A 57,671-nucleotide genomic window follows, 5' to 3' on the forward strand; every position below is an offset into this window, starting at 1 on the left:
TGGTATGGATAGTTGTCCGCATCAAAATCGCGGAGGTGGAAAATATCGGCATTCCATTGCCTGGAGAGTAAGGCCTCCTGCGCTCGCTGTCCCAATCGTCTGGTGTTTCCAGAACAGGAATAGTAAAGGATTAAGGCCTTCAATCAATTTTCCTTATTCTTACTTCGCTATTTTCGGGACTTGCCCTTCTTCTCTCAACTGCCGCAGTACAACTCCGAATTTCTCGGCATAGTTTCGGCCCTTCTCGCCGAGGGCCTTTGAGAAGGCCACATGCAGGGGATTTTTATTCACAACGAAGACGGTCCTGAATCTGTCCTTCAGCCCCAGTTTTGCACTTACAGCCCTGAAACTCATTTCATTGGCGATGGCGTAGTGAAACGGTCTTTTATCCAGCAATTGGATCTGTTTTTCAATGTTGTCGCAGATCCATATGTCTTTGAAAATATCCTTGCGCTTGTCATAACAGGGGCCGTAGAAAGTGCCTCTGACCTGGTAAAGATAAGTGCCTTTGAGGTCTGTCAGCTTTCGAACTCGCCGATCATTTTCCTTTCCCGATAGAATGGCGGTCCGGGTGTAGCAGAACGGCTCCGGGCAATAGTATAGAAATCCGGCGCGTTCCTCGGTATGAAAAACAGAGATGATACCGTCTACCTCACCGCTTTTCACAAGCGCAATCGCTCGTTTCCAGGGATACACGATAAATCTCGGGGTCAAATCGAGACGCTCGCATACGCTGCCGACGGTTTCGACAAACACCCCCTTGACTTCCCCGTTTTCTTCGTAATGGTACGGCTCGAAATTCCCGACGCTGAAAACGACAGTCTCGGCAGCGGCATCGAACGTCAGAATCATTGCTGAAAAAAAGCATAGTATTGTCAATATCTTATTCATAAAAATCGATCCCGGGCAGACAAACTGCGGTCCATCTCTTCTCTTTGACGGTCTATACCGATCTACTCTTTTCTCGCCACGATTGCAAATTCCTGCGATTTTGGATCAAAAGGGGTTCCGGCAACATCCGAGTAAAATGCCTCGATGGAAAAGCCCGCATCCGTCAACTCCCTTTCGAGCGCTTCGGAGGCGAAATATTGCAGCCAGTTGTAGATCGTTCGGGTTCGTTGTACTTCAACGATTGTGTATTTGTCGAGCACAACGTTTTCCCGTTCGTACTTTAAGGTGTTTACAAAGCCATAGTACCTGTCAGGCGACCAGAATCCGTCGAGCTGGTTCAACGCATATGTCGCGGCCTCTTCCCTTTTGTCAAATGCTGCCAGGGAATATACGTCGAGCAGGACCCGGCCGCCGGGCTTTACGATTTGATGAAATTTATCCAGAAGCCCTTTTCGTTGGGTTGGGCTGAGGGCGCAAAAATCGCACATGATCATCAGGACAAGATCGAACCGGCGTTCCGTTTCAAAATCCAGGTAATTCCGGTTCACATAACAGATCTCCAACTGCTCGCCTGCCGCTGCTTTTTTCGCATACTCGATGGACCGGCTCGAAAAATCGATGCCGGTCACATTCGCTTCGCGTTTTGCCAATCGGTGGGCATACAATCCAGGCCCGCAGCCAAAGTCGGCGATATTCATGCCGGCAGTGACGTTGAACCGGGATGCGATCCACTTTACGGATCGATCGATGAAGGCCGCGTTTCTCGAAGAGACGTCGATTTCCTCGTTGAGATGGAAAGAAATCATCTGCTGCGAGGTATGCTCGTCGGTCCACAAATCGCTGGCCGTGTAAAACGCAAACGGTTCCGGCCGCCGGTTGATCTTTTCCAATTCTTCAAACATGCGCGCTCCTATTCGATCTTTTTCACAAGAAACGACAAACCAAAACGCCTCGAAACAGACACTTAATTTCCCAGACCTTCCATAACACTTGAAAGAACTTAAAAAAACAGGTACTTTATCTAAATATAGCCAATCCCGACGTTCGCATACTTTTTTTTAAGGGTCGCATCGATCATGCCACCGGACGCGTCGCCCCCTTTTCCGCCTGCCGAAAACACCTCCATCTCACTGGAGGATGCCAATTCCATCGTTTTGATTCTGGACGGCCAGGGGCGGGTGCATTTTCTCAATCAATTCGGCCTGGAATTCTTCGGGTATCGCAGCTCGGAACTTTTCGGTCGACCCGCCGTGGGCACCATCATTCCGGAAAAAGACCGTACGGGCGGCGACCTGAAGGTCATGATCGATGACCTGCTCCGCAGCCCCGACGACTACGTCCGCCAGATCAACGAAAACCTCCGTAAAGACGGCCAGCGCGTCTGGGTGGTCTGGTCCAACCGCGCCTTTCGTGACGAAAAGGGCAAGGTTTGTGGAATTTTATGCGTGGGCAACGATATTACCGACCGCAAGGCCTTCGAATCTTTTCTGGAACAGGACCGGGTGAAGCTGACCGCCAGGGTCCAGGAACAGAACCTGCGGTTAAAGGAAGCCAATGAAAAACTGAAGACCGAAATTGCACAACGGGAAGAGATCCAGCGGGAACTGCAGGAAAGCCGCAACCGCTACCGTCTGCTCTCCGAAGCCTCCACCGAAGGAATCCTGTTTCACGATAACGGAATCATCATCGAGGTCAACGACGCCTTTGCAGAACTGGTCGAATGCCCGCACCGGCGCCTGATCGGTATGAACGTGATCGAAAATTTCGTCGCATTCGAAGACTGGGAGCGAGTCAGGGATCGCATCGACTCCGATGACCTCCGCGCCTACGAGATCATGGCCCGTTCCATCTCCGGGCGAACTTTTCCCGTTGAACTGCGCGGCCGGGCCGGTGAGTTTGCCGGGCGCCGCTGCCGCGTGGTCAGCGTCCGGGACATCACCCACCGCAAAAAGACCGAACGGAAGCTGATCCAATCCCAGAAGATGGAGGCCGTCGGCACCCTGGCCAGCGGCATCGCCCACGACTTCAACAATATGCTGGCCGGAATCCAGGGCAACGTGGAGATCGTCCGGCGTCAGCTTTCCGATGGCGATCCCCAGCACAAACGTATGGACGTCATCTGCCAGATTGTGGAACGGGGCGCCAAACTCACCGGCCAGTTGCTCGGCTACGCACGGGGCGGACAGGTGGAAGTGCGCGAGATCGATCTCAACCGGCTGATCGAAGGCACCCTGGAAATGTTCGGACGCACCCAGCGGCAGATTGTCATCGAGACCCACAAAGATCCAGATACCCCCAACGTCAAGGGCGATCCCACCCAGATCGAACAGGTATTGTTGAATCTGATGATCAATGCCGTGCACGCCATGCCGGAGGGCGGTCAACTGTTCATCGAAACCGCACCGACCCGGCTGAGCAGGAACGAAAGCCGTATCTACGAGATTGTTCCCGGCCGGTATGCCATGCTCTCGGTGCGGGATACCGGCAAAGGCATGGACCGCAAGACCCAAAAACAGATTTTCGAACCCTTTTTTACAACCAAGGAGCGCGGCGAGGGTACAGGATTGGGGCTGGCTTCCACGTACGGCATCGTCAAGGCCCACAAAGGCTACATCGAGGTATACAGCGAACCGGGCGAGGGCTCGCAGTTCAACGTGCTGCTGCCGGCATCCGACAATACAAAAGCGGTGGAGGTCGCCGCCGAACCCGTCGTGGAGACAGGCACGGAGACCTTGATGATCGTGGACGACGAACCGGATTTTCTCGATGTAGGCCGGGAAATGCTTGAACTTCTCGGCTACACGGTCATCGCAGCAGCGGGCAGCGAAGAAGCGATCGAACAGTTCTCATCGGAACCCGGAGCCGTCCGTCTGGTCATCCTCGACATGATCATGCCCGGCCCTCCCATAGACGAAACCATCCGGCGGCTACGGGAAATCGACGGGTCGATTCCCGTGCTGCTGGCCAGTGGCTACAGCCAGGACGCAGAGGCTGTCCGCCGTTCGCTGAAGACGTGCAACGGTTTCATCCAGAAGCCGTTCCGTATGGTTTCCCTGTCCCGCAAAATCAGGGAAATCTTCGAGGATGCGCAAGATGAGAATCGCTGACATCGGCGGAGAATTCGCCCTGATCGAACGGCTTTGCGCTCATGCACCCGCCAAGCATAAAGACCTGCTGGCCGGGATCGGAGACGATGCCGCCGTCATCGGCGGGATCCAGGCCGATGGCAGCTACCTGCTGGTCACCACGGACATGCTGGTGGAAAACAGCCATTTTAAGCGCGACTGGGCCACAGCGGAGCAGATCGGGATCAAGTCGGTGGTCTGCAATGTCAGCGACATCGCCGCCATGGGCGGCACGCCCACCTTCATGTTCGTCTCTTTGGCCCTGCCGCCGGAAACACAGGTGGAATGGGCGGAATCGCTCTACCGGGGTATGGGCAGGGCCTGTCGACGCTACGGGGTGACCCTGGCCGGCGGGGACACCACCCATGGGGCGGCGGTTACCATCAGCATCACCCTTTTGGGTCGCGTGGTCCCTGAAAACCTTTGCCTGCGCAGCCATGCCCGCCCCGGCGATCTTCTCTGCGTCACCGGGCCTGTGGGCACAGCCGCCGCAGGCCTGGCCATGATGTCCGCGGGGCTGGAAACGCCCGACCAGCTGAAGGAGAAGCATCTGACGCCCGGCTGCCGCCTGGACGTCGGCCCGGCCATTGCGCCGCTGGCCCATGCCATGATCGATATCAGCGACGGCCTGGCCGCCGAAGTCAACCATATCTGCAAGCAGAGCAAGACCGGCGCCGAAATCGTGGCTGCCGACATTCCCCTGCACCCGCTGGCGGTCGAAGCCGCCCGCCAGACCGGCAAAGATCCGTTGGCCTTCGCCCTGTCCGGCGGTGAGGATTTCGAACTGCTCTTCTCCATAACCCCGCAGGACCGGCAGCAACTGGAACGCCGCGGCATCGATGTTGTCACGGTGGGTAAGGTTGCCGATGCGGCCGCGGGAATCTTGCTTCGATTGCCCGACGGAAAATGCCAGGTCCTGGCCGGCGGCTACAATCACTTTTCCTGAACGGACAGATTGATTTACTCGTAAAAGGTCACCATTTATGTCATTCCCGCGCAGGCGGGAATCCAGCATTTTTAAATTGTTGTTTGAACGTCGAACAGTGAACATCGAACGTCCAACGTCGAATGTTCAGATCGCTTCGCTCCGTCAATCGGTTTAAAGTATATCCGGCCGTTGGTGGGGTCTGTGAGATAGGGTTTAATCTTATTAAAAACGATGGAAGGCCTTGTTCGAAGTTCGAAGTTGGGCGTTCGATGTTCGACGTTCATGGGTCCTGGTTTTAGCTCGCTTCGAAGAGGGCTTCATCGAACCACCGGCTAAGCGGCTGGTCGGTAATTTTCTGGATACCGGATCAAGTCCGGCATGACGTGACTGAGACCTTTTTCAAGTCCATTGCAGATTAACCGTTCATGGATTCCAGCTCTTCCCAGCGGGCGAACGCCCGTTCCAGTTCCTGCTCCACCTCGGCCAGTTCCTGCTTCACCTCGGCGATCCGCCGGCCATCCTGGCGGTAGAAATCCTCCCGGGACATGATCTGGAAAAGCTCTTCCTGCCTGGATTCCAGGGACTCGATTCTTCCGGGCAGGCCGTCGAGTTCACGCTGCTGCATGTACCCGAGTTTTTTCGGCGCTGTGACCGGCGCTGTGGATTTCCGGCCGTTTTTGGCGCCGGCCTTCTTTGTCCGCTGCTGCTCGACCTCGGGCCGCTGGTCGAGCCAGTCGTCGTACCCGCCGGCATAGGCTTCAACCCGTCCGGGCGACTCGAAAACCAGCGTGCTGGTCACCACATTATTGATAAAGGCCCGGTCGTGGCTGACCAGCAGAACGGTTCCCGCGTAGTCCAGCAAAAGTTCTTCGAGAAGTTCCAGGGTTTCCACATCCAGGTCGTTGGTGGGCTCGTCTAAAACAAGAACATTGGCAGGCCGGGCAAAGAGCTTGGCCAGCAGCAGCCGGTTTTTCTCCCCGCCGGAAAGCACCCGAACAGGAGTTCTGGCCCGTTCGGGAGAAAAGAGAAAATCTTTCAAATAGCCGATTACATGTCGCTGACGGCCGCCGATGTCCAGCATGTCGCTGTCCGGAGACAGATTCTGCTGGACGGTTTTTTCCTCGTCCAATTGTCCGCGAAGCTGGTCGAAGTAGCAGACTTCAAGGTTGGTCCCGTGCTTGATCCGCCCGCGATCAGCCTCCAATTCACCCAGCAGCAGGCGGATCAGCGTTGTTTTTCCGGCGCCGTTGGGTCCCAGAATTCCGATGCGGTCGCCGCGCATGATGGTGCATGAGAAATCTTCTACAATGGTTTTCTCGCCGAAGCGAAAGGCCAGGTCGGTGGCCTCAACGACCCGTTTCCCGCTCTGGCCGGCCAGGTCCAGGGACATGCGAACCCTGCCGGTGCGGTCCCTGCGTGCTCGACGGGCCTCGCGAAGCTGCTCCAAGGCCCGGACCCGGCCCTCGTTGCGGGTACGGCGGGCCTTGATTCCCTGGCGGATCCAGGCCTCCTCGGCGGACAGCTTTTTGTCGAAGCGGCGGTTGTCCTTTTCTTCGGATTCGAGGCGCTCCTGGTTGCGCTGCAGATAGGTATCGTAGCCGCAGTCCCAGGAATAAAGGCAGCCCCGGTCGATTTCCAGAATGCGGGTGGCCAGGCGGCGGATCATCATGCGGTCATGGGTGACCATCATCAGCGTCCCGCCCCACTTGATCAGGAACGTCTCCAGCCATTCGATGGCGGCCATGTCCAGATGGTTGGTGGGTTCGTCCAATAGCAGGATATCCGGCGCGACCGCCAGGGCCGCTGCCAGCAGGACCTGACGCTTCATTCCGGCGGAAAAGGCATGCACCGGGGTGTCCATGGGCAGATGCAGTCGGGAGGCGATCTGCTCGGCCCGCTGCTGGATCTCCCAGCCGCCTTCTTCGTCGATGGCCTGTTGCAAAGCGACCCGCCGCTGTTCGACGGCGGATTGCAGCCCATCTCCGGATTCGCTCTTCTGGCCCAGTTGCCGGTAGGCGGCCAGGTGCTCCCCGCGGGGACCGATGGCGCTGAAGATGGCATCCAGGACCGTTCCGTGCATGGTTTCCGGCACCTGTTGGGCCAGGCTGCCGACGATGCCCCCCTGGGTGCGCATCACCTCTCCTCTGTCCGGGACCAGCCGGCCGGCGATCACGTCCATAAGCGTGCTCTTGCCCACGCCGTTGCGACCCAGCAGGCAAATCCGCTCTCCGGGCTGGACGGTGAGATTCACACGGTCCAGCAGCGGCTGCACGCCAAAGCTGACACAAACATCGCGAAGGGTAATCAATGCCATATTTTAGTTACCAACCACCCGCTTCTCACGACCCTCTTCCATCGTCCATCTTCCCTCGTCCCTCAGTTCTCGCCCCTCAATACAAATCATACCTCACCAACCGCCCGTCCAATCCCCCGTTGCGCAGCGGCTTTTTCCAGGAGGACTTCAATCCGATACGTTTGATCATCTCGCGGTTGCCGAAATAGATATAGGCCTGAGAGCCCTTGCAGCGCTGTTTGAGAAAATCTCCCAGGTTTCGATAAAAGTCTTCCAGACTGCCCTGCCCCTTCATGCGGATGCCGTAAGGCGGGTTGCATAAGATAATTCGGTTTTCCAGATTTTCGATCGCCGCAAAGTCCATTCGCAAAACGTCAATTCTGCGCAGTCCGGGAACCGCTTTGCAATTGGCACGGGTGGCGGCAACGGCTTTTGCGTCGATATCGCTGGCCGTGATGAGACGGCCCGGCAGCTTGCGAAACCGACCGTCTGCCTGTTTTTTGACTTTCGCCCACACGACCTTGTCGAAGTCGGCAAGCCGCTGAAATCCGAAGGCGGATCGGAGTACTCCGGCAGGGATGCGACAGTAGGCCATGGCCGCCTCGATGACCAGCGTTCCCGAACCGCACATGGGATCGGTCAGCGGCACCTGGCCGTCCCAGCCGCAATGGTGAACCACGGCCGCCGCCACGGTCTCCTGCATGGGCGCATCGCACCCCTTGATCCGGTATCCCCGACGGTGCAGGCTGCCGCCGGAGGTATCGATGCTGATGGTGCCTTTCTCTTTTTCCAGATGCAGGTTGATCCACAGGTCCGGTTGACGGATATCGACATTGGGACGCCGGCCGCTGTCGTTTCGGAACCTGTCGGCGACGGCATCCTTGAGTTTCAGTGCGGCAAACTGGGAATGGGGAACGCTGCTGCCGGCAGTACTGGCAAAAATGGCGAAGGTTTCATCGCAGTTGAAAAACCGGTCCCAGGGGATGCTGCGGCCCGCCCGGTAAATGGCGTCGGCATCCGGGCAGTCAAAGGTCATCAGGGGCGCCAGGATGCGGGTGCACAGCCGGCTGCAATAGTTGATGCGATAAAGGCCGGCCGGGTCGGCAACAAAATGGATGCCGCGACGGACCGGTCGGGCGTCGGTCGCGCCGAGTGCGGTCAGTTCCGCGACACCGGTTTCTTCGAGGCCATCGGCGATCTGGGCGAAATAGGCGCCCTTTTTCTGGTAGTCAAACATGGGTGGGTTGCCTGATTGGACCGAATCGCTGACGATTCTGTCTGAAGTGTGACTTTCTATGGCGTCATCAATCGTTGAATCGATGTCGTCTGTATAAAGGGCGGATCAGCAGTGGCCCTCGTTTCGGGAAGGAAGGAGGGTTTTCACCACGTTGATGCGTCGTTGGATTTCCCGCTCGATCTCCAGCCAGTATTCCGGATCGTCGATCCAGGCCTGGAAGTCTTCGGTGTCGATGCTGTTGAGGGCGCCGCGAATCTCATCGTCCTCGATCGTATCCATGCGCTTGAACACCTCGTCCATGAAGCGGGACCACACCTCGGGATCATTGAGCCGGTCCCCGGCGTAGGTCTCGTCCAGGCCGATGAGATCGGCCATCAGATTGACCATGCACGCTTTCGGGTTCATGCCGAAGCCTTCTTTTTAGGCTTTCGGGAGCCGCTGCGCTGCGGGCGCGGGCTCCGTTTGCCGGAGTATCGCTTGCCCCCGCCGCCCTGGCGCGGCCTTCTCCTGCGGTTCCCCTGGTTGGGCCTGCTTTTGGGCGCCGGCTTTTTTTTCCGGCGGGGAGGCGCCGGCGGCAGTTCCAGCCACTGGTCTTCCGGCGGGATGCAATGCAGCGGCCGGCCGATAAACTCCTCGATGGGCGGCAGGTAAAACGAGTCCTCCTCGCAGGCGAAGCTGATGGATGTGCCGGCGGCTCCTGCGCGTCCGGTTCGACCGATGCGATGGACATAGTCCTCGGGGTCGCGGGGCAGGGTGAAATTGATCACATAATCCATATCTTCGATGTGAATTCCCCGCCCGGCTACATCCGTGGCCACCAGAACGCGGATCTTGCCGGCCTTGAAGTCCTCCAGGGTGCGGATCCGTTTCTTCTGGGGGATCTCGCCGGAGAGAACGGCACAGTTGATCCGGTAGCGGTCGAGCATCTCGGCCAGCCGCCGGGTTTCGTCGCGCCGGTTGCAGAAGATCAGCACCCGCTTCAGATCTTTCCGGTCGATGATATTATAGGTCAGGGCGAATTTCTCGTCGGTGGTGACGATGTAGACCACCTGCTCCACCGTGTCCACGGCCACCTGTTCGGGTTCGATCTCCACGGAGACCGGATCACGGGTCCAGCTCTCACACAGCCGGGTGACGTCCGGCGTGAGGGTGGCGCTGAAGAACAGGGTCTGCCGCTTGTCCTTGTGAGGGGTGCTGTATACGATCTGGCGGACGTCGGGAATGAACCCCATATCGAGCATGCGATCCGCCTCGTCGATGACCAGCATCTCCACCTGCCGCAGATCCAGATCCTTGCGGCGCTTGAAATCCAGCAGACGGCCGGGTGTCGCCACAACGATGTCCACGGGTTTGCCGTGCAACTGCCGCCGCTGTTTTTCGTAATCCATGCCGCCAAAGACGCTGACGATGGAAAACGGGCAGTGGGCGGACAGCAGGTTGGCTTCTTCTGCAATCTGCAGGACCAGCTCCCGGGTGGGGGCGATAATCAGCACCCGCGGTGTACCGGAGGGTCGTTTTCCCTTTATCGGATGCGCCAGCATGCGCGTCAGTATCGCAATCAGAAAAGCGGCGGTCTTTCCAGTGCCGGTCTGGGCCCGACCGAAAGCATCCCTGCCCTTGAGGCAATCCGGCAGGATTTCCGCCTGAATGGGGGTGCAGTATTGAAAACCGGCGTCGGCAATGGCATGCAATACCGAATCCGGCAGGCCCAGGTCGTGAAACCGGGTCTTGCCCTCTTCCACGGCGACCGGAAACATTTCCGCAGACCAGGCAACGGACGGTACTTTCTCAGGTTCTGCCGCTTTGGGCGTAGGTCCGCCGCTGTCCTTTTCGGCTGGTTTGCGACGGGAGGAGCGTTTTTTTTTCGGTATTGATCCGGGAGTCGATGGCGCTGCGGGTGTCTGTTGACCGGGTCTTTCCGATGGTTTGGCGGTGTCGGGACGGTGGGTATCGAATAGCCTGCCCCGTAAGGCTTTAATCAGTTTTCCTATCAAAACTCAGTTAACCTGCATTTCCTTTCATTGCATTTCCCGTTCGCTGGGAGTGTCCCCGGCTTCCACCGGAGGTCTGTCTAAAAAAAAGTGGGCCTGGATAATTGGCCCGCGACACTATACGAAGATCGCCCGCGAATTGCAAGGGCTATCGCGGACTGGCCAGGGAAACTGCTTTTGGAATCCGGTTTGCTGCTCGTACGTAACATAGGGGCGCAGTTCATCCGCGCCCGGTTCGCAAAGGCGGGGATAAACCCCGCCACTACAGTTGTGCAACGAACAAGAAAGCGGCCGCCCTGCCGCCAGGCGGTCAGGGCAGCAGCCGCCGGCCGGTCAGGTAGCACCGGCGCCAATAATCGTCGTCCATGCGGGAAATCATCACACCGTTGCTGGTGGAGGTGTGCACGAATTCGCCGTCTTCCAGGTATATGCCGACATGGTAGTATTTTTTGTTGACGGGCTTGAAAAAAACCAGGTCGCCGGCAGCAAGATCGGACCGGGTCACCGGACGACCGCGGCGCATCTGGGCGGCCGTGGTGCGAGGCAGCTGCATGTGGAAAAGATCCCGGTAGAGCCTGACCGTCAGGCCCGAACAGTCGATTCCATTTTTCCCCATGCCCCCCATCCGATGGGGTGTGCCCAGCCAGGGGCGGATACCGCTGCGCAGCACGGCCTCCGGTGGTTGGCCATCGGCGGCATAAGGCCCGGGTGAAGGCTCCGGCTCAACGCTTGCGGCGCATCCCGCCAGCCATAAAACCAGCAGCAGGCACCCCGCCCATCCAGGCCGCAGCCGGAAAAAATGCCTTTTCACGGCCCTTGGTTCATGCATCCGATCCTCTTTCGAACAAATGGGCCACGGTGCTCAGGCTGAAATCCATCTCCAGGGACAAAAACTGGGAAAGGGAATGCAGGGTAATGATCGCATTCTTGTCGGCATCCTCTTTTCCCAGGCTTTGAATGCGGGCCAGCAGACCCTCGTTAACCAGTTGCACCCGGGCGTAGCTTTTTTCGAGTTCGTCGAAATCGAAACCGTTCACCTCGCCCTTCTTGTACTTGAAATACTGTCCCAGCAAAAACAGCGAGGTACTGCGGGCCGTGGTCTCTTCTACGGACGAAAACGGCAGGTGAAAACGGGCCATGGGCTTGAGAAAGTCCATCACCGGACAGTTGCTGGTGGCCATGACGATTCCGAAAACCGACGTCAGGGCATCCATGGCCGACGTTTTTTTGGAATAGGTCCGGTCAACGGTTTCACAGACAACCATGCAGTTCTTATGGGAAAGGATATCCTTGAACCGGTCCACCAGATCGGAAATATTGACGGCAACGGGGCAGTACAGTTCTGTCTGGGGGGACAGGGGGCAGCACTGACACTGCTTGTAGGAGAGCTGGGTCCACGGCGGGTAAGGCCCCTTGGATGTCGGGGCCATGGTCAACGTGACCGGATCCAGTTCAATGTGAAGACAGGCGACTTGCCCGTCTTCCAGTTCAATCCGATAGTCGAACCAATATGCCTCTTCGTTCATGGCTGTCTCTCTTTGCCGGGCGGTTGATCAAAACGGTTTCGCCACTTGTGCAGCTACAATAAAGCAAGACTCGCGCCAGAACAGCTTTGACAAAAGGGATCAACCGTACCGGATACCGTCCACCGGATCCAGGGCCGATGCACTGGCCGCCGGGTACAAAGTGGCGAGAAAACAGATGATTACCGTGCACAACCCGATGGCAAGAACATCCAGCGGCTGCAGGCTGACCGGCAAGGTGGTCAGAAAGTATACGTCTCCGGGCAGTTTTATGAACGGATAGCGTTTGAGCACGGCACACAGGACGAATCCAAGCAGACCGCCGATCATCGTCCCCACGCAGCCGATGGCCAGCCCCTTGAACACAAAAATTCGGCGGATATGCCGGTTGGTTGCTCCCATGGTTTTTAAAATGGCGATATCGCGCGTCTTTTCCATCACCATCATGATCAGGGCGCTGGCGATATTGAAGGCTGCGACGAGCACGATAAGCGTCAAAATGATGAACATCACCGTTTTCTGGAGGCGGAGCATGGAAAACAGGTTGCGATTCATCTGCATCCAGTCCCTGGCCCAGAAGGGAAAGCCGAGCCGGGCCACGATCTCATCGGCGATTTTCCTGGCCTGGTAGATGTTCGTCACGCGCACCTCGATGCCCGAGGCCTGGGCCGGCATCTGCAACAGGCGCTGGGCCACATCCAGGCGCACGAAGGACATGGCGTCGTCGTATTCGTTCATCCCGGTTTCGAAAACGCCGGCAACACTGAAGCGTTTCACCGTCGGCATCCGGTTGGCCGCCGATCCTTTTCCCAGGGGGGAGATGAGATAGATGGGATCGCCCACGGCGACCTTGAGTTTTTCGGCCGTCACCTTGCCGACGATCAATCCGGGCGCCTTTCCGGCCTGTTCGTCCGGCGCGGCACGCTTCAATGCATCGCCGATGGATTTTGATTTTCCGACGAAAACGGGCGGGCCCGGTCGGGACGGATCGAGGGCCTTTAACACCGCTCCGCCGATGCCGTGGGGACTTCTGAGCATCACCTGGGTGTAGATGAACGGTGCGGCGGACTGCACCCCTTCAACGGACTCGATGGCGTGCACCGTTTTGTCGATGTCGGCCACGGTTTCCCCGTAACGCATCACCAGCACATGGGACTCGATGCCCAGGATGCGGTTTTGCAGTTCCGATTCGAATCCGGTCATCACGGCGATGACGACAATCAGGGCCATCACACCGACGGCGATGCCGGCCGTAGCCAGCAGGGTAATCAGGGAGATGAAGGCCTGCTTCTGACGGGCCTGCAGATACCTTGCGCCCACAAACCAGGTGAAAGACATTGGGTTACACTCTTTTGATTGCCGGCTGGTATATTCCCGGCGTCGATCCCGGAATGGGAAAAGCACCCACGCTCTTTTCGAAAAAAGCCATCGGCCCGGCCCCCCCGATAATGGCATAAGCGTATCCGGCATGGGCCATCGCCTCCAGCGCAGCCAGCAGCAGGACCTGTCCGATGCCTCGATGGCGAAAGTTCGGATCGACGCCGATGGGGCCAAAAAAGTTGCGGCAGGTGCTGTCGTAACAGGCGAAACCGGCCAAACGCCCGCCAGAGACGGCGACCATGCAGGCAATGGGCTGCCGGGCAAAGGAGACCTGGCTCTCGGCGGCCCACCCGTCGCCGAACAGTTGCTGGACCCACACCGCGACCTGTTTTCTCTCACTGGCCATGGCCCTTCGAACGATGGTTTCCTGCCGGGCCAATGACGTCGTCAGATCTTCACGGTCGGGCAGATCGTAGAGTTTTACAAGTAGATCGGTCATGGGGTCCTCGCGTTATTCGTGATGTTTTGCGGCGCTGTCAATCGTTGTCCAGTGCACGATTCATACTTCCGGACACATAACCTTCCAGATCCGCGGCAATGTGTATAAAACCGATGTCCCTCAATTGATCGACGATCCGTTGCCGCAACGGATCGGTGAACAGCGCAGGCAGATGCGCCAGGGGTACTTCGATGCGGGCCACATTTCCATGGCAGCGCACTCGGCAATTCTGGAACCCTGCAGTGTTGAAGATCTTTTCGGCCTGCCGGATCCGCTCCAGCTTTTCCAGCGTGATGGAGGTGCCGTAAGGAAACCGGGTGGCCAGGCAGGCCATGGCCGGCTTGTTCCAGACGGCCAGGTCCCGCTGTCTGGCCAACTGACGGACATCCGCCTTGGTCAACCCTGCCTCCAGCAGCGGGGCAGCTACCCCGAGTTCACGAGCGGCTTTCATTCCGGGGCGGTAGTCGCCGGTGTCGTCGGCATTGGCACCGTGGGCCAGCTTCGAAAATCCCCGCTGCTCGGCCATCTCTGCCAGTTGCCCGAATACAATTTTTTTGCAAATGTAGCATCGCTGTTCGGTATTGGCAAGAAAGTCGGGATGGTCGATTTCATGGGAGTCGACAATCAGGTGCGTAACCCCCATTTCGCCGGCAAGCTTTTTCGCATCGGCCACATCCTGCTGCGGATGAATGGGGGACTGCGCCGTGAGCGCGATCACCCGCTCGCCCAACACGGCCCTGGCCTCTGCCAGCAAAACGGCGCTGTCCACGCCTCCGGAAAGGGCCACGGCAAGGCGGTCGAATGATTTTAAAACCCGGGCCAGCTTCGCTTTTTTATCCTGAAGGGATGCCTGCATATTTCATTTTTTCCAGTGGTTGACCCGCATTCGCACCGGCGCGGTAAATGGCAAAAAATTATTTACAATCAGCACGTATTCCTTTATAAACCATGGTTGTCACTCCGTTTTACTATAGGCCAATCCAAATTCAAAGGGGTTTTTCATGGGGAAAAAGAGTCTCACCAAATCCACTTCGAAGAAGAAGAAGAAGGCGGCCAAGAAAAAAGTCGCAGCAAAAACCAGCCCGAAGAAAAAAGCGCCGGTGAAGAAAACCGCTCCAGCTAAAAAAGCGGCCGCCGCATCCAAACCGGCAGCCAAGGTAAAGCCGGCAGCCAAACCGGTGAAGAAGACCGCTCCTAAAAAAGCCCCGCCCAATGCCAAACCGGTACCGGTAAAAACGCTTCTCAAGAAGAAGTTTGACACTGCTGCCCCGAAAGTTCTCTACAGCGTCCCCAAAGAGCTGATCGAAAAATCGACCTTCACGGCACCGGATTTTTTGGCCGGATTCGAAGCCAAGGACGCCAAACGGATCAAAGGACTGCTGGCCAACACATACAAGGAAGCGGATTTGAAGGCCGCTGCCGAAAAAGCCGCCGCAGAGAAGGCTGCTGCAGAAAAGGCTGCTGCAGAAAAGGCTGCCGCTGAAAAGGCCGCTGCTGAAAAGGCCGCTGCTGAAAAGGCTGCCGCAGAGAAGGCCGCTGCAGAGAAGGCCGCTGCTGAGAAAGCCGCTGCTGAGAAAGCCGCTGCTGAGAAAGCCGCTGCTGAAAAGGCTGCCGCTGAAAAGGCTGCCGCAGAAAAGGCTGCCGCAGAAAAGGCTGCCGCTGAGAAAGCCGCTGCTGAAAAGGCTGCCGCAGAAAAGGCTGCCGCAGAAAAGGCCGCTGCTGAAAAGGCTGCCGCAGAGAAGGCCGCTGCAGAGAAAGCCGCTGCTGAGAAAGCCGCTGCTGAAAAGGCCGCTGCTGAGAAAGCCGCTGCTGAGAAAGCCGCTGCTGAGAAAGCCGCTGCTGAAAAGGCCGAGGCCATTAAACAAGCGGCAGCCCAGAAGTCCGACGTTTCCGTATCCTATGAGCCGGCCCCTGCCCAGGCCGCAGCCAGCAAGCCATCGGATCCCGTGGACAACACCATCAAACTGGTTGCCGCCGGAATCGCATTTCTGATTCTGCTGGTGATTGGTGCCAGTACATCCAATTCATTTAAATATTACCTGGTAGAGAATCAGGGAGCCCTGGAAATCTGGAAAGGGAAATTCGCCCCGTTGGGCAAGAAAAAAGTTCTCGCCCTGCCCGGCGTTGCGGTGCCCGAAGATCTGAAAGACGCCTACAGTTCCGATGAAGTCTACCCGCTGGCGTTTCAGTATTACATCGACAAAGCGGACGCGCTTCTGGACGTCCCCGGCATACCGGATTTCGAAGCCATCAAAGCAACCCTGAAAATCGCCCTCGAATACGGCTCCAGCAGTGCACTGCGAGACGTCGCCTATCAGCGTCTCGACAACATCGACCGCTTGATTCTGGATTACAAGGCCGATGTCGCCGCCAGCAAGGGAACCATTGAAGGCTTATCTGCAGCCATCGGTTTTCTCAAAGAGGCCGACAAACTAACCAAAGACGAAGTCCTGGAAGAGCGCATTGCCCAGAAAATCGCCGCCCACGAAACGGCCATCGCCGTACTGGAAGAGCAAGCCGAAGTCGAGGCTGAAGCGGCCCGGTTAGCAGAGGAAGCCGCTGCCGAAGAAGCGGCCGCATTGGAAGCGGAAGCTACAGCCGAAGGCGAGCAAGCCGCGCCTGAGGCTGAGGCTGATTCCGAGGCCCAGCCAGAGGCTGAACCTGAGGCTGCTGAGGGTCACTGACCCAGCGCCTGGCCGATCAAAATCGGGGGGAATCGTTCCACCAGGGGCGATTCCCCCTTTTTGTTTTTTTGGCTGCTGCAGGCCGGCGACGTCTGCCGTCCTGTTTGTACATCCATAAAAAATTCGTCTTTTCCACGGGGATCTTTTTACGGTGAGACACCGAATCGCAGCCACTTGAAGCCCTGCCTGACCGAATCGGAGACGCCGCTCCCCACCCGCCCCATGAAAAGATTTTCCGGCTTCAGGCAGATGTTGGGCTCGTTGGTCTGCAGCTCCACAAACCCATGGGGACTGAACAGATGGATGAGCATATTGCGGTATTGCTGGGCAGTAAGGCCGGAACCATCCAGGTCCCAGGTCCAGGAGTAGCCGACCAGGTAGGCAATCATCTCCTCGATGCGGGGATGGCTGATCATCAGCCGAACCAGATCCCCTGCGATCCTGCAGGATCGCAGGTTTCTGCCGACCTCGACGGCCTTGACCTCCATCATCATCCCCTCGCCTAATGCTGCCCAGCGTTCGTCCGGGTCCGGTTGGCTGAAAACGCCGAAGCCTACGATCTGGCGCTCTTCCATCAACGCCAGTACCACGTTGGCATCAGCTTGGGCGGCGTGCTTTTCAAGGGTTTCCCGTCTCGTAAAAATGGATTTGTACTGGGCGTGGATCCCGAACTGTTCGCTGAAACGGTAGGCCCGGATCTGTTCGGGCGTACAGAAGGACCGGATCAGAACGGTGCCGGCGGGGGTGGAGCGGAGGATCTCCTTGGGGTTTGGTACGTTCAAAGGTGTCTTTCTTCGGCGACGACTTCGTAAGAAAGTCGATATCGGCGTTGCGCTTCGTCCCTCGTCAATGCGGAGTACGTTCTGGTACGCCTCCCTCCTCGGGACTCGCAAGCCTTGATCTCGATTTTCTTACGAAGTCGTCATTTCAGATGATCAAAAGTCGCTCCACTCCTTATGCAACCGTTTGATCATAATTGCCAGATCCCTGCGAGTGCCGTGAATGTCTTTCACATATTCCTTCAGCTCACCGAATTTGAAAAAATCGAATTTTTGAACCGCTTCGATGGCTTTGTCTTCCACTCCGGCCACCAGATCCGCCCGAAGAAGTTCCAGACCCCGATCCATGGCCAGTTGAATCAGGTCCAGCAGCAGCCAGGTTCCCAGCCGCATCTGCCGAAATTCCGGCAGCACGACGATACGAAAGCGGCCCACATGACTGGTGGCTCCGAACCCCCGCATGTAGAGGCTGCCCTGCCCCACAATTCTGGATTCGCACAGGGCCAGAATGGAACAGATGCCGCCTTCTTCCACCGCTTCGAACCATTTGTCCATGACCGCCCTGTCCGTAACGTCGTAATTCATGAACCAGCGGTCCGACTCGGGGATCTTCCGGTAGAAGTCTTCCAGCAGCGGTCGATCAGCCGGTTCCAGCGGACGAATGACCGCCTCCACGCACTCCTTGAGAACACACTCTTTGGGGTATCTCAATTTCTCAGCCCTCCTTCGCCGTTGGCCGGTCCCGGAAAGGATGCGTGGGCAGTGCCAGCCCGAAAATGGGCAGCGTCGGCCCCAAGCAAAACCAACGGGCCGTTCACAGGCAATACCTACCGATCCGGAGCGGCACTGTCAAGGCACTCACGGGGTTTTCAGGACAAACCGGAGGCCCCCGCATGTAAACCTTCCCATTGGAAAAAATAGAAATCCGGGAACGGGGAGCACAACGCGGCTGCGGTCCATCGAAACGGTTTTTAACGAGCCGATTTTTTTCTTGACTAACGCCGTTCGTAGCTAATATATAGCTAATATGTAACCTTTTAGCAAATGAATTTTATCCAATTTTTGATTGCTATTCTCACCATATTGCGTACCACCGGTTTTCAGAAAACAGGCCCCGTTTCGACACGGGCATCGGCACGGATATAGCTGCGGCACCCTTGCACGCCGCCGAAAGGGAGGATTTCATGAGCGACCTGAGTTGGCTTCCACGAGAATCCGGGATCAAAAACCATCATTTGTGGGGAGAAGAACATTTTTCGGATCAGGCTCCCGGAGTCATTTTTGAAAAGCGCCCCATTCTGGATCCTTCCGGAGCACCTGTCGATGGTCTTTTCTCGGCCTGGATCATCCTGAACAACCCCATGCAGTACAACTCCTATACCACCGAGATGGTCAAAGGCGTTATTGCCGGCTTCCATCGCGCTTCGGCGGACAGTTCCGTGGTCGCGGCCGTGTTCACGGCCATGGGGGACAAAGCCTTCTGCACGGGCGGCAACACCAAGGAGTATGCCGAGTATTACGCCGGCCGTCCCAACGAATACGGCCTTTACATGGATCTGTTCAATGCCATGGTCGATGGGATCCTGGGATGTAAAAAGCCCACTATCTGCCGGGTCAACGGCATGCGGGTGGCCGGCGGGCAGGAGATCGGCATGGCCTGCGACATCGCCGTCTCCAGCGATCTGGCCATTTTCGGCCAGGCCGGACCCAGGCACGGCAGCGCACCGGACGGCGGCAGCACCGATTTTCTGCCCTGGATGCTGCCCATGGAACAGGCCATGTGGAACTGCATCTCCTGCGAAATGTGGAGCGCCTACAAGATGAAACGCCTGGGGCTGATCTCCAAATGCGTTCCGGTCATTCGGGATGGGGACGCCTGGGTGCGCAATCCGGCCATCGAAACGGACCAATACCTGCGCGACGGGGAAATTGTCTACGGTGAATACAAGACCGGCGATGCCGCCAAACAGGCACGGGCCTATGTCAAATCAGCCACCACCGATTTCGAACGGCTGGACAGCGAGGTCAATCGCATCCTGTGGACATATACCAACCTTTTCCCCGCCTGTCTCATCAAAAGTGTGGAAGGCGTTCGCCTGAAAAAGAAATATTTCTGGGACCAGGCCAAGGTGATCAACCGGCACTGGTTGGCCGCCAACATGAACAATGAGGCGTACCTGGGCTTCAACGCCTTCAACACCAAGAAAATCACCGGCCAGGATACCATCGATTTCATCGAGTACCGCCGGCGCATGGCCGCCGGCGACGCCTTCGACGTGGAATTCATGGCGGCCGTATTGGGAAGACCCAACACCTAAGGAGTGCTGCAAATGCTGCTTGAAGGTAAAAACGCAATTGTCACCGGTGGATCCCAGGGGATCGGCACGGCGGCCAGCTTGGAGCTGGCCGGCGAAGGGGCCAACGTCTGCCTGACCTACCGACGCCATGAAAAAGAGGCTTTGGAGGTGGTCGAACGGATCGAGAAGATGGGCCGCAAAGCGATATGCGTTGCCTGCGACATCGCCGTTTTCCAGGAAGCCGAAGCGGCCGTCAACGCCGCCGTGGAAGCGTTCGGAAGAATCGACATCCTGGTAAACAACGCCGGTATGAACTGGGACGGGGTCTGCTGGAAAATGTCCGAAGAACAGTGGGATCGCGTGCTCGCCGTCAATCTAAAGGGCTACTTCAATTTCACCCGCCATACGGCGCCGCTGTTCAAAGAACAAAAGTACGGCAAAATCGTCAACGTGACCTCCATCAACGGCTTGCGGGGCAAGTTCGGCCAGACCAACTATTCCGCCTCCAAGGCCGGCATCGTCGGCTACACCAAAGCCGTGGCCAAGGAACTGGGGGCCTTTGGCGTCAACGTCAATGCCGTGGCACCGGGCCTGATCGAAACCGCCATGCTGAAAAATTCCGAAGCCCGCGAGAAAATCATCGACCTGGCCATGGGGGAAATGGCCTTAAAGCGACTGGGCAAGCCCGAAGACCTGGCCGCTGTCATCGCTTTTCTGGCATCGGATAAAGCCCGCCATATTACCGGCGAGGTGATTAAGGTGGATGGAGGACAATACATATAAAGGAATTCTATCCTTAGCATATCATCGACCGCCATCCTTCGCTTAACACTTAAAACTTAACACTTAACACTAACAAATAACGACAAATTCGAATACCATTTCCGTTACCCATGAACCGACACAAAATCACTCACCGAGGATTATTAAAATGACTGACGTCGCCATTATCGGCGCGGGTCAAAGCGCCTTCGTACGCGCTTTTCCGGGATCGGTCCGGGAACTGGCCTTCCAGGGTTTTTCCGACGCCACAGGGCATGCCGGCATCACGGCCGCACAGATCGATGCATCAGTCGTCTGCTCCGCCCCTGAGTACGACCTGCAGCGTTCGCCGGCCGGGGTGTTCGCCGAATATCTGGGCCTCAACCCGGGCCCCACCTTCTACGTGGAAACCCTGTGCTCATCGGGCAGCACCGGCCTGAAACTGGCCTACAGCCTGATCCGGTCCGGGCTGCACGATGTGGTCGCGGTGATCGGATTTCAAAAAATGTCCGAAATCTCCTCGGCCGAGACCCAGGAGCGCATGGGACGCGGCGCGGACATTCAGTGGGAAAGCCCCTTCGGCACCATGATGCCCGCCTACTATGCCATGTACGCCCGGGCCCACATGGACGCCTATGGAACCACCCCACAGGATCTGGCCGCCATCCGGGTCAAGGCCGCCACCTACGGCCAGCTCAACGAAAGGGCCGTCTACCGCAAGGCGGTAACCCCCGAGATGTTCACCGATCCTGAGAATCGGATGAGCGGTTCGGTGGCCTCTCCCTTGCGCGTGGGGGACTGCTGTGCCAACGCCGACGGCAGCTCCTGTATTATCGTCGCCAGCGCTGAAAAAGCCAGGGCGTTGTGCGACAAACCCGTCTGGATTCGAGGCATCGGTGCCGCCTCGGCACCGGTCAACCTGGCCGGACGCGACCTGTTCACCGGACTTGCCGTCGCCCGGCAGGCGGCATCCCAGGCCTACGACATGGCCGGCATGCGTCCCGAGGATATCGATGTGGCCGAGGTCCACGACTGCTTTACCATCGCCGAAATGATGGCCTACGAGGATCTCGGCTTCGCCGAGCCCGGCGGCGGCAGGGACTTGATCAACACCAGGCAAACCTACCTGGACGGCCGCATCCCGGTCAATGTAGACGGGGGGCTGCTCTCCAAGGGCCATCCCATCGGAGCCACCGGCGGCAGCCAGATCCGCACCATCGTCCTCCAGCTTCGCGGCGAAGCCGGCGACATCCAGGTTCCCGATGCCGCCGTGGGCCTGGTGCACAACATCGGCGGTGTCGGGCTGTACGGCAACGTGACCATTCTGGCCAGATAGAGGAAACCATCGTTATGGGAAAAAAAGAGAAGGACGAACGCTTCAGGAAATTCGGCACGGTCAGTTTCACCGGCACCACCCGGGTCAACGACTTCATCGACCACCTGGAGCAGGGCCGCGTCACCGGAACCCGCTGCGACTCCTGCAACCGGGCTTTTTTTCCGCCCCGGGCGGACTGCTGCGACTGCCGGACGTCCAAGATGGCCTGGTTCGATGTGCAGGGCGCCGGCAGCCTGCTCACTTACAGCACCCTGGCCTTCGGTCCCAGGGGCTTTGAAGCGGATTTGCCCTACACCATCGCCCTGGTGGATTTTACCGATTTCAAGATCTTCGGACGCATTGCCGGCGATCTTTCCGAGGAGGCGCTTTCCATCGGCATGAAGCTGAGGGTCAAGGCCAATGCACTCGCCGACGGGCGCTTTAACTACGTCTTTTATAAGGAGTAATCATGTCCCATTTGCAAACCATCCAGCGCACCATTGCCGATGGCATTGCCACCCTCACCTTGAATCGCCCCAAACACAACGTACTCAACATCGATATGATGACCGAGCTCAACGGCCAGTTGGACCAGCTGGCCACCGACGGTTCGCTTAAATGCATCGTCCTTGCGGCCAACGGGCCCAGCTGGTGCGCGGGCGTGGAGGTGGCCGATCACAAGCCGGGCATGGTGGACGACATGATCGCCACCTTCAACGCCATTTTCGAACGCATCCACCGCCTGCCCGTGCCCACCATCGCCGCGGTTCAGGGGGCCTGTTTGGGCGGCGGCATGGAGGTGGCCATGGCCTGCGACATCATCGTTGCCGCCCCCAAGGCCGTTTTCGGTCAGCCGGAAATCAAGTTGGGATTTTTCCCGCCCTACGCGGCCATCCGGCTGCCCCAACTGGTGGGGCCGGCCCGCGCCGTCGAAATCTGCACCACCGGCCGCCGCTATAAAGCCGAAGAGGCGCAGCGCATGGGCCTGGTATCGCATTTATGCGGAGACGAGAATTTTCAGGAAACCGTAGATGGCATCGTCGGCGAGATCAAGGCCTGCAGCCCGCTGATCGTCCGGCTCAACAAGCGCGCCGTTACAGCCCACCTGGGGCTTGATTTCAAAAAGGCCCTTTCCGGCGTCAGCGATCTTTTTCTCAACACCCTGATGAAAACCGAAGACACCCTGGAGGGCATCGCCAGTTTCGAGGAAAAGCGGCGGCCGGTATGGAAAAACCGGTAACGTTGGAATTTGAAATTGAGGATTTAACGGATATGGTTTAAAAGAAGGAGAAGCAGCAATGGCGACCATGATATCCTGGCAGATGACGGAACCCGGCAAGCCCCTGGCCAAGGTGGAGACCCCCATCCCCGATCCCGGACCCGGGGAAGTCCTGGTCAAGGTGGCAGGATGCGGCGTGTGCCACACCGACCTGGGGTTCTACTATGACGGTGTGCGCACCAAATCGCCGTTGCCGCTGACCCTGGGCCACGAAATCAGCGGCATTGTCGCCGCCGCCGGCCCCGGTGCCGACCCGTGGGATGGCAAGGCGGTGATCATCCCCGCGGTAATGCCTTGCGGGACCTGCGATGTCTGCAAACGGGGTCTGGGCAATATCTGCACCGCCCAGAAGATGCCCGGCAACGATATCCAGGGTGGTTTTGCCAGCCACATTGTCGTCCCGGCTGATCAGTTGTGCCCGGTAGATGTGGACGGCCAGAACCGGCCCGTGGGAGAGGCGGACGTTCCCCTGTCCCATCTGTCCGTGGTGGCCGACGCCCTGACAACACCGTATCAGGCCGTCGTCGATGCCGGCCTTACGGCCGAAGACGCGGCCATCTTCGTAGGTGTGGGCGGTGTGGGCGGTTTCGGCGCCCAGATCGCCAAGGCCTTCGGTGCCGCCGTGGTGGCCATCGATGTCGATCCGGCCAAGCTGGAGGCGCTGTCACCATACGTGGACGCCACCTTCAACGCAGCCGAATACGCTTTCAAGGACCTTCGCAAGGCGGTTTCCGCCTTTGTCAAAGAGCAGGGAAAGCGTCGGACCGAATGGAAGATTTTCGAAACCTCCGGCACCGCCGCCGGCCAGAAAACCGCTTTCGGTCTCATGACATTCGGGGGGCATCTCTCCGTGGTGGGCTTTACCATGGACAAGGTGGAAATTCGCCTTTCCAATCTCATGGCCTTCCACGCCACCGCCCGCGGCAACTGGGGTTGCTTGCCCAAGTACTATCCGCCGGTGCGCGACTTGGTCCTGTCGGGCAAAGTGAAGATGGCCCCTTTTGTGAAAACGTTCCCGCTGGCTGAAATCAATTCGGTCTTCGAGACGGTGCACCAGAAAAAGATCGTTCAGCGGGCGATCATGGTGCCCTGACCCGCGCGATCAATTCTCAACAGCCGGAATAAAGCGGCCACGGAGATGGATGCGCGCTGGGCGGAAGGCCACAACAGCCGCGCAGCCATTGGCAAAGCACGGGCTGCGGCAAACCACCAGATAGGAAACAAGATGCACAAATTACTCACCGACAGCCCGGGAAAAAAGATGCTGCTTCTGGGCAACGAAGCCATCGCCCGCGGCGCCATCGAGGCCGGCGTGGCCTTTGCCACGACCTATCCGGGGACCCCTTCTTCGGAGATTTCCCTGAACCTGTTCCAGATCTCTCATGAGAGCGACCTTTACTTCGAATACAGTACCAACGAGAAGGTGGCTCTGGAAGTGGCTTCCGCTGCCGCCAACAGCGGCGTGCGCACCTTCTGCATGATGAAACACGTGGGATTGAACGTGGCCGCTGACCCGCTGATGACCCTGGCATACGTGGGGGTCAAGGCCGGCATGGTTGTGCTCACGGCCGACGACCCGTTCATGTTCTCCAGCCAGAACGAACAGGACAACCGCTACTACGGAAAGCTCTCCGGTTTGCCGGTGCTGGAGCCCTCTTCCGTTGAAGAAGCCCGCCGCATGATGGCGGAAGCCTTCGACCTTTCCGAGCAGCTCGGCGAGCCGGTGATCTTTCGCACCACCACACGGGTCAACCACTCCAGCGCCTTCGTGGAACTGGGAAAGCTTAGCGCCCGCAAGCCCAAGGGAGATTTCATCAAGGACCCGTTCAACCTGGTCACCGTTCCGGCCGTCTCCCGCCGCCTGCACGTGCGCCTGCTGGAAAACTGGGAAAAGGCCCGAAAACTGGCCGAAGGCTCGCCGTATAACTTCACCGAAGGCAGCGGCCCCTGGGGCATTGTCTGCAACGGCGTCAGCTACAACTATGTTTCCGATGCGGTGGGCGAACTGGGCATCGCCGACAATACGCAGGTTCTGCGCCTGGGATTTTCTCACCCGGCTCCGCCCGAAAAGATCAAGTCCTTTCTAAAAGGCTGCGAGAAGGTGCTGGTGGCCGAAGAGGGTGAGCCCGTCATGGAAGAGACGATCAAAGCCTTCGCCCAGGAAGAAGGACTTGTCATACCGATTGCCGGCAAAGGAGAAGAGCTGTTCTCGCGGCTCAACGAATTCGATCCTGCCATGGTGCGCCGGGTCATCGCCGACTACTTCGGGGTTGCCTATACCGACAGCCGGCCCCCCGACCTTTCCGATGTTCCGGAGATCCCCCAGCGTCCGCCCAACCTGTGCGCCGGCTGCTCCCATCGGGCCACCTACTACGCGGTGAAAAAGGCTGCCGAGGGCTTTGAAACGGTCTATCCCACGGACATCGGCTGCTATACCCTGGGATTCCTGCCGCCGCTGGCCATGGGAGATTTTCTCATTTGCATGGGATCGTCCATCAGTACCGCCTGCGGTTTTTCCCAGGCCACGGACAAGAAGGTCATTGCATTTATCGGCGATTCCACCTTTTTCCACTCGGGACTGACCGGCCTGGTCAACGCGGTTCACAACAACCACGACTTCACCCTGGTCATACTGGACAACGGCACCACCGCCATGACCGGCCACCAGCCCCATCCCGGGGTGGACATGGACAATCTCAACCTGTCCGGATACGGCCGCGTCTCCATCGAAGCGGTGGTGCGGGCCATCGGCGTTAAAGATGTCACCGTCATCCAGCCCTACAAGGTTAAAAAAAGTATCGAAGCAGTAAAAAAGGCCATGGACCACAAAGGACTGTCGGTGATCATCTCCCAGCAGATCTGCACCCTGTACGCCCGCAGCCTGAAGCAACTCAAGGTGCGTGCTTTCAAAGTGACGGACAAGTGCAAGAACCACCGGGACTGTATCAACGAAATCGGCTGTCCGGCGTTTTACCTGGACGGCGAACGGGTCCAGATCGACCCCAACACCTGCGTGGGGTGCGCGGTCTGCGCCCAGATCTGCCCGGAGAATGCCATCACCCCGGTCAAGGAAAAACAGGCGGAGTGATCCGCCGGCAACTTACAGTGAAAATCTGCGGCTGCGGATCGCCGGCATCCAGGCACAGCATGCCGTTGCCGACAGCAGCAGCCCAAGCATACGGGAAACAACCATGGATACGACAAGACTGATTATCGTGGCGGTGGGCGGACAGGGCAACCTGCTGGCCTCCAAGGTATTGGGGGAAGCAGCCCTGCTGGCCAACGTGCCGGTGCGGATGAGCGAAATTCACGGAATGGCTCAACGCGGCGGCGTGGTGGAATCGGCCATCGTCTTCGGCGATGCCCAAAGCACCATCATTTCCGATGGGGAGGCCGATGTTCTGGTCGGTTTCGAACCGTCCGAAACCCTGCGGGCCCTGAACAAGTGCAACGCCAACACCAGCGTCATCACCAATCTTGCGCCGCTGCCGCCATTTACCGTGGCCATCGGCCGCGGCACTTACCCGGATCTGGATCACGCCCAGGATCTGATCCGGGCCAAAACCAAACGCCTGATCGCCTTCGATGCGGTTGCCCTGGCCAGGCAGGCCGGCAGCGTCATGGCGGTCAATATCGTTCTGCTGGGCGCGTTGATCCAGACAGGCATTCTTCCAATTCCCAGGGAAAATCTGGAAGAGGCCATCCGAACCAAAACCAAGGCTGCCTTCGTTGACGTGAATCTGGCAGCCTTCGACCTGGGCTACAAGGCCGCAGCGGGAAGCTGATCCCGAAAACAGACATTTGTTTCCTGAGGTAAGCGGCACCATACGTAAAGCATCAGACCCGGTTTCATATACAAACGACGATAACGATTCGTTTTACATAAAGGGTAGCCGATATTGCTTCGGCGGCGATTGTTGCAGCACTTTCAAAAACCCGGCGTAAGCCGTTTTTCGGAATTCTGTAAAAGAGTCCGGCCTGAAATGAAGCATGCGCATCCATTTCACCGCCGAAGCCGTTGCGTGAGATCCCCTCAAGGGTGGACAGACGTCGATCTCCACCCGGAAGAAACCGACCACCAAGAAGGAGGTAGACGATGCCCTGGAATGACAAGTATGAGTGCATGCCTGTAAAGCAGATCCAGCAGTTTCAGGTGGAAAAGCTTCAGGAGACTGTTCAATGGGTGATTAAGCGCGTTCCGTTTTACAAGCAGAAGTTCAAAGAGGCGGGCGTCAAGGCCACCGACATCAAGGGCATCGAAGATGTGGCCAAGCTTCCCTTCACCGAGAAAAACGATCTGCGGGACAACTACCCCTTCGGCCTGTGTGCCGTGCCCCTGAAAGAGGTCGTGCGTATTCACGCCTCTTCGGGCACCACTGGAAAACCCATCACCGGCCCTTACACCGCTGACGACCTGGCCCAGTGGACCGAGTGCATGGTAAGAAATTTCTATGCCGCCGGCGTCCGCCCCGAGCATGTGGTCCAGAACGCCTACGGACACGGCCTGTTCACCGGCGGGCTGGGCTTTCATCAGGGAGCCACAGCCCTGGGCTGCACCGTGGTTCCCACCAGCGCAGGCCTGACCGAGCGCCAGATCACGCTGATGCAGGATTTCGGCGCCCAGGTGCTGTGCTGTACGCCCTCCTATGCCCTGACTATCGCCGAACGCGCCGAGGAACTGAAAGTCGACATCAAGAGCCTGCCTTTATCCATCGGCATCTTCGGGGCCGAGCCCTGGACCGTCGGCATGCGCGAGGAGATCGAAGCACGCATGGGCATCAAGGCCATGGAGGCCTATGGCCTCACCGAACTCGGCGGTCCCGGTGTCGGCTTCGACTGCGAGGCTCAGAGCGGCATCCACATCAACGAAGACCACTACCTGGCCGAAGTGGTCGATCCCGTCACCCTGGAGCCGGTCCCCTTAGGGGAAAAAGGCGAGCTGATCTTCACTTCACTCCAGCGCCGGGCCATGCCCATGATCAGGTATCGCACCAAGGACATCACCCGCCTGTATCGAGAAAAATGCGTTTGCGGGCGGACTTTCGTAAAAATGGACAAAATTTTCGGGCGCACCGACGACATGCTGATTATCAGCGGCGTCAATGTCTTTCCATCCCAGATCGAATCCCTCCTGCTGGATATCGAGGAAGTTACGCCCCAGTATCGCCTGGTCGTCCGCAAAAAAGGCTACCTGGACCAGTTGGTGGTTCAGGTGGAGGGCAAGCCGGAAGTATACGAGGCCGGCGACCGCAAAAAATTCGAGGTCGAAGCCAAAATCATGGCGCACATTCGCGGCCACATGGGCATCAGCGTGGAAGCCAATCTCGTGGATCCCAAATTCATCGCCCGGAGCGAAGGCAAGGCCCTGCGCGTCGTCGACGAGCGGCCCAAACAGTTCCGCTGATTAACATCGCGCCCTGAAGATGTGCAGGCGAAACGGACCTGTACGTGACGTTTTCGACGCCATTTTATGAATAAAATTCAAATAGTTTTATTTTTTCAACATTTGACCGTGCATCAAAATCGCACACGACCATAGCGGGCAAACCGGGCCGCACAGGCCCGATGCCCCGGATAACGGTTCCGAACCATCCAGAGAACCCCGGGAGGTGCAATCATGACTGACAACCCATCCTTCGCCCCCAAAACGTTTGCCGTCATCGGTGCTGGCCCCGTCGGCTGCATCGTTTCGGCATTCCTGGAAAAAGGCGGCCATCGGGTGATCCTGTGCGACGTGATTCCCGAACTGCTCGATCCGGCCAGAGAAAGAGGCATCATCATCGAAGGGGCCGAAAACCTGACCCAGAAGGTCAGCCACACCTGCACCAGTGTCGATGACCTGCCCGAATACAAACCCGATGTCATTTTCGTTACGGCCAAGGCCAACGCCCTGCCCCTGATCGCTTCGGCCATCGAAGGATTTTACAAAAAGGGCCTTTACGTAGTCAGTTGGCAAAACGGCATCGACACCGAACTGGTACTGGCCAACAGTCTGGGAAAGGAAGGGGTCATGCGGGCGGTGGTCAACTATGGTTGCGGCCTTCTGGGCCCGGCCCATGTGACCATACCCTTTCACCATCCGCCCCACTACCTCCAGGAACTGGACCCGGAAGCCAAGTTTGCCGCCGATGGCATCGCCGAGGCTCTGACCCAAAGCGGCCTGACCACCCGGCATACGGACAATATCGTGGCCATGGTGTGGCGCAAAGGAGTGCTCAATGCCTGTATGAACCCGGTCTGCGCCGTCACCGGCTTGACCATGTCCCAGGCCATGAACGACCCCATCATCTTCAATATCGTCGATGCCCTGGTCAAAGAGTGCGTCAAGGTGGCCCGGGCCAACGAAATTCTGCTGGGATGGGAATACTACCCCAACGCCATCGAATACATGCGCACCGCCGGCAACCACAAACCCTCCATGCTCATGGACATCGAAAACGGCCGACGTACGGAGATCGACTACATCAATGGCAAATTCGTCGAATACGGTCGCCGGGCCGGCATCGAAACGCCCTACAACATCACCCTGCAGAGCCTGGTCAAGGGGTTGGAGTCCCGGTTGTGAAAAGACAGTGAACGCTGAACCATGATCAGTGGACGGTTGACTGTGATCGGCGATTGAAACTCGCCCGAGGGAAGAGGGACGATGGATGTGGGATGATGAGAATGAGCAATTTAGCCATTAAGCAATTGGTGAACTGCAAATGTGGGGCGACCGGCCGGTCGCCCTACCACCGGATAACGCAACGAACCCAATGAATTGGACAACCCAACAAATTCCATGAACCCAAAAAATCACACCACCCCCTATTTTGCCGGGGCTGACGTGGGCGCCTCCCGAACCAAGGTGGTGGTCATCGATGGCGACAGCCGCATCCTCGGCCATTGCGTAGCCAAGTCGGGAACCGATTTCACGGCCACGGCCGACGAATGTCTGAATGCTTCCCTTAAGATGGCCGGGATCGAAAAGGAGCGCATCCGGCGGACCATTTCAACCGGCTATGGACGCAAAAACGTATCCTATGCCCAGGACCACCGCACCGAAATCAGTTGCCACGGCAAGGGCTGTTTTCACTATTTTCCCTTTGCCATCACCATCATCGACATCGGCGGCCAGGACAACAAGATCATCAAGTTAAGCGACGACGGCAAGCGCACTTCTTTTAAGATGAACCGCAAGTGCGCCGCCGGGACCGGAGCGTTTCTGGAGGAGATGTCGCCCCGACTGGACATTCCACTGGAAGAGATGAACGGCCTGGCCGAAGCCTCTACCGACATGGTCCGTTTGGGCAGCTTCTGCACGGTCTTTTCGGCCACGGAAGTCCTCGAGAACATTCGCCGCGGCAAACGTGTCGAAGATATCGTCAAGGGGCTGTTCTTCTCGGTCATTTCCAGAATCAGGGAGATGGATGCCTTTACCGAAAAGGTGGTCATGACCGGCGGTGTCGTGGCCCACAACCCTTATCTGGTGGAAATGACGCAGGAACTGATCAACCGCCCCGTTCTGGTGCCGGAGCTTCCCCAGTTCACCGGAGCCCTGGGTGCAGCGTTGTACGCAAAAGAGACGTATGAGAATTGAGGAATTATGGAATTGAGGAATTGGAGAATTAGCGATCGATCATTGTACACCAATCCCTTAATTCCTCAATCCCTTAATCCCCTAATTAATATAATCGAGAGGCAAACATGGTCGAAGAGAAGAAACTGAAGCTGAAACGCCTGGCATCTGCCAAAGTGCTGGGCAAATTCATGGCCGATTACTACTATGAATTGGATAACGCCGCCAAAACCGGTGAAAAAAAAGTCGCCTGGTGCACCAGCGTGGGCCCGGCGGAGATCCTGAGGGCCATGGGTTTTCTGGTCTATTTCCCCGAGACGCACTCAGCCATGCTGGGTTCTTCGCGCATGGCCACCGATCTGATCCCCAAGGCCAACGCCATCGGCTACTCACCGGACATCTGCTCCTACCTGACCGCCGATGTGGGGGCGTATCTGGAAAAGGTCTCTCCCCTGTCCAAGGTCTTCGAAGGCATCGAAGGTCCGCCGAAACCTGACGTGCTGGTGTTCAACACCAACCAGTGCCGGGATGTCCAGGACTGGTTCAACTTCTACGGCGAGGAGTACGACGTTCCTGTCGTCGGCGTCCACTCCTACGTTGGCGTGCAGGAAGTAGACGAATCCCATGTCACATCCATCGCTCGCCAGATGCAAGACATGATTCCCGCGCTCGAGCGGATCAGCGGCAGCAAATTTGATTTAGATCGCCTCAAGGAAGCCGTGGCCCTGTCCCGGGAGTGCTCGGACCTGTGGAAACAGGTCCTGGACACCGCCACTGCCATACCCTCCCCCATCACCTTCTTCGACGGCACCACCCTCATGGGAGCCGCCGTCGTGGGCCGGGGAACGCCCGAGGCCAACGACTGCTACCGCACCCTGCTGGAAGAACTCAATCAACGCATCGCCGACAAGGAAGGGGCTGTCCCCGATGAACGGTACCGCATCTACTGGGACGGTATGCCCGTGTGGGGGCGCCTGTCGGCCCATGCCAAGCTGTTCGCCGGCCTGCAGGCCAACGTACTGGCCTCCACCTATTGCAACTCCTGGATTTTCTCCGCCCTGGACCCCGAAGATCCGTTCAATTCCATGGCCCGCGCCTACACGGAACTGTTCATCGTGCGGGCCGATGCCCCCAAGGAGGCCTATATCCGAGACATGCTGGAATTCTTCAAGGTCGACGGCATCATCTACCACGACGCCAAGACCTGCCCCAACAATTCCAACTGCCGCTACGGCATGCCCCAACGCATCGAAAAGCAGACCGGCATTCCCAGCCTGACCATCAACGGCGACCTGAACGACTTGCGATTGATCTCCGACGAGCAGACCAAAACCAATGTGGAGGCCTTTATCGAACAACTGGCTGAAAGTAAAATTTGAGGGATTATGGAATTGAGGGATTGAGGAATTGAATACCACGAATCTCCAATTCCTCAATTCCCTAATTTGCTATCTAAGCCTTCGTAAGTACAAAACAAGAAGGAGCAACCATAATGCTTAAAAGTCTCTTCAATCCCGTCGGTGTCGCCGTCATCGGCGCATCCGGCAAGGAACTGCACATCGGCAACCGGGTGATCAAGAACCTGCTGGATTTCGGCTACACCGGGAATATCTACCCCATCAACCCCAAGGCCGACGAAATCCGCGGGATCAAGGCTTACAAGTCGATCCTGGACGTCCCCGGCCGGGTGGATGTGGCCCACATGGTGATTCCGGCCAAATTCGTTCCTATGGCCGTTGAGGATTGCGGCAAGAAAGGCGTCAAACACATTATCATCAATTCCGGGGGTTTTTCGGAAACCGGGCCCGAAGGCGCCGAAATCGAGAAGGCCTTTTTGGAAAAGGCCAGACAATATGGCATTCGCATCTTCGGCCCCAACTGCCAGGGAATCATCAATACCGACCCGGCGGTAAAGGCCTACTGCAATTTTACATTCACCTTTCCCGAGCCGGGGCATATCTCCATCGTGGCCCTGTCCGGCGGCGTGGCCGAAGTGATTCACCAGGGATTTTCAGCCATGGACGTGGGCACCCGCATTTACGCCTCCAACGGCAACGCCTGCGACATCTCCATCCCCGAGATTATCCGCTACCTGGCCGACGACGACGGTACCCGGGTGATCGTCACCTACGTGGAAGGGCTCAAGGATCCCCTGGGATTTCTTGAAGCGGCCAGGGAGGCCACATCCAAAAAACCGGTGCTGGCCATGAAGGCCGGCCGCACCATGGAGGGGGCCAAAGCGGCGGCCTCCCACACCGGTGGACTGGCCAAGGAGGACCTGGCCACGGACCTGATCTTCAAAAAGGCAGGCATCCTCAATTTCAGGGATGAAGGCCACCTGATCCATGCCGCCGTGGCGTTCGGATCCCAGCCGGTTCCCGGTGGCAACCGGGTGGGCATCATCACCAACACCGGCGGTCCGGCGGTGATTGCCACCGACATTCTGGTGGATGCCGGTCTGACCCTCCCGCCGTTATCTGAAAAGACAAAAAATCTTCTTACAGAGAAGCTCTATCCCGAGGCTTCGGTGAGCAATCCGGTGGACGTCCTGGCCACGGGAACGGCCCAGCACTACCTTGCCTGCCTGGAAGCCATGATGGCCGACGACAGCTTCGACTGCGTTTTGGTCAATTTCGTAACTCCCTTTTTCGTGGACACCGAAAGCATCGCAATGGCCATCGCCCAAATCAACCAGAAACAGATCAAACCCATGGTCTGCAACCTGATGACCGACCGGCGCCAATGGGCGGAGACCGAAGCCATTCTCAAAGCCGGCGGGGTACCCTGTTTTGCCCTGCCCAGCGACGCGGCCCGGGCTTTGGGCGCCCTTGTCCGCTACCGCCGCATGCTGGACCGCGACCCCGGCCGGTTGCGCGCTTTCGGCGACATCGATGCCGATGGTGCCCGCGCCATACTCGACGGGGCCGGTGAAGGCAGCATGCTGGCCGCCGACCGGGTTTACGAACTTCTCGAAGCTTACGGCATCGACGTTCCGGACTGGCGTATGGCCGACGACGCAGCGGGTGCCGTGGCCGCGGCTGACGAAATCGGTTATCCCGTCGTGGTCAAGGCCGACGCCGCCGCGGTGGTTCATAAAAGCGACATGGGCGGCGTGGCCATAAACCTGGCCGATTCCGCCGCGGTCAAAAAAGCCGTTGCCGCCATGGAAAAACAGATCGATGCGGCCGACTTGCGCTTTTTCGTGCAGCAATACGTTCCCGGGGGCCGGGAAGTGATCCTGGGCGCCAAATCCGAGCCCGGCGTGGGTCATCTGATCATGTTCGGCCTGGGCGGAATCTTCGTGGAGGTGCTCAAGGACGTGGTCTTCTCACTCACCCCGGTCAGTGATACCGAAGCCCGGGAAATGATCGACGGCATCCGGGGATCAGCCCTGATCGAAGGCGTACGCGGAGAAAAACCGGTGGACAAAACCGCCCTTGCGGACCTGATTCAGCGCCTTTCGCGCCTGGTTACCGATTTTCCGCAAATCAAGGAACTGGATCTCAACCCGATCATGGCATTCGAAAAGGGTGCCGTGGCCGTGGATGCGAGAATTGCGCTGTAACAGCTCATAGGAGTGAAATCATGGCCCACTGGATGAATCTGGGACAGCAACTGAAAATGAACGCCAAGAAGTTCCCCGGCACCGTGGCCCTGTGCGATGCCGGGCGGCGCTTCACCTATCCGCAGGTCAATCGCAGGGTCAACCGTCTGGCCCACCGGCTCATGGAGATGGGGCTTAAAAAGGGCGACAAGCTGGCCGTACTCATGGAAAACTCTATCGAGATCGTGGAGTTCTACCTGGCCACGGCCAAAACCGGCATCGTCATCGTTCCGGTAAATTTCCGCCTGGTAGGGCCGGAAGTGGCGTACATCGTGGACAATGCCGACGCCAAGGCCATGGCGGTCGACCATGAATTCTCCCCTTGCGTGGATGAGATCAAAGGGCAGCTCAAACAGATTCCGCAGGAAAACTACATCGTGATCAACGGCCCCAAAGACGGCTACCGGGAGTACGAATCCCTGATAGAAGGCGCACCCGACGACGAACCGCAGGTTTTGGTGTCCCCTTCGGACACCTGGATTCTGATCTACACCTCCGGCACCACCGGCCGGCCCAAAGGCGTAGTCCGTTCCCACGAATCCCATATCGCCTTTTACCTCATCAACGCCGTGGATTTCGGCTTCGACCAATCCGATGTATGTATGAACGTCATGCCCCTTTGCCACATCAACTCCACCTTTTTTACCTTCACCTTCACCTACATCGGCGCCACGGTTTACATCCACCCGGCGCGCTCCTTCCGTCCCGAGGAAATCCTGGAGATCGTGGAAAAAGAGAAGATCACCTTCATCTCCCTGATCCCTACCCACTACAACCTGATCCTGAATGTCGCAGAAGGGGCTCGAAAGCGGGACACCAGCTCCATTCGCAAGCTGTTGTGCAGCAGCGCACCGGTGAGAAAAACCATGAAGACCGCCATCATGGAGTTCTTCCCCGGCGTCCGGTTGTACGAAGGCTACGGCTCCACCGAGGCGGGCATTGTAACGGTGCTGCGTCCCGAAGACCAGATGCGCAAACTGGGCTCCATCGGTTTTGAAAGCCTGGGCACCGAGCAGGTCAAAATTTTGGATAACGAGGGCAAGGAGGTACCCGTTTGCGAGGTGGGCGAACTGTACTCCAAGGGGCCCATGCTCTTCGACGAATATTACAAGCTCCCGGAAAAGACCGCCGCATCCTTTAAGGACGGCTGGTTCTCCGCCGGCGACATGGCCCGCATGGACGAGGACGGCTTCTACCAGATCGTTGACCGCAAGGACAACATGATCATCACCGGCGGCGAGCATGTCTATCCCAGCGAGGTGGAGGAGGTCATCGGAAGCCACCCGGACGTTTTCGACGTGGCCGCCATCAGCCTGCCCGACGACAAGTGGGGGGAAAAGGTGGCGGCTGTGGTAATTCCCCATGAAAGCGCCGATCTCTCTGAAGAAACGGTTTTCACCTGGTGCCGGGAGCGTATGGCCGGTTATAAACGTCCCAAGCAGGTCATCTTCATTGCGGCAGAACAGATGCCCCGCACGGGAACGGGAAAGATTCTTCACCGCGTTCTGCGCGAGCGCTACGCCGATGGCGAGGCAGTGTTCCCCGAAGCGGACAGCTGCAAAGCGCCGGGAAAATAAGGACACAATTTAAAACTGCGATCCGTATCGGAATCCCCTGATTTTTTATTGAATTCGTAAATAACAACTGAAGTTTCGCAGCTAATTTTTGGATATTTTAGAGGGATAATAAGTTGAAAATATTAGGAAAATAATTGAAAAGCGGCTCTGAGTTTAGTATATTAGACATCGCCAAACACCTAATATCACTAAAGAAAGAACCGCTATGAATTACCCTAATACATTTTCCCTCTCCTTGCAAAAACAATCTGATTCGGGCCGGATCATTGACGACCATGAACTCAATCGTGCGTTCACCGAACTCAAGTTCCGTTCATTGGCCCGACAAAGCAACATCACCAAAAAAAGAGGTTATGAAACACTCTCGCTCATATTTGTTTTCGTACTACTGCCTTTTCTCAAGCGAAGCCTCAACAGTTTCTGTAATGGCGGCTATATACAAAACTACGTCCAGGCCCATAAAGACACGTTCTACCGGTTCTTGAACAATGAACACTTCAATTGGAGAAAGCTGGTCCAGATGTTGGCATCAAAGATCATAGCCATGCGTAAGAATGTCCCATTGAAAGAAAAAGTATTGATCGCCGATGACTCCATCTGTCCCAAATCGGGCAAAGAGATCGAATTGGTCAGCTATCATTTCGATCACAAAGTCAGGCGTTCCATTCTTGGCAATCAGTATCTGCAATTGGGCTTTCATGACGGGTTGCATTTTTTCCCTATCGATGGTGCCTTTCATACATCCAGTCACCGGCCCAACACTGATATGCGGAATATCGACAAGCGTACCAACGGCTGGAAACGACGCAAGGAAACGCTGAGTAAAAAAACCGACGTTCTGGTTCAGATGCTCGACAGAGCCTGGAAGTCGGGCCTCGATGCCAGCTTCGTCTTGTTCGACAGCTGGTTTGCCCACGACGATATTATCCGTCGCATCGTTGATGTCGGTTATGGCGTCATCTGCCGATTAAAGCGCAACCGGGTCAAATACGGTTATCAAGGCGGCGCATATACGCTCAAACAACTATGGCAGCAGGTCGCCAAGAAACAGACTGTCTGGATCAAGGATCGCACGATTAAGGGCGTATGCCTCAATGTCACGTTGAAAAAGACCGGCTCGGTTCGGGTACTGTTCGTTTCCGATGGTCGCAAACAGTGGCAGGCTCTGCTTTGCACCGATACCGAGCTGGAGCCATCCCGGATTCTTGACTATTACGCCCGCCGTTGGTCCATCGAAGTATACTTTAAAGATGCCAAGCAGATGCTTTACATGGGAAAAGAGCAAAGCAATACGTTTGACGCTTTGATTGCCAGCCAGAGACTGGTTATGATTCGGTATCTGCTATTGGTCTACATCCAGATAAAACACGGGCTGAACGCCTGCGTTGGTCCGCTGTTTCGGCAAACGTCGGACGATCAGTCATTGTGGATGTTCAGCCGTGCCGTCTGGGACCGTGTCAAAGAACTAATTTTTAAGTCAAGCGATATACTTTCGTACCGTATCGAACCTGATTTACTTTTTCATTTTATTGATATCATAGAAGATCTCATCGCTGAACAAAGTCGATGGGTTACTGCGAAACTTTAGTAACAATATTCAAAAAGTCAAATTCCAAATAAATCACAATGGCCAAAATCTCAAATGTCAAAACTCGCCATTAACCTCGTTTGATAATTGTTATTTGGAATTTATTTGAAATTTGGTGCTTGTGTTTTGTTGTTTCAAAGTCATTTGGATATTATTGATTTAAAACATTGAAAGCTAAGGAGGACGATTACATGCTGACCAAAGCCTTCATCCCCTACAAGGGCTACTACTCCACCCCCTTTTGCCGCTGGCAGGGCGCCATGGCCAACGAGAATTCGATTACGCTGGGCGCCAAAACCGCAGCCCGCTGGATGGCCGAGAAAAAATGGGAGCCGACGATTTTCGACTACCTGGTCTTCGGCAACACCATCAGCCAGTTGCACCAGTTTTACAGTGCTCCCTGGGCGGCCTCCCTGATGGGCTGCGGCGGTATCACCGGCATGACCGTCAGCCAGGCCTGCACGACGGGCACCACCTGTATTTTCCAGGCGGCCACTTTCATCGAAACGGGCATGGCGGCCAACGCCTTCGTGCTCACCACCGACCGCACCTCCAACGGCCCCCACACCATCTGGCCCAATCCCAACGGCCCCGGCGGCGAAGTGATCAGCGAGAACTGGCTGATGGACAATTTCAATTCCGATCCCAACGTGGGCCTGCGCATGGTGGAAACAGCCGAAAACGTGGCCAGGGAAGAAGGATTTACCAAGGAAGAATGCGACCGACTGGCCCTGCGTCGCTACGAGCAGTATCGGATGGCCTTGGACGACAACCGGGCCTTTCAGAAGCGCTATATGTTTGGTGCCGAGATCCGTGTTTCGCGCAAGAAAACGATTCTCGTTGAAGAAGATGAGGGCATCATGCCCACCACCGCCGAAGGCCTGGCCAAACTGCGCCCCCTGATTCCCGACGGCGTGTTGAGCTTCGGCGCCCAGACCCATCCGGCCGACGGCAACGCCTCCATTGTGGTTACCACCCGGGAAAACGCCGACCGCCTGAGCGCCGATGCAGCCATCCCGATTCAGGTGATCAGCTACGGATACGCCCGCGAGAAAAAGGGCTACATGGCTGCCGCTCCGGTACCGGCCGCCCGAATGGCCCTGGAAAAGGCCAACTTGTCCATCGGCGACATCAAGGTGATCAAAACCCACAATCCCTTTGTGGTCAACGACCTCAACTTCGCCAAAAAAATGGGCATCGACGCCGACGGCTTCAACAACTACGGTTCGTCGATGATCTACGGCCACCCTCAGGGCTCGACGGCCACCCGCCTGATCGTCGAAGGCATCGAGGAGACCGTCATGGAAGGCGGCGGTTATTTCTTATGGACGGGCTGTGCCGCCGGCGACTGCGGCGCCTCACTTGTCCTCAAAATCGGTTGAACCGGGCCCTGCTGCCCATAAGGCATTGAAAAGCGGATCGGTCACCTCAAAGGAGGCCGGTCCGCTTTTTTTACGGATAATAAAAGCGGCGCCCCTTCGTGATTTCAACTTGTGACGGGGGTTGATCCACCCTTCGGTGCTTCGGATGGCAGGAAATGGATTTAAGGCACCTTCCATTATATATAAAAATTGACTTGAAACGGATTTGGCCCCATAATTGAAAGTATCAATTTTTGATTTCCGTTCCAACCTGACATTTTCCAGTACCATAGATTCAATTTGCGCGCTAAACCAAATCCGTGGAGAGACGTCATGAAGCAGTTGGTCGAGGAAATTGCAAAGGCACTTGTGGACCTTCCGGAACAGGTATCCGTCAATGAAATTGAAAGCCAGCAAAGCATTGTCATCGAGCTTGCCGTGGCCAAACAGGACCTGGGAAAGATCATCGGACGCAAAGGGCAGAACGTTCAGGCCATCCGGACCATCTTGAACGCCGCATCCGGCAAAAGCAAAAAGCGCATCATCTTAGAACTGCTGGAATAACAATCCAATACCAAGCCACTGCGATTCGCCGAACGCGCCTTCGCCCCCCGTACCTGACGGTACGATGGAAAGGCCTGTCCGTTCAGGCGGGTCGGCGTCATGCCAATTCCCGGCAGCTATCCTGCCCCCCTTTCCCTTTCTGCAGCCTGGACGGAAGCGTTCGTTTCCATGAAAACGATACCCCGACAATGGACTTTCTCCCATGGCCATGCTATTTGAGCCGGTGATCCGGTAGCGCGAGACTTATTCTTACACCTGTCTGCCCGATCTGATACTCGTTCAATTCAACAGATTGGGGAGATCCATGTCCTATACGATCAAACAGAGAACCAAAGCCGCAATCATCGGTTTTTTCGTCACCTGGTTGGCCCGTATGTGGTTTGCCACCGTTCGCGTCACCATCGTCAACCAAAATGTTTATGATCGCCATTTCCGTCAGACCGGAAGGCCTCACCATGTGGTCGGCGCATCCTGGCACCGGCATGCCATCTTCCTATTCTATTTTTTTCGAAACCTGGGCGATCGGTTGATCATGATCAGTCGCAGTCTGGACGGAGAGATGACCGCCAATATCGCCAGGCGATTCGGATACACGGTCGTACGGGGGTCCTCCTCCCGGGGAGGCAGCCAGGCTCTGGAACAGATGATCGACGTCATGAATGCCGGCGGCAAAAAATATCTGTGCGGCACCGCCGTTGACGGTCCCCGCGGACCGGCACGGATAATGAAGAAGGGCATGGTTGCGGTTGCCCGGCAGACCGGCGCCCTTTTCGTCCCCATGGCCTGCTCCGGCAGTCGGTTGATCACCTTCCCCAAAGCCTGGGACAAAACCATCCTTCCCAAACCGTTCAGCCGAATGACGATCATCTTCGGTGAGCCGGTTCCCATACCCGCCGATTTAGGCCATTTTGAACTGGAGACAATCTGTCGAAATTTAGAAGACAGGCTGAACCACCTGACCGATGAGGTGGACAGCATCTGCGGATATCGAACGGTTAGCCGATAAGCGCCGAATCGACATTCGCCTTCATACCCGATGGTCAAAGCCCCCTTGTTTTATGAATCCATTTTTCGGGGTTCGGGTTCGATTCGGATTTTGCCTTGCGTTTTCTGGCCATTAAAGAGTATATGTTCGGAATATGCCACAAAAACAGGGGGAATGAAAATGCCTTGGATAAGCAAAGACAGGTGCACGGGATGTGAGGAATGTATCGATGTCTGTACGGTGGGTGCAATCTCGATGGAAAATGGGGTTGCCGTTATAGATGAAGACCGATGCATACGCTGCGCGGTTTGCCATGACGTGTGTTCCGATGACGCCGTCCGTCACGATGGAGAAAGAATCCCTGAAGAAGTCGAAGCGAACATGAAATGGGTTCAAGGTTTATTGGAACACCCATATTACCTGAACGATAAAGACAAGCAAAAGGGTCTGATCCAACGTTTGCAAAAATATTTCGGAAAAAACAGGAAAGTCATCGAAAAGACCATTGCTCGCCTGGAGAATCTGTAAAAAATGAAAGTTCTGTTCTGGTATTGCGACAACTTTGCCTGGAAGCCTACCATCAAAACCCTTCCCGACGCTCCGGACGCGGCGGCCAGTGAGCATCAACGCTGCATTGTCGCTTTTATTCATGTGGAACCGGAAGATGTCGAAAAGGGCAGTTCAGCGGAAACCAAACTGGTGAAAAACGCCAAATGGCTGGCCAGAAAATGGGAAACCCAGCGCGTCGTATTGCACTCCTTTACTCACCTTGCCGAGGACAAGGCCGAACCCGAAGGCGCCAAAATGCTCATCGACCGTGTTCATTCCCGATTGGAAAAGGCCGACTACGATCCGGTCCAGACGCCTTACGGCCACTTCAACGACCTTTCCATCCAGGCCCCGGGGCATCCTTTGGCAAGAATTTTCAAAGCCTTCTGAAGCCAACAATCTCATGGAAAGCCGCTCTTCAGACGACTTCGTAAAAGCTAAGCAATTCCCTCTTCACGCCACCGGGACAAGATAGCTCCGGCCATGGCAAGATCCTGCGGGCGGGTAATCTTGATGTTGTCCGGATCGCCAGGCACCGTATGCACCCGCTCGCCGGCAAATTCGGCCACCGAAGCGTCGTCGGTGGCTGTAAAACCTTTGGCCAAAGCGATTCGGTGCGCCCGCCGGATCAGTCCGGTGGCAAAGGTCTGCGGGGTCTGGGCCAGCCGGATGGTGTCCCGGTCCAGCGTGCCGACGACAATCCCTTTATCGTCCACCTGCTTCACGGTGTCGGTGGCCGAAATCACCGGGATACAGGCGCCGGTAGCTTTCGATCCGGCAAGGCAGGCACTGATCAAAGAAGCGCGTACGAATGGCCGCACCCCGTCGTGAATCATCACCGTACCATCGGAAGGCCCCGCGTTGTCCAGCCCATTGCGCACCGACGCCTGCCGGTCCGATCCCCCGGCCACCAAATGCACATCGTGATCCAGCTTGAGCGGCAACAGAACTTCCTTGCGGAATCGTTGGAGATCTACCTCTGGCAGGGCAAGTACGATTCGATCAAGATCGGAACAGCCATCGAAAGCCATCAGGGTGCGGCTGAGAATAGGAATGCCATCCAGTTGAAGGTACTGCTTTTTTACCGGGGCCTGCATGCGCGAACCGCTTCCCCCGGCGACAATAACGGCACAGATCATCGCAGGTAGCTCAGGGCGTCCGGGAGGGGCACGCCCTTGCCCATGGTATCCTCTCCGTAGTTGACCTCGGCCAGGATCTGGATATCGGCCAGCGCCCGCGTATCGCCCTCGAAAGCGACTTCGGAAATCTTCTCTTTCTGGATTTTTCCGCCTGCCCATTGAATGTCAAGAACGCTGCTGGCATCGAAGCGGTCTTCTCCGACGACAAGTTCGACCTGACCGCCGTAATGCTGGACGATTTTGGCCACCAGCAGACTGGGGCGACTGTGAAACCCGAGCTTGACCGGAATACCCACGGTAATCGTGGAACGTTCGATATTTTCGTTGAGGATTTCGCGGGCCAGCTTCTTTCCGGAGTTCAGATAATGACAGGCGTAATAAAGCCCGTAATTGACGGTCCGATCCAGGAGCATCACCGGATCGACGAGAGAAGCCAGTTGTTCCTGGACCCGCTTGTAGGTATTCTTATAACCGGCTTCATGCAGATGCCGCTCGTAAAAATTAAGCAAACGGCCCATCATCTGCAGCAGATGAAAAACGACGGAGAAGAAACTTCGCAGCGACTTAAGTTTGCGGTCACCGAACCGGAAACCGCCGTGAATGACATAAGTGTCGAAAGAGGATTGCAGATTGTGGACCAGCATCTCGAACCGGCGGACCTCGACCTCGTTGACCTTCTCGGGCACCAGGGCGGCCATCTCCTGTTCCCCGTAAGGCTCATAAAAATTAAGCGTATCGAAACTGGCGGCCAGGGCGAGAAACTCGTTGGCGATCTTGACGATATTGCGTTTCTGGACGTCCTTGGCGTCGTCATCGATATCGTATTTGAGCATTTCACCGGTCGTGATGCCCGGAAAATCCGCCGGTCCGAAGATCTCTTCGGGGATGGCGATGTTCAGCCGTGAGGCTTCGTCGATGATTACCGGTGCGATGTTGCCCAGGAGGTCGTTAAGGAAGGCGAGCGTCTTCTCCCCATCTTTACGGAAGGCTTCGACATCGGGGATATCGTAAAATATCAATCGGTTCAGGATGTGCTTCTGGCAATACGCCCCCAGGCTCAAGTGCCTGACCGCAGCGCACAGTTCCCTGTACAGATACCAGTCCTCACTATTCTTGGCACCGTGGAAATCGAGAAAATCTTCGAGAACCTGGGAGGTCCCGATCAGCTTGGAGTATAACTTTTTGGTAAATACATAGTCGGGCGTCTGACGATTGGAAATATAGATGCAACATTTCAGATAGTCCGATGAAAAAATCCGAACCTTTTCGGAAAAAGAGATTTCACAATGCGTATCATTCACAGTGGGCTTTGCTCCTGATTTTTGGATGGTGGTCGAACCGATGCAATACAGTCGAAATAGCGGCCGGAGCAGCGCATAAGCCGAATTCTGTCCCTTCGGCCGGTTACCCGGATCGAAGGCGGCGATCATTCATCTGGGATGCCGATTGCCCGGCACCTCGAGCGACCTACCCGGAAGCTCGGGCGGGCCGCCCTCAAACGCTTCCCTATTTGGTCTTGCACCGGATGGGGTTTACCTAGCTTCCCCGGTCACCCGGAGAACTGGTGCGCTCTTACCGCACCGTTTCACCCTTACCCCGCCTTGGCAGCGGGGCGGTCTGCTTTCTGTTGCACTTGCCTTCGCGTCGCCGCGACTCCACGTTATGGAGCATCCTGCCCTGTGGTGTTCGGACTTTCCTCCAGCCCCGCCCAAGGCGGAGCCAGCGATCACCTGCTCTACTCCGACCGCTATTCGCTGTCTTGCTCCTGCCAGTATATGATCCGATGGCAGTGGGGGCAATACCGGATTTCATCGAATCGCTGCAGTTCGTTGAACAACTGCGGCGGAATGTTCATATGGCAGCCCATGCAGATGGACTGCTGGACCGGCACGACGGCCAACCCCCGAACTTTTTTTTTCACATCGTCAAGTACAGCGATCCAGCGCGGATCGACCTTGGCGCTGACTTGGCTTTTTTTCTCGTTCAGGGTTTCCGCAGCCTGCCGTTCACGCTGTGCTTTGGTCGCCAATGCTTCCTTTTTCTCTTCGCATTTCCTCAGAAAATCGGCCAGCTCGCTCTGTTTTTCCTTGACCGCCTCTTCGGCGGATTCGATGGCCTCCAACTGCTCCAGCATGCGGTCTTCGATAGCCGAATTTTTTTTGCGGATATCGTCGATCTCTTTTAAGGTCGACTGGTACTCTTTGTTGGTTTTCACCGCCCGCAGCTTTTCGTTGCTCTTGACGATCTGCTCAGCATTGATCTTGGATTCGGATTCGAGCTCCCGATAGCTTTTTCTCAGAGCGTCAAGGGCATCCTTTTCCTGCGCAACGCGGCTTTCGTATTCGCCGGCGGCATGCTCCAATGCACCCGCTTCGTTTTCCAGCGATTGGATTTGCCGGTCCGTCTTGTTGAGTTCCACCTCTACGTCCTGCACTTCCACGAGGATGCGGATCTGTTCTCGAATATCGTTCATGCTTGCCTTTCGCATTGCCTTTGGTTGTCACAAATAATGAAATGGGTCCGTTTCCATGTCATTGGCCTCCACATCGGCCGATATGCCGGCGTCCTCGATCACTTTGCGAATGGCGCTGGATAGCGCATCGACAACAATGTGCTCCGATCCAAAATGGCCGATGTCCACCAGCCCGATACCGGCCTGCTGGGCATCCCTGGCCGTATGATAGCCCAGATCCCCGCTCACATAAACGTCTGCTCCCGAAGCCACGGCGGATTTGAACAGCCCGGATCCGCTGCCCGAGCAAAGGGCCACCGTCTCCACCGGCATAGCTGCCGGACCGGTAACCTTGACCATGTAAAGATTCAAAACCGCTTTGAGGGTTTTCGAAAAATCGGCCAGGGTCATCGGGGAGGGCAGCCTTCCCACCCGTCCCAACCCGATCCCGAGATCCTGTCCGCTGAGGGGATAGACATCGTATGCCATGGCTTCGTAAGGATGCGCCTGCCTGGCCGCTGCCACCACCCGGTCCACATCGTCGCGGTCTGCGAGAACTTCAATGCGGCTCTCCCGGACCTCCGTCAGGGCCCCGACCTTCCCAACGGACGGCGTCGCCAGCTCGCCCGGTTGGAAAGAGCCCATGCCTTCGCACCGAAAACTGCAGGACGAATAGTTGCCGATCCGGCCGGCTCCTTTTGCGAATACGGCATCCATGATCGCCTTGGCATGGGTTTCAGGCGCGAATACGACCACCTTACAGCGGTTGGCATCGGCCGGCTGGTCCAACACCCGGAGCGAATGCAACGCCATGCGGCTGGCAAGCATGTCGTTGAGCCCGCCCGCAGCGCTGTCCAGATTGGTGTGGGCGCAGAAAATCGCCAGCTTTGCGGCCAGGGCCATTTCGGCAATCCGTCCGGTCGGCGTATCGCTGTCGATCCGCTTGAGCGGTTTGAAGATCAACGGGTGGTGGGTAACCAGCAGATTTACGTTGTTTTCGATGGCCGCGGCCACCACCTCGGGAAGCGGATCCAGTGCCGTCCACACTTTTTTAACCGGCCAGGCGCGGCTGCCGATCTGAAGGCCGACGTTGTCCCACGATTCGGCCAGGCGCGGCGGGGCCAGGTCGTCAAGCAGGCGTATGAATTGGCCAACGGTTGCCGTCATGTCACGCTCTCCAAGGACGTAAAAAAGGCGCGGGAGCCGGAACCTCGCCGCGCCGAATCGCCTTTTCCTCTGGACACCATAAGGTGTCGCGACCTCCGGGCGTTGCGGTTTTTCGAACGGAACCGGAGAAATACCCGTGTCGAGCGGTTCGAATCCTCAAAAAAGCTCGAAACGAATGTAAGGGAGTGGGCCCACCTGGGATCGAACCAGGGACCGACCGGTTATGAGCCGGTGGCTCTGCCAACTGAGCTATGGGCCCCAATAAATTGCGATTGTTTCCTACTCTCGCCGTTGTCATTTGTCAAGCCAATGGGAAACTGCCCATGCGCGAATCAATTGTCAATGAAGCTCTTGAGTTTGCGGCTGCGTGTGGGGTGACGCAGTTTTCTCAGGGCTTTGGCTTCGATCTGCCGGATTCGCTCACGGGTAACCGTGAAATCCTGTCCCACTTCTTCCAGAGTGTGATCCGCCTTCTCGCCGATTCCGAAGCGCATGCGCAGGACCTTCTCCTCCCGGGGGGTCAGCGTCGCCAGCACTTTGCGGGTCTGTTCGGCCAGGTTCATGCTAACGGCCGCCTCGGAGGGCAGCATGAACTTCTTGTCCTCGATAAAATCGCCCAGATGGCTGTCCTCTTCCTCACCGATGGGGGTTTCCAGAGAAATGGGTTCCCTTGCGATCTTGAGCACCTTGCGTACCTTGTCGATGGGAATTTCCATTTTTTCGGCGATCTCTTCCGGACGGGGTTCCCTGCCGAACTCCTGGACCAGGTAACGGGAAGTGCGGATCAGCTTGTTGATGGTTTCGATCATATGTACCGGGATGCGGATCGTCCGGGCCTGGTCGGCAATGGCCCGCGTGATGGCCTGCCGGATCCACCAAGTGGCGTAGGTGCTGAACTTGTACCCGCGCCGGTATTCAAACTTGTCCACCGCCTTCATCAACCCGATGTTGCCCTCCTGGATGAGATCCAGAAACTGCAGCCCCCGGTTGGTGTATTTTTTGGCAATGCTGACCACCAACCGCAGATTGGCCCGGATCAACTCGCTTTTGGCGAACTTGGCCCGCAGGCGGCCTTCGTCCACGCTGGCCATGACCCGCTTCAGGTTGCGGTTGTTGGCTTTGAAGGCGTTTTCTTTTTCCACCAGCTGTTCGGACATGCTTTTCAGGTGGGTGTAGATGCGTCCCAGGCTTTCGTCATCGAGACTGGATTGTTTCCTGGCCCACTGCATGAATTTGGATTTGGTGGTCAGGTTTTCGCGAAGATCCCGGATCGTTGCACCGAAAGCCTCCGCCGTGATGGCCACCAGTTTGTTCTGGGCATCGAACCAGTCAATCAGTCGGCGGATATGCGCTTCGATTCGATCAATGACGCCGCCTTCGAGCCGCCAGCTCTTGAGCAGTTCAAAAATCTTGTTGTTGCGCCGCATGATGCATCGCCGCACCCGCCTGGCTTCGTCAGGCTCCATCTGTTCGGCGAACATACGGTCACGGAACGCCTGGATTTCATCGTTTACCTGGCGGATTGCGGAAATGGTTTCCAGAAAACTTTCGATCTGAACCATCTCGTCCACATAAGCATCGCCCTCATCCACGTCGCGCAATACATGCTTGGGCCGCAGGGCGCCTTTTTCGATCAGGTTTCCGAATTCGAGGATGTACTGTACGCCCAAAGAGGTTTCCAGCAGGGCCTTGAGAACGTCCTGCTCTCCCGCTTCGATCTTTTTGGCGATCTCCACCTCTCCTTCGCGGCTGAGCAGAGTGACCATCCCCATCTCGCGCAGATACATTTTCACCGGGTCGGTCACCGATCCGAAATCGGATACGCTTACGGCCTTGCTCAATACCGCCTTCTTTTCGGAAGCGCTCTCTTTTTCGGTTGTTTCCCCTTCTTTTTCGATGATCTCGATGTCCATGTCGTCGAACATCATCAGGGTATCGTCGATCATCTCCGAAGACATCATCTCGTTGGGCAGCGCCTCGTTGATTTCGTCATAGGTCAGCGAGCCCTGCTCTTTGCCTTTTTTAATAAGCGCCTTGAGCGCTTTCTGGTCGTTCTTTTCAGTGGTCTTCGCGTTTTTGTCCGATTGTTTTTCCTTTGCAGCGGCGCCGACTGCAGCCTTTTTACCGGCCGGAGCCTTCGCTTTTTTCGCGGCTGTCTTTTTTGCAGCCGGTCTGGCTTTGACGCTGCGCTTGTCATCGGATTTTTTGGTCATGCCGTTTGCCTCCTGAATAGATACAGGATTATTATTTAAAATGGGGGCGCATCGCTTTGCCGCGCCGTTTTCCCTTGCGCCTGAAGCTGCTTTTCCCGCAATAGTTGGGCCAAAAGAGCATCGTCACCGCTTTTTTCGGCGGCTTCGATCCGTTTAAGCAGTTCCTTGTCCCGACGTCTGATGCTGTTTTCAAACTGGTGGATCAGGGCCATGCAGCCCTGCCTGCCCCAATGTTCGTCGTTGATGGACAGTCGGGTCACCACCGCTCTTTTTTCCGGGTCCTCCCAGCGGGATACCAGGCTGGCAATATCGCTGCCGTTTTGGTTGAAATGATCGATGATCTCCTTTCCTATCTCCGTCAGTACGGGATCGGTAAAATGGTCGGTCAGCCGCCTCCGCTGTATATCGGCGACCATCTCCGGAAACTGAAGCATCATGGCCACCAGGCGCCGCTCCATCCGGTAGGTTTCTCCCCTTACCGAGGTCGCCTCCCGGACCGGGTCTCTTTCGCCGCCTGTGTTTGTCCATGCCGGTCTGGCCGGTGCAGGCTTCCAGCGGCGGATTTTATCCAGGACAATCGATTCCTCCACCCCGATTCGTTCGGCCAGGTGCTTGATCCGCAGCGAGCGGGCCACCGGATCGCCAATGGCTGCAATCGCCGGTCTCAGGTCGTTGACGATGCGCACCTTGCCTTCGACGCTCAACCCGTATCGGTCCACCGCCGATTCGGCCATGAAGGAAAACATGGCCATGGCGCTGTTGGCCGCTTTCATAAAATCGTCAGGCCCCTGCTCCATTAAGAAAGAGTCCGGATCATGGCCTTCGGGCAGCACCAGAATCCTGGCCTCCAGGTCTCCTTTCTGAAAAACCGCGACACTGCGCTGGGCCGCCTTGATTCCCGCCTGGTCAGAGTCGTAAACCAGAACGGCTTTGCCCCCCTCGCCCACGAATCCCCGGAGGATGCGGACATGATCCGCCGTCAGGGATGTGCCCAGGGTGGCCACCGTGTTTGCGATGCCGAACTGGTGCATGGAGAGCAGGTCGAAATATCCTTCCACCACGTAAACCGTCCCTGTTTCCCGGCATTTGGGGCGAGCCGCGTTCAGCCCGTAAAGGGAGCGGCTTTTGTTGTATACAGGGGTTTCGGGACTATTCAGGTATTTGGGAAGCGCGTCGTCCATCACGCGGCCGCCAAACCCGATGGGCTGATTCTGGGCGTTGAAAATGGGAAAAACGATCCGGTTGCGAAACCGGTCGTAATAGCCCTCCCCTTTTTTACGGGGAACAATCAGGCCCGCCTGCGCGGCCATGACCGGCGACCTTTTGCGTGAATGCAGGTACCGGGTAAGATGGTCCCAGCCATCGGGGGCGAATCCCAGCCTGTAGTCGTCGATGGTCTTCCGGGTCATTCCCCGTTTCAGCAGATAGCCCATGGCCTGCTGCCCTTCCCTGCCTGAAAGCAAACGCTCGCGGTAAAACGCCATGGCTTCGTCGATAAGCGTTAGTATCGTTTCCCGCTCCGTCAACTTTTTTTTCTCGGAAGGGGACAGATCCCGGGTGGGAAGATCGATTCCGTAACGCCGGGCCAGTGTGCGCGCCGCTTCGGGGAAGGAGAGGCCGCCCTGTTTCATCAGAAAAGTGAAAACGTTCCCGCCGGCACCGCAGCCGAAACAATGAAAGATCTGTTTATCCGGGCTCACCGTGAAAGATGGGGTTTTTTCAGCGTGAAAAGGGCATAGCCCCAGGAAGTTACGCCCTGCGCGCCGCAGGGAGACAACTTCCGATACGATATCGACGATATCGGAAGCGTTTTTGATCGCTTCAATTTTGTCTTCAGGGATTAGCGCCGCCAAGAAAAGCCGCCTCCATTTCAAATGGATTCGGGTTTATTCGTGTTCCGGTAGGACCGGGACCGTTTTTACGAGGGTACGGTCATGGGCCGGATCGGCGGTGGATATGACGCCTGAACGCCGGGACAGTGCCTGTAGCTAATGTGTGCATAGGGCCAACCTTTTTTAAATTTAACAAGATAAACCCCGGGCTGTTGGTTGTCAATGCGACTTATGTGTTCTGTAGATAAAAAATCAGAGGGTTCCCTTTGAAGAAAGGATGCCGGGACGGGTCGTATCGGTTCGAACAGCCTGTTTGAGGGCCCGGCCCACGGACTTGAAAAGCGACTCCAGGACATGATGCTCGTTTTCCCCGTAAGGAACGTTGACGTGCAGATTCATTCCGCCTTTGACGGCAAAGGCCCTGAAAAATTCCTTGGCGAGACCGGCATCGAAGGGTCCGACGCAATCCAGGGCCTTTGGCAGGTTGTAAACCAGATACGGCCGGTTGGACAGGTCGATGGCCACCTGGGCAAGGGCTTCGTCCATGGGGGTCACGGCAAATCCGTAACGCTCGATGCCGGCCCGGTTGTCCAGTGCCGCCGATACAGCCTCTCCCAGAACCAGCCCGGCATCCTCCACGGTATGATGGAAATCGACATCCAGATCTCCGTTGGCCGTGACACTCAAATCGAAGCGTCCGTGAACGCAAAACAGGGTCAACATATGGTCGAAAAAAGGGATGCCGGTGTGGACATCGGCTTTTCCCTCCCCATCCAGCTCGATCTCCACCGCAACCTGGGTTTCCGTCGTTTTCCTTTCAATCCGGCTGGTTCGACTCATCAAGGTTCTCCTTGCAATCGGGATTCATCGTCCGCATCAATGGTATTGTCGATCAGTATCATCTGATCTTCAGGAATTTTTTCCTCTTCGGGAATCATTTTCAGAAATTGTGCGAAGTTGGCACGACGTTCTTGTTTGACTCTGTAGAGCGCATTGTTTTTGATGCTGCGCCGATCGAACCCGCTGCGGCGCGGGCGGCCGGAGCGGCACTCGGGCACCCTTGGCCGCTGGGAACTCAGACGCCGGTCGAACTGACGACGTCGACCTCCGTAATCGACAATTTCAGGCTCTTTGGGGTTTTCGTCCATTTATGCTTTAATACCTTGAAACGGCAGTCAAAGCAAGCGCTTCGACGCAAAGAACCGGTCAGTTCGGGTACCCGATTCATCCGAAAAAGAGCTTGCCTCCATCCGCTTCGGGCATGTACACCCCATTTGAAATCAAATCCGGCAGTCTGCCCGTCGGCAATATGCCTGTGGGCAGTGCCAAAAAAGGAGCTTAGATGAAGCGAACAGGCCCCATTGAACTGAAGGACGCCTTCAAACAGGCGACCGACGATCAGGATAAAATCTGTCAACCGGAAAAAACCGTGGCTACGGTGAAAAAACGCATGCAGTCCATGGATTTGAAAATCCTTGAAAAGACTGAGCGTATCGACAATGGCCGGCTGGACATCCCCGTTTTTTTCAGCACCTGCGGTCACGATGCCCGGGCGGTTATCGGCACCCGGAAACAGATGGGCAAAGGCGCCACTCCCGCCCAGGCTGAGGCCAGCGCGGTGATGGAACTGGCCGAACGGTTCAGTTTCTTCAGTTTCTATAAAAATCGGAGCTACACGCAAACGGGGACCCGGGAACAGTTTCGCGAAGAGGCCATCTCATTTACGCAAATTGCCAAATCCGTACATGACGAATCGGACGATCTTTCCGCTGCCAAAAAGATTTTCGAAACCCTGCCCCTTCGCTGGACCGGCGCCTGGAACCTGACCCGGGAAAAAGAAGTGCTGGTTCCCATCGACTGGTTCTATGCCATCAATGCTTTCAACGGCCCTTCGGCGGGCAATTGCGTGGAAGAAGCACTGGTTCAGGGCATCTGCGAAATCGTCGAACGGCACGTGTCGTCGCTGATCAGTCGCAAGCGGCTGCCTGCAGCGCGAATCGACCCGCAGTCGACAACCGACCGGCTGGTCATGGAAATGCTGGACAAGTACGCCAGGGCAGGCGTCGAGCTGTTCGTCAACGACTTTACCCTGGACATGGGAATTCCCTCCATCGCGGTGCTGGCCTACGATCCGGCCACATTTCCCGCCAAAAGCGAAATCGTCTGGACCGCCGGAACCACCCCCGGTCCGGAAAAAGCCCTCAGCCGGGCGTTGACCGAGGTTGCCCAACTGGCTGGCGACTTTAACTCCGGGGCCAACTACGAAGCATCGGGCCTGCCCAAATTTACCCGGCTCGGCGATGCTGCCTACATCATGGAAGCTCCCGGACCGATTTCGATGACCGACCTGCCAGACCTCTCCAACGAAAACATCCGCAAAGAGGTGGAGGCATTGATCCAGGCCCTTGGCCAGCGCGACTACGAGGTGCTGACCATCGACACCACCCATCCCCAACTGGCCGTGCCGGCCCTTTACACCATCATCCCTGGCGCCCATTTCCGGGAACGGGCCGCCGGAACCAGTGTGGCTATGTTCGCTGCAAAAATCGCCACGGAAAACTTCGGTCCGGACGACGCCATCCGGCGTTTAACGGAAATGGAACGCCTGTTGCCGGGTAAATATTTCATTCAGTTCTACCTGGGCAACTGCCACCTGGAAAAAGGCGATCCCCGGCTGGCCCTGACACATTTTTCCCGGGCCCTGGACCTTTCCCTGGACCTGGCGTCAGCCAGGCAGGATATTCCCAGCATTTATTCCTACATGGGCGTCTGCTACAAGGACCTGGGCGACTATGAAAACGCCCTTGCCGTGCTGGCTAAGGGCGAAGCCCTGGATGCACGGCGTACGGACATTTACAACCTCATGGGATTTTGCCATTTCATGCGCAAGGAACACGAGGCCGCCATCCGCTGCTTTGAAAAGGTCATCCAACTGGATCCCGGTTCGGCCATCGACTACGCCAACATTGCCTCCAACTACCGGGACATGGGCAGGACCCAAGATGCGGTGCAGTACTACCGCCTGGCCCTGGAACTGGATCCATCCATCGACTTTGCCAGGGACAATCTTGCGCGATTGGCTGGAGACAACTCATAAACGTCGGGGGCCGATTGGCTCAAACCGGCTTCCGTGGATTACATGCACCGGCACCTTGCCAACCTCCTTCAGGCCGCTTACATTTAATTTCGACGACAAAAACAGCATTTCATCAGGAGGAATCCATGAATCAAGAGAAGCTGACCGTTCCCAATATTTCCTGCGGCCACTGTGTATCGGCCATCGAGTCGGAACTTGCCGAAATGGATGGCGTGACTTCAGTCAAGGCAGATGCCGAAACCAAAACCGTAACCGTTGGTTGGGAAGCCCCGGCTACAATCGAAAGCATTCGGGCCATCCTGGACGAAATCAACTATCCGGCCCAATAATGGCAAATCAGACACTGACATTGCCTATTTCGGGGATGACCTGCGCCAACTGCGCCATGAACATCTCCCGAGGCCTGAACAAACTCCCAGGTGTCGACGAGGCCAACGTCAATTTCGCCGCCGAGCAGGCCGCTGTCACCTTCGATCCGAAGACTGTTTCTGCGAAGGATCTGATCGCAAAAGTGGAAGCGCTCGGCTTTAAGGTGACGACGGCGCACATCGATTTTCCGATTACGGGGATGACTTGCGCCAACTGCGCCATGAACGTCGAACGGGCTCTGGGTAAAAAAGTTCCCGGGGTGGTGAACGCGGCGGTCAATTTCGCCGCCGAGCGGGCCGCCGTCGACTACCTTCCGTCCATGGCGACCCCGGACGATCTGGCAGCGGCGGTGGAAAAAGCCGGCTTCGGCGCCGTCATGGAGACGGAAGGCGAACCGGCCGACGCAGAAGCCGACGCCCGCGCAAGGGAAATTGCCGATCAGACCCGCAAGTTCACCGTGGGCGTCGTTTTCGCCCTGCCCCTCTTTCTTCTCAGCATGGCCAGGGATTTCGGCGTCACCGGGCCATGGAGCCACCATGCGTGGGTGAACTGGTTTTTCCTTCTGCTGGCCACGCCCGTACAGTTCTACACCGGCTGGGACTACTATGTCAGCGGCCTGAAGAGCCTGCGCAACAAAAGCGCCAACATGGACGTTCTGGTGGCCATGGGATCGTCCACCGCCTATGTCTACTCCCTGGCCGTCCTGCTGCTGCCCGGTTTGGGGGACCACGTCTACTTCGAAACCTCGGCGGTGATTATCACCCTGATCAAAATGGGCAAGCTGCTCGAGGCGCGCTCCAAGGGCAAAACCGGCAACGCCATCCGCAAACTGATGGGGCTGCGCCCCAAAACCGCCACCGTGATCCAAAAAGGGGTGGAGGTGGAGATCCCCATCGATCGGGTACGGGTGAATGACGTGGTAGTGGTGCGGCCCGGCGAACGAATTCCCGTGGACGGACGGGTGAACCAGGGCGTTTCGTCGGTGGACGAATCCATGCTCACTGGCGAGCCTATCCCCGTGGACAAAAAGGAAGGCGACACGGTCGCCGCCGGAACCATCAACAGCCAGGGAATGCTGACCTTTACCGCCACCCGGGTGGGGCGCAAAACCGCCCTGGCCCAGATCATCCGTTTGGTTCAGGAGGCCCAGGGCAGCAAGGCGCCCATTCAAGCCCTGGCGGATCGGGTGGCCGCCGTGTTCGTGCCGGCGATCATCGTCATCGCTCTGTTGGTTTTCGGGATCTGGATTCTGGTGTCTGGAGATTTCGTCACCGCCATGATCCGCATGGTGGCCGTTCTGGTCATTGCCTGCCCCTGCGCGCTGGGGCTGGCCACGCCTACGGCCATTATGGCCGGAACCGGCAAGGGCGCCGAAAGGGGCATGCTCATTAAAAACAGCCGCGCGCTTGAAGAGGCGACCCGCCTGACCACCGTGGTTCTGGATAAAACCGGCACCATTACCGAAGGCCGGCCGGTGGTTACCGATCTGCTTCCCGATGACCAAGGGAGCATGAGCGAAATGGAACTGCTCACCCTGGCCGCCTCGGTGGAAAAGGGGTCCGAGCACCCCTTAGGCCGGGCCATCGTAGAAAAGGCCGAAGCGACGGGCCTCACCCTGGCGAATTCGGTGGATTTCAAAGCCCACGGAGGCCACGGCGTAGAGGCCCGGGTGGAAGGCCGCACCCTGCGGGTGGGCAAACCGCGTTGGTTCGAGAAGGGATCGGTGAAGATGTCGTCCCAAACGGATATACGCATCGCCGAGCTTCAAAGCCAGGGCAAAACCGTCATGGTAACTGCCGAAGCGGATCGCATCCTTGGAATCATCGGTGTATCGGACCGCATCAAGGCGGACTCTCCTCCGGCCGTGGCCCGCTTGAAGCAGATGGGCCTGGAAACCGTGATGCTTACCGGCGACAACCGTCTGGCCGCCGAGGCCATCGGCAGGCAGGCCGGTGTCGATACGGTGGAAGCTGAAGTGCAACCGGAGGATAAGGCCCTGCGGGTCGAGGCGTTACAGGCCGAGGGAAAAATCGTGGCCATGGTGGGAGATGGAATCAATGACGCCCCGGCGCTGGCCCGCGCCGACGTCGGCATGGCCATCGGGACGGGCACGGATGTGGCCATCGAAACCGCCGAGGTGATCCTGGCGTCCGGATCGCTTAGCGGCGTTCCGCGGGTCATTGCCCTGAGCCGGGCTACCATGACGACGATCCGCCAGAATCTGTTCTGGGCCTTTTTCTATAATGCCGTCTTGATCCCCGTGGCCGCGGGGGCGCTCTACCCGTTTGAAGGGCTGCCAATAATGCTGCGCCAGTTGCATCCCATTCTGGCCGCCCTGGCCATGGCCTTTTCCAGTATTTCGGTGGTATCCAACAGCTTGCGGCTATACCGAAAGTAACTCATCGCTCGTAGCGTGTAGCTCATAGAAAAAAACCACTTCCCGCCATCAGCTATCAGCTACGCGCTAACAGCTCATCCGCCAGATCGTTGTAGTCGATGGCTCCGTAGCTGCTCTGGCGGTAGAAGACCACCGGCTTGCCGACCTCGGCGCTCTCGGCAATGGTGGTATTGTTGCGGATGGCCGTCGAAAAAACCAGATCCCGGTAGCGCTCGTCGCTTTTAAGCCGCTCCATGACCTCCCTGGACACCCTCGTGCGCAAATCCACCAGCGTCGGCACGATGCCGGAGACAAACAGCTTCGGATTGATCTCTTCTTTAACCGCCTCGATGGTGTCGAACAGTTCCTCCAGGGCGCCGAAGGCGTATGGATGGGTCTGGCAGGGAACCAGGACTTCCGAGGCGCAGGAAAAAACATTGATGGTGAGCAGGGAAAGGCTGGGGGGCGTGTCCAGCAGAACCATATCGTAATCCTTCAGAACCGGTCCCAGGGCCTCTTTCAGACGGTTTTCCCGGCCTTCGGCATCCACCAGTTCCACTTCGGCGCCTGAAAGATCCACATGGGAGGGAATCAGGTGCAGCCCCTCCCAGCGGGTGGGGATTACCGCCTCTGTCGCCGGCTTACGGCCGTTGTCCATGATCAGGTCGTAAACCGAAGGCCTTTCCTCATCGGCCGGGACACCCAGTCCTTTGGTCGCATTGGCCTGGGGATCCATGTCCACCACCAGTACGGACTGGTGGGAACGGGTCAGGGCAGCCGCCAGGTTAACCACCGTAGCCGTTTTACCGACACCGCCCTTTTCGTTTGCCACCGCAATGGTTCTGGTTTTCTTCTTGGCCATCCTACCTCCCTTCCGCGAGATGTTTCGCCTTTCTCTAACGGGCCATTAACAAACGGACGCTATCCGTTCAGTTGCTCCAGATCGTTTCTCAGATTCGAGATCTTTTCCTGCAGCACGCTGGATGCCTCACCCATCTTTGCCAGCGAAGCGGACACTTTTTCCTTGTCCAGCCGCTCTTCGCCCATCAGATCCACCAGCCGGGAAAGATCGGCCCCATGGTGCCGGAAGCGATCCTGAACCTGGCCGTAAAGGGCGGATGCGGCGGCATCGGCCAGTTTGAGCATGTACTGATACTTGATGTTCTCCCTGTAATCCTTCATGTGAAAGAGGATGGATCGCTCCGTCTCCCGTTTCATTCGTTTGATACCCGAAGCCAGCGCCAGAAACTGCTCTCCATGGGCCTTGTCTCCGGTTTTTTTCAAGGCCTTTTTCACCAGGTTGACAAGCTTGTAGAATCCGAAACGCATGACCGCTTCGGTTTTGATCTGGGCGGAATAGCGCATGGTTGCAGCGGCCGGGGGCAGGGAAAGGCCGGCCGTTTTTCGAATCGTTTCCAGTTCCGGACCGACACGGATGGTCGAGCGCGGCCGCCGCTGGTCATTCTTCTCATCGTTCACGGCGGCGGTAACTGGCTTTAAGGCTTCATCGATCATGGCCCCGTAAGGTTCGGCAATTTCGTCCAGGTATTCCGCCAGGATCTTCTCCCGGGACCTGATGAAGTTGATCACCATGGGGTTCACAGTTTCGGCCATGTGGGCATCCACCGCCTGCTTGAATTCCTGGAACACCATGTAAAGTGTTTTGGCGAACCCCGCCGCTTTCAGGTTTTCGCTGTAGCGCTCCATCTCAACCCGATAGCCCCGTACAAATTGCACCACGCCCTCGACCACCCCGCCGTCGTGCTCTTTGAAAAACCCGTCAATGGCACTTTTCAGGTCCCGCTTGGCATGGAGCAAAGCCCCGTCGATGGCGTTTTTCACAGTCTGTTTCAGCCGGTCCAGTCGCCCCTGCTGCCGGTGAGCATGATCGGCCAGTTCCCTGGCGCCATTGACATCGCGGGCCAGCAGGTCGCGGTTAAAGGCAATCCAGTTGCCGATACCGCCGGCGACGATCTCCAGACGTTCCAGATGGTTTTTCAGCAGCAGGTGGCTTTTCTCCCGACTGATCTTTTGTTCCAGAAATTTCTCAAAGCGGCTTCGTTCCCGGTCGGCGAAGGCGACCATCTCCGCCTCACGGCACCAGTGCGCGTATCGATCCCGGTCTCTCGGAGACAGATCGGCTTCCATCTGAGCCATGAGGTGAAAAAGGGCTGAAAATGTGAAAAGCTTGGGTTCGGGGCACAGCACGCTCAGATCGGCTTCGATTTTGCGAACGCCTTCGATCAGATCCTCGAGGGATTCATGCTCGCTGAAATCGCAGTTCACGATAAAAGCGACGGTGTCCATAATGCCCAT

Annotated in this window: 52 protein-coding genes, 1 tRNA gene and 1 other RNA gene (2 of these 54 cut by a window edge); 26 read left to right on the forward strand and 28 right to left on the reverse strand. The window is 57.0% G+C overall.

The window, feature by feature from the left end; translation table 11 throughout:
- The 3 genes from GN111_RS06935 to GN111_RS06945 all read right to left on the reverse strand — a co-directional run.
- Positions 1-143: the beginning of a 4Fe-4S binding protein gene (locus GN111_RS06935; RefSeq protein WP_155303060.1), read on the reverse strand. 712 nt of this gene lie to the left of the window's left edge; the window shows 143 of its 855 coding nt (coding positions 1-143); its start codon is at positions 141-143; the stop codon falls past the left edge of the window.
- 16 nt (positions 144-159) lie between these two features.
- Positions 160-891: a substrate-binding periplasmic protein gene (locus GN111_RS06940; protein WP_155303061.1), complete on the reverse strand. Its 732-nt coding sequence runs from the start codon at positions 889-891 to the stop codon at positions 160-162.
- A gap of 62 nt (positions 892-953) precedes the next feature.
- A complete protein-coding gene (locus GN111_RS06945) occupies positions 954-1,793 on the reverse strand; it encodes a class I SAM-dependent methyltransferase (protein WP_155303062.1) in 840 nt (279 codons plus the stop codon).
- A gap of 174 nt (positions 1,794-1,967) precedes the next feature.
- Here GN111_RS06945 and GN111_RS06950 point away from each other — a divergent pair, with 174 nt between their 5' ends.
- Together GN111_RS06950 and thiL are read left to right on the forward strand one after the other, a co-directional pair.
- Positions 1,968-3,998 carry a hybrid sensor histidine kinase/response regulator gene (locus GN111_RS06950; RefSeq protein WP_155303063.1) on the forward strand — a complete coding sequence of 677 codons (2,031 nt, stop codon included), beginning with the start codon at positions 1,968-1,970 and terminating at the stop codon, positions 3,996-3,998.
- Entirely contained in the window at positions 3,985-4,962 is a 978-nt protein-coding gene (gene thiL / locus GN111_RS06955) for a thiamine-phosphate kinase (protein ID WP_170302177.1), read from the forward strand. The genes GN111_RS06950 and thiL overlap by 14 nt, the downstream gene beginning before the upstream one ends.
- 397 nt (positions 4,963-5,359) lie before the next feature.
- Here the strand turns inward: thiL and GN111_RS06960 are convergent, their stop codons facing one another.
- The 9 genes from GN111_RS06960 to larE form a co-directional block, all read right to left on the reverse strand.
- Complete coding sequence (locus GN111_RS06960; RefSeq protein ID WP_155303065.1) at positions 5,360-7,258, reverse strand: ATP-binding cassette domain-containing protein; 1,899 nt, start codon at positions 7,256-7,258, stop codon at positions 5,360-5,362.
- Positions 7,259-7,334: 76 nt separating this feature from the next.
- The gene (locus tag GN111_RS06965; RefSeq protein ID WP_155303066.1) at positions 7,335-8,474 is read right to left on the reverse strand and encodes a THUMP domain-containing class I SAM-dependent RNA methyltransferase; all 1,140 of its coding nucleotides are present in this window, start codon (positions 8,472-8,474) and stop codon (positions 7,335-7,337) included.
- Positions 8,475-8,579: 105 nt separating this feature from the next.
- Positions 8,580-8,879 (reverse strand): hypothetical protein, encoded by a 300-nt coding sequence (locus GN111_RS06970; protein WP_155303067.1) that lies wholly within the window; start codon positions 8,877-8,879, stop codon positions 8,580-8,582.
- Positions 8,876-10,468, reverse strand: a complete 1,593-nt coding sequence (locus tag GN111_RS06975) for a DEAD/DEAH box helicase (protein WP_231715692.1) — start codon at positions 10,466-10,468, stop codon at positions 8,876-8,878. The genes GN111_RS06970 and GN111_RS06975 overlap by 4 nt, the downstream gene beginning before the upstream one ends.
- Before the next feature lie 307 nt (positions 10,469-10,775).
- Entirely contained in the window at positions 10,776-11,294 is a 519-nt protein-coding gene (locus tag GN111_RS06980) for a C40 family peptidase (RefSeq protein WP_155303068.1), read from the reverse strand.
- Entirely contained in the window at positions 11,287-11,991 is a 705-nt protein-coding gene (locus GN111_RS06985; protein ID WP_155303069.1) for a DUF6901 family protein, read from the reverse strand. Before GN111_RS06985 ends, GN111_RS06980 begins: the two co-directional genes overlap by 8 nt.
- Before the next feature lie 99 nt (positions 11,992-12,090).
- Complete coding sequence (locus GN111_RS06990; RefSeq protein ID WP_155303070.1) at positions 12,091-13,326, reverse strand: lipoprotein-releasing ABC transporter permease subunit; 1,236 nt, start codon at positions 13,324-13,326, stop codon at positions 12,091-12,093.
- Positions 13,327-13,330: 4 nt separating this feature from the next.
- Positions 13,331-13,807, reverse strand: a complete 477-nt coding sequence (locus tag GN111_RS06995; protein WP_155303071.1) for a GNAT family N-acetyltransferase — start codon at positions 13,805-13,807, stop codon at positions 13,331-13,333.
- A gap of 37 nt (positions 13,808-13,844) precedes the next feature.
- Positions 13,845-14,663: an ATP-dependent sacrificial sulfur transferase LarE gene (gene larE, locus GN111_RS07000; protein WP_155303072.1), complete on the reverse strand. Its 819-nt coding sequence runs from the start codon at positions 14,661-14,663 to the stop codon at positions 13,845-13,847.
- Between the two features lie 145 nt (positions 14,664-14,808).
- Here larE and GN111_RS33510 point away from each other — a divergent pair, with 145 nt between their 5' ends.
- Entirely contained in the window at positions 14,809-16,491 is a 1,683-nt protein-coding gene (locus GN111_RS33510; protein ID WP_197740508.1) for a histone H1-like repetitive region-containing protein, read from the forward strand.
- Here the strand turns inward: GN111_RS33510 and GN111_RS34145 are convergent.
- From GN111_RS34145 to GN111_RS07020, 3 genes are all read right to left on the reverse strand, one after another.
- The gene (locus GN111_RS34145; protein ID WP_269433818.1) at positions 16,485-16,607 is read right to left on the reverse strand and encodes a hypothetical protein; all 123 of its coding nucleotides are present in this window, start codon (positions 16,605-16,607) and stop codon (positions 16,485-16,487) included. The genes GN111_RS33510 and GN111_RS34145 overlap by 7 nt on opposite strands.
- 30 nt (positions 16,608-16,637) lie before the next feature.
- Complete coding sequence (locus GN111_RS07015) at positions 16,638-17,273, reverse strand: N-acetyltransferase (protein ID WP_155303073.1); 636 nt, start codon at positions 17,271-17,273, stop codon at positions 16,638-16,640.
- A 153-nt stretch (positions 17,274-17,426) separates the two neighbouring features.
- Positions 17,427-17,981, reverse strand: a complete 555-nt coding sequence (locus tag GN111_RS07020) for a GNAT family N-acetyltransferase (protein WP_155303074.1) — start codon at positions 17,979-17,981, stop codon at positions 17,427-17,429.
- A gap of 473 nt (positions 17,982-18,454) precedes the next feature.
- Between GN111_RS07020 and oah the strand changes: the two genes are divergently transcribed.
- From oah to GN111_RS07100, 16 genes are all read left to right on the forward strand, one after another.
- Positions 18,455-19,588, forward strand: a complete 1,134-nt coding sequence (oah, locus tag GN111_RS07025; RefSeq protein WP_155303075.1) for a 6-oxocyclohex-1-ene-1-carbonyl-CoA hydratase — start codon at positions 18,455-18,457, stop codon at positions 19,586-19,588.
- 12 nt (positions 19,589-19,600) lie between these two features.
- Entirely contained in the window at positions 19,601-20,350 is a 750-nt protein-coding gene (locus GN111_RS07030) for an SDR family NAD(P)-dependent oxidoreductase (protein ID WP_155303076.1), read from the forward strand.
- 148 nt (positions 20,351-20,498) lie between these two features.
- A complete protein-coding gene (locus GN111_RS07035; RefSeq protein WP_155303077.1) occupies positions 20,499-21,665 on the forward strand; it encodes a thiolase C-terminal domain-containing protein in 1,167 nt (388 codons plus the stop codon).
- A 14-nt stretch (positions 21,666-21,679) separates the two neighbouring features.
- Entirely contained in the window at positions 21,680-22,111 is a 432-nt protein-coding gene (locus GN111_RS07040) for a Zn-ribbon domain-containing OB-fold protein (RefSeq protein ID WP_155303078.1), read from the forward strand.
- A 2-nt stretch (positions 22,112-22,113) separates the two neighbouring features.
- Entirely contained in the window at positions 22,114-22,884 is a 771-nt protein-coding gene (locus tag GN111_RS07045; RefSeq protein WP_155303079.1) for an enoyl-CoA hydratase/isomerase family protein, read from the forward strand.
- Between the two features lie 58 nt (positions 22,885-22,942).
- Positions 22,943-24,016 carry a 6-hydroxycyclohex-1-ene-1-carbonyl-CoA dehydrogenase gene (gene had / locus GN111_RS07050; RefSeq protein ID WP_155303080.1) on the forward strand — a complete coding sequence of 358 codons (1,074 nt, stop codon included), beginning with the start codon at positions 22,943-22,945 and terminating at the stop codon, positions 24,014-24,016.
- Between the two features lie 132 nt (positions 24,017-24,148).
- The gene (gene iorA / locus GN111_RS07055; protein WP_155303081.1) at positions 24,149-26,011 is read left to right on the forward strand and encodes an indolepyruvate ferredoxin oxidoreductase subunit alpha; all 1,863 of its coding nucleotides are present in this window, start codon (positions 24,149-24,151) and stop codon (positions 26,009-26,011) included.
- A 103-nt stretch (positions 26,012-26,114) separates the two neighbouring features.
- The gene (locus GN111_RS07060) at positions 26,115-26,708 is read left to right on the forward strand and encodes an indolepyruvate oxidoreductase subunit beta (protein ID WP_155303082.1); all 594 of its coding nucleotides are present in this window, start codon (positions 26,115-26,117) and stop codon (positions 26,706-26,708) included.
- Between the two features lie 311 nt (positions 26,709-27,019).
- Positions 27,020-28,327 (forward strand): phenylacetate--CoA ligase family protein, encoded by a 1,308-nt coding sequence (locus GN111_RS07065; RefSeq protein ID WP_155303083.1) that lies wholly within the window; start codon positions 27,020-27,022, stop codon positions 28,325-28,327.
- A 213-nt stretch (positions 28,328-28,540) separates the two neighbouring features.
- Positions 28,541-29,488, forward strand: coding sequence for a ketopantoate reductase family protein (locus tag GN111_RS07070; protein ID WP_155303084.1), 948 nt, complete (start codon positions 28,541-28,543; stop codon positions 29,486-29,488).
- A gap of 216 nt (positions 29,489-29,704) precedes the next feature.
- A complete protein-coding gene (locus GN111_RS07075; protein WP_155303085.1) occupies positions 29,705-30,502 on the forward strand; it encodes an acyl-CoA dehydratase activase in 798 nt (265 codons plus the stop codon).
- Between the two features lie 107 nt (positions 30,503-30,609).
- Entirely contained in the window at positions 30,610-31,860 is a 1,251-nt protein-coding gene (locus GN111_RS07080; RefSeq protein WP_155303086.1) for a 2-hydroxyacyl-CoA dehydratase subunit D, read from the forward strand.
- Positions 31,861-31,973: 113 nt separating this feature from the next.
- On the forward strand, positions 31,974-34,046 hold the full coding sequence (locus tag GN111_RS07085) for an acetate--CoA ligase family protein (RefSeq protein WP_155303087.1): 2,073 nt from the start codon (positions 31,974-31,976) through the stop codon (positions 34,044-34,046).
- A gap of 20 nt (positions 34,047-34,066) precedes the next feature.
- Positions 34,067-35,662 (forward strand): class I adenylate-forming enzyme family protein, encoded by a 1,596-nt coding sequence (locus GN111_RS07090; RefSeq protein WP_155303088.1) that lies wholly within the window; start codon positions 34,067-34,069, stop codon positions 35,660-35,662.
- A gap of 205 nt (positions 35,663-35,867) precedes the next feature.
- Complete coding sequence (locus GN111_RS07095; RefSeq protein WP_155303089.1) at positions 35,868-37,250, forward strand: IS4 family transposase; 1,383 nt, start codon at positions 35,868-35,870, stop codon at positions 37,248-37,250.
- Between the two features lie 191 nt (positions 37,251-37,441).
- Positions 37,442-38,632: a thiolase family protein gene (locus tag GN111_RS07100; protein WP_155303090.1), complete on the forward strand. Its 1,191-nt coding sequence runs from the start codon at positions 37,442-37,444 to the stop codon at positions 38,630-38,632.
- Here GN111_RS07100 and GN111_RS07105 read toward each other — a convergent pair.
- A complete protein-coding gene (locus tag GN111_RS07105) occupies positions 38,609-38,881 on the reverse strand; it encodes a hypothetical protein (RefSeq protein WP_155303091.1) in 273 nt (90 codons plus the stop codon). The two genes, GN111_RS07100 and GN111_RS07105, sit on opposite strands and share 24 nt — an antisense overlap.
- Before the next feature lie 63 nt (positions 38,882-38,944).
- On the opposite strand from GN111_RS07105, the gene GN111_RS07110 reads away from it, so the two are divergent.
- From GN111_RS07110 to GN111_RS07125, 4 genes are all read left to right on the forward strand, one after another.
- Positions 38,945-39,175 (forward strand): KH domain-containing protein, encoded by a 231-nt coding sequence (locus tag GN111_RS07110; protein WP_155303092.1) that lies wholly within the window; start codon positions 38,945-38,947, stop codon positions 39,173-39,175.
- Between the two features lie 304 nt (positions 39,176-39,479).
- Entirely contained in the window at positions 39,480-40,181 is a 702-nt protein-coding gene (locus GN111_RS07115; protein ID WP_155303093.1) for a lysophospholipid acyltransferase family protein, read from the forward strand.
- A 159-nt stretch (positions 40,182-40,340) separates the two neighbouring features.
- A complete protein-coding gene (locus tag GN111_RS07120) occupies positions 40,341-40,688 on the forward strand; it encodes a DUF362 domain-containing protein (RefSeq protein WP_155303094.1) in 348 nt (115 codons plus the stop codon).
- A 3-nt stretch (positions 40,689-40,691) separates the two neighbouring features.
- Positions 40,692-41,099 (forward strand): threonyl-tRNA synthetase editing domain-containing protein, encoded by a 408-nt coding sequence (locus GN111_RS07125; protein WP_155303095.1) that lies wholly within the window; start codon positions 40,692-40,694, stop codon positions 41,097-41,099.
- A gap of 47 nt (positions 41,100-41,146) precedes the next feature.
- Here the strand turns inward: GN111_RS07125 and ispD are convergent, their stop codons facing one another.
- The 10 genes from ispD to GN111_RS07175 all read right to left on the reverse strand — a co-directional run bounded on the left by ispD (position 41,147) and on the right by GN111_RS07175 (position 50,660).
- On the reverse strand, positions 41,147-41,848 hold the full coding sequence (gene ispD, locus GN111_RS07130; protein ID WP_155303096.1) for a 2-C-methyl-D-erythritol 4-phosphate cytidylyltransferase: 702 nt from the start codon (positions 41,846-41,848) through the stop codon (positions 41,147-41,149).
- A complete protein-coding gene (locus GN111_RS07135) occupies positions 41,845-43,149 on the reverse strand; it encodes an HPr family phosphocarrier protein (protein ID WP_155303097.1) in 1,305 nt (434 codons plus the stop codon). The genes ispD and GN111_RS07135 overlap by 4 nt, the downstream gene beginning before the upstream one ends.
- Positions 43,150-43,210: 61 nt before the next feature.
- Positions 43,211-43,590, reverse strand: an RNA gene (rnpB, locus tag GN111_RS07140) — RNase P RNA component class A.
- A gap of 5 nt (positions 43,591-43,595) precedes the next feature.
- Complete coding sequence (locus GN111_RS07145; protein ID WP_170302178.1) at positions 43,596-44,321, reverse strand: zinc ribbon domain-containing protein; 726 nt, start codon at positions 44,319-44,321, stop codon at positions 43,596-43,598.
- A 27-nt stretch (positions 44,322-44,348) separates the two neighbouring features.
- Positions 44,349-45,467, reverse strand: coding sequence for a Nif3-like dinuclear metal center hexameric protein (locus GN111_RS07150; RefSeq protein ID WP_155303099.1), 1,119 nt, complete (start codon positions 45,465-45,467; stop codon positions 44,349-44,351).
- 186 nt (positions 45,468-45,653) lie between these two features.
- Positions 45,654-45,726, reverse strand: a tRNA-Ile gene (locus GN111_RS07155).
- Positions 45,727-45,799: 73 nt separating this feature from the next.
- On the reverse strand, positions 45,800-47,680 hold the full coding sequence (rpoD, locus tag GN111_RS07160) for an RNA polymerase sigma factor RpoD (protein ID WP_155303100.1): 1,881 nt from the start codon (positions 47,678-47,680) through the stop codon (positions 45,800-45,802).
- A 35-nt stretch (positions 47,681-47,715) separates the two neighbouring features.
- The gene (dnaG, locus tag GN111_RS07165; protein ID WP_170302179.1) at positions 47,716-49,533 is read right to left on the reverse strand and encodes a DNA primase; all 1,818 of its coding nucleotides are present in this window, start codon (positions 49,531-49,533) and stop codon (positions 47,716-47,718) included.
- 231 nt (positions 49,534-49,764) lie between these two features.
- Positions 49,765-50,352, reverse strand: coding sequence for an imidazoleglycerol-phosphate dehydratase HisB (hisB, locus tag GN111_RS07170; RefSeq protein ID WP_155303102.1), 588 nt, complete (start codon positions 50,350-50,352; stop codon positions 49,765-49,767).
- Entirely contained in the window at positions 50,352-50,660 is a 309-nt protein-coding gene (locus GN111_RS07175) for a hypothetical protein (RefSeq protein WP_155303103.1), read from the reverse strand. The genes hisB and GN111_RS07175 overlap by 1 nt, the downstream gene beginning before the upstream one ends.
- A 194-nt stretch (positions 50,661-50,854) precedes the next feature.
- Here GN111_RS07175 and GN111_RS07180 point away from each other — a divergent pair, with 194 nt between their 5' ends.
- The 3 genes from GN111_RS07180 (at position 50,855) to GN111_RS07190 (ending at position 55,376) form a co-directional block, all read left to right on the forward strand.
- Entirely contained in the window at positions 50,855-52,609 is a 1,755-nt protein-coding gene (locus GN111_RS07180) for a YcaO-like family protein (protein WP_155303104.1), read from the forward strand.
- Positions 52,610-52,734: 125 nt separating this feature from the next.
- The gene (locus GN111_RS07185; protein WP_155303105.1) at positions 52,735-52,938 is read left to right on the forward strand and encodes a heavy-metal-associated domain-containing protein; all 204 of its coding nucleotides are present in this window, start codon (positions 52,735-52,737) and stop codon (positions 52,936-52,938) included.
- Complete coding sequence (locus tag GN111_RS07190) at positions 52,938-55,376, forward strand: heavy metal translocating P-type ATPase (protein ID WP_155303106.1); 2,439 nt, start codon at positions 52,938-52,940, stop codon at positions 55,374-55,376. Before GN111_RS07185 ends, GN111_RS07190 begins: the two co-directional genes overlap by 1 nt.
- 55 nt (positions 55,377-55,431) lie before the next feature.
- Here GN111_RS07190 and GN111_RS07195 read toward each other — a convergent pair whose 3' ends face one another.
- Together GN111_RS07195 and GN111_RS07200 are read right to left on the reverse strand one after the other, a co-directional pair.
- Positions 55,432-56,217, reverse strand: a complete 786-nt coding sequence (locus GN111_RS07195) for a ParA family protein (protein ID WP_155303107.1) — start codon at positions 56,215-56,217, stop codon at positions 55,432-55,434.
- A gap of 59 nt (positions 56,218-56,276) precedes the next feature.
- Positions 56,277-57,671 carry the 3' portion of a dynamin family protein gene (locus GN111_RS07200; protein ID WP_155303108.1) on the reverse strand. 849 nt of this gene lie beyond the right edge of the window, so the window shows 1,395 of its 2,244 coding nt (coding positions 850-2,244); its start codon lies beyond the right edge, outside the window — the gene reads right to left on this strand; the stop codon is at positions 56,277-56,279.

The organism is Desulfosarcina widdelii (genome assembly GCF_009688965.1).
Taxonomy (GTDB): domain Bacteria; phylum Desulfobacterota; class Desulfobacteria; order Desulfobacterales; family Desulfosarcinaceae; genus Desulfosarcina; species Desulfosarcina widdelii.

Excerpts from the sequence above, each read along its gene's own strand:
- GN111_RS06940 (WP_155303061.1), bottom strand. The coding sequence starts at position 891 with ATGAATAAGATATTGACAATACTATGCTTTTTTTCAGCAATGATTCTG.
- GN111_RS06945 (WP_155303062.1), bottom strand. The coding sequence starts at position 1,793 with ATGTTTGAAGAATTGGAAAAGATCAACCGGCGGCCGGAACCGTTTGCG.
- GN111_RS06950 (WP_155303063.1), top strand. The coding sequence starts at position 1,968 with ATGCCACCGGACGCGTCGCCCCCTTTTCCGCCTGCCGAAAACACCTCC.
- thiL (WP_170302177.1), top strand. The coding sequence starts at position 3,985 with ATGAGAATCGCTGACATCGGCGGAGAATTCGCCCTGATCGAACGGCTT.
- GN111_RS06960 (WP_155303065.1), bottom strand. The coding sequence starts at position 7,258 with ATGGCATTGATTACCCTTCGCGATGTTTGTGTCAGCTTTGGCGTGCAG.
- GN111_RS06965 (WP_155303066.1), bottom strand. The coding sequence starts at position 8,474 with ATGTTTGACTACCAGAAAAAGGGCGCCTATTTCGCCCAGATCGCCGAT.
- GN111_RS06970 (WP_155303067.1), bottom strand. The coding sequence starts at position 8,879 with ATGAACCCGAAAGCGTGCATGGTCAATCTGATGGCCGATCTCATCGGC.
- GN111_RS06980 (WP_155303068.1), bottom strand. The coding sequence starts at position 11,294 with ATGCATGAACCAAGGGCCGTGAAAAGGCATTTTTTCCGGCTGCGGCCT.
- GN111_RS06985 (WP_155303069.1), bottom strand. The coding sequence starts at position 11,991 with ATGAACGAAGAGGCATATTGGTTCGACTATCGGATTGAACTGGAAGAC.
- GN111_RS06990 (WP_155303070.1), bottom strand. The coding sequence starts at position 13,326 with ATGTCTTTCACCTGGTTTGTGGGCGCAAGGTATCTGCAGGCCCGTCAG.
- GN111_RS06995 (WP_155303071.1), bottom strand. The coding sequence starts at position 13,807 with ATGACCGATCTACTTGTAAAACTCTACGATCTGCCCGACCGTGAAGAT.
- larE (WP_155303072.1), bottom strand. The coding sequence starts at position 14,663 with ATGCAGGCATCCCTTCAGGATAAAAAAGCGAAGCTGGCCCGGGTTTTA.
- GN111_RS33510 (WP_197740508.1), top strand. The coding sequence starts at position 14,809 with ATGGGGAAAAAGAGTCTCACCAAATCCACTTCGAAGAAGAAGAAGAAG.
- GN111_RS34145 (WP_269433818.1), bottom strand. The coding sequence starts at position 16,607 with ATGGATGTACAAACAGGACGGCAGACGTCGCCGGCCTGCAGCAGCCAA.
- oah (WP_155303075.1), top strand. The coding sequence starts at position 18,455 with ATGAGCGACCTGAGTTGGCTTCCACGAGAATCCGGGATCAAAAACCAT.
- GN111_RS07030 (WP_155303076.1), top strand. The coding sequence starts at position 19,601 with ATGCTGCTTGAAGGTAAAAACGCAATTGTCACCGGTGGATCCCAGGGG.
- GN111_RS07035 (WP_155303077.1), top strand. The coding sequence starts at position 20,499 with ATGACTGACGTCGCCATTATCGGCGCGGGTCAAAGCGCCTTCGTACGC.
- GN111_RS07040 (WP_155303078.1), top strand. The coding sequence starts at position 21,680 with ATGGGAAAAAAAGAGAAGGACGAACGCTTCAGGAAATTCGGCACGGTC.
- GN111_RS07045 (WP_155303079.1), top strand. The coding sequence starts at position 22,114 with ATGTCCCATTTGCAAACCATCCAGCGCACCATTGCCGATGGCATTGCC.
- had (WP_155303080.1), top strand. The coding sequence starts at position 22,943 with ATGGCGACCATGATATCCTGGCAGATGACGGAACCCGGCAAGCCCCTG.
- iorA (WP_155303081.1), top strand. The coding sequence starts at position 24,149 with ATGCACAAATTACTCACCGACAGCCCGGGAAAAAAGATGCTGCTTCTG.
- GN111_RS07060 (WP_155303082.1), top strand. The coding sequence starts at position 26,115 with ATGGATACGACAAGACTGATTATCGTGGCGGTGGGCGGACAGGGCAAC.
- GN111_RS07065 (WP_155303083.1), top strand. The coding sequence starts at position 27,020 with ATGCCCTGGAATGACAAGTATGAGTGCATGCCTGTAAAGCAGATCCAG.
- GN111_RS07070 (WP_155303084.1), top strand. The coding sequence starts at position 28,541 with ATGACTGACAACCCATCCTTCGCCCCCAAAACGTTTGCCGTCATCGGT.
- GN111_RS07075 (WP_155303085.1), top strand. The coding sequence starts at position 29,705 with ATGAACCCAAAAAATCACACCACCCCCTATTTTGCCGGGGCTGACGTG.
- GN111_RS07080 (WP_155303086.1), top strand. The coding sequence starts at position 30,610 with ATGGTCGAAGAGAAGAAACTGAAGCTGAAACGCCTGGCATCTGCCAAA.
- GN111_RS07085 (WP_155303087.1), top strand. The coding sequence starts at position 31,974 with ATGCTTAAAAGTCTCTTCAATCCCGTCGGTGTCGCCGTCATCGGCGCA.
- GN111_RS07090 (WP_155303088.1), top strand. The coding sequence starts at position 34,067 with ATGGCCCACTGGATGAATCTGGGACAGCAACTGAAAATGAACGCCAAG.
- GN111_RS07095 (WP_155303089.1), top strand. The coding sequence starts at position 35,868 with ATGAATTACCCTAATACATTTTCCCTCTCCTTGCAAAAACAATCTGAT.
- GN111_RS07100 (WP_155303090.1), top strand. The coding sequence starts at position 37,442 with ATGCTGACCAAAGCCTTCATCCCCTACAAGGGCTACTACTCCACCCCC.
- GN111_RS07110 (WP_155303092.1), top strand. The coding sequence starts at position 38,945 with ATGAAGCAGTTGGTCGAGGAAATTGCAAAGGCACTTGTGGACCTTCCG.
- GN111_RS07115 (WP_155303093.1), top strand. The coding sequence starts at position 39,480 with ATGTCCTATACGATCAAACAGAGAACCAAAGCCGCAATCATCGGTTTT.
- GN111_RS07120 (WP_155303094.1), top strand. The coding sequence starts at position 40,341 with ATGCCTTGGATAAGCAAAGACAGGTGCACGGGATGTGAGGAATGTATC.
- GN111_RS07125 (WP_155303095.1), top strand. The coding sequence starts at position 40,692 with ATGAAAGTTCTGTTCTGGTATTGCGACAACTTTGCCTGGAAGCCTACC.
- ispD (WP_155303096.1), bottom strand. The coding sequence starts at position 41,848 with ATGATCTGTGCCGTTATTGTCGCCGGGGGAAGCGGTTCGCGCATGCAG.
- GN111_RS07145 (WP_170302178.1), bottom strand. The coding sequence starts at position 44,321 with ATGAACGATATTCGAGAACAGATCCGCATCCTCGTGGAAGTGCAGGAC.
- GN111_RS07150 (WP_155303099.1), bottom strand. The coding sequence starts at position 45,467 with ATGACGGCAACCGTTGGCCAATTCATACGCCTGCTTGACGACCTGGCC.
- rpoD (WP_155303100.1), bottom strand. The coding sequence starts at position 47,680 with ATGACCAAAAAATCCGATGACAAGCGCAGCGTCAAAGCCAGACCGGCT.
- hisB (WP_155303102.1), bottom strand. The coding sequence starts at position 50,352 with ATGAGTCGAACCAGCCGGATTGAAAGGAAAACGACGGAAACCCAGGTT.
- GN111_RS07175 (WP_155303103.1), bottom strand. The coding sequence starts at position 50,660 with ATGGACGAAAACCCCAAAGAGCCTGAAATTGTCGATTACGGAGGTCGA.
- GN111_RS07180 (WP_155303104.1), top strand. The coding sequence starts at position 50,855 with ATGAAGCGAACAGGCCCCATTGAACTGAAGGACGCCTTCAAACAGGCG.
- GN111_RS07185 (WP_155303105.1), top strand. The coding sequence starts at position 52,735 with ATGAATCAAGAGAAGCTGACCGTTCCCAATATTTCCTGCGGCCACTGT.
- GN111_RS07190 (WP_155303106.1), top strand. The coding sequence starts at position 52,938 with ATGGCAAATCAGACACTGACATTGCCTATTTCGGGGATGACCTGCGCC.
- GN111_RS07195 (WP_155303107.1), bottom strand. The coding sequence starts at position 56,217 with ATGGCCAAGAAGAAAACCAGAACCATTGCGGTGGCAAACGAAAAGGGC.